Here is a 56,960-nt window from a genome sequence, read left to right as displayed (position 1 = left end):
GCCTGACGGTGTCTGGCTCCAACGTGTACGTTGGCAGTGAGAAAGCGGTTGTGTATGCGCTGAATACCGAAGACGGCACAGTCGCGTGGCAAACCAAGGTTGCGGGTGAAGCGATTTCCCGTCCGGTGGTCGCCGAGGGGCTGGTGCTGATCCATACCACCAACGGTCAGCTGCAAGCGTTGAACGAGTCTGATGGTGCCATCAAGTGGACGGTCAACCTGGATATCCCTTCACTGTCACTGCGTGGTGAGTCTGCTCCGGCAACGGCCTTTGGTGCCGCGGTAGTTGGCGGTGACAACGGTCGCGTCAGCGCAGTGTTGATGCAGCAGGGCCAGTTGATCTGGCAGCAGCGTATTTCCCAGCCAAGTGGTGCGACCGAGATCGACCGCCTGAATGACGTAGATACCACGCCGGTGATTATTGACAACGTGGTCTATGCCTTGGGTTACAATGGCAACATGGCGGCGCTGGATCTGCGCTCCGGCCAAATCATGTGGAAACGTGATATGGGCTCGGTGAACGACTTTATCGTCGATGCAGGCCGTATCTATGTGGTCGATCAGAATGACCGTGTAGTGGCAATGAATACCGAAGGTGGCGTTAACCTGTGGCGCCAGAGCGATCTGCTGCACCGTAACCTGACAGCACCAGTGCTGTATAACGGCTACCTGGTCGTTGGCGATGCCGAAGGTTATCTGCACTGGATCAATACCACCGATGGCCGTTTTGTGGCTCAGCAAAAAGTGGATAGCTCCGGCTTCCTGTCCGCGCCAATTGTGGCCGGTGACAAACTGCTGATCCAGGCGCGTGGCGGCAAGGTTTACGCCTTCACTCGCTAACAGTTGTAACCCCAATCAATCGCAGGCTGTGCAACCTGTAAGATTCATGGGATAACGGCTCCTGACGTCAGGGGCCGTTTCGTATTTTTAAGCTATGCCGCTGCTGTCTATTGCGCTGCATAGTAACGCATTGATTATTAAGTAATGAGGCTTCAACATGATACCTGTCGTTGCGCTGGTCGGGCGCCCGAATGTCGGTAAATCCACCTTGTTTAACCGTTTAACACAGACGCGCGATGCGCTGGTGGCGGATTTCCCCGGGCTAACGCGAGACCGCAAGTATGGTCGTGCTGAAGTTGAGGGCAACGAATTTATTATCGTCGATACCGGGGGTATTGACGGGACGGAAGATGGCGTTGAAACGCGTATGGCCGGTCAGTCGCTGCTGGCGATCGAAGAGGCCGATATCGTCCTGTTTATGGTCGATGCCCGTGCCGGGCTGATGCCTGCCGATCAGGGGATTGCCCAGCACCTGCGTAATCGCCAGAAGGCGACGTTCCTGGTTGCCAACAAAACCGATGGCATGGATCCGGACACCGCGACGGCAGATTTCTATTCCTTGGGCCTGGGCGACGTCTATGCGATTGCCGCTTCCCATGGCCGTGGCGTCACACAGCTGATCGAGCACGTGTTGGTGCCGTTCATACCGGCAAAACCGGAAGAAGTCGAGCTGACCGAAGAAGAAGCCAATGCCGCCTATTGGGCCGAGCAGAGCGGTGAGCTGGAAGAGGGTGAATATGAAGATCCGGAAGAGGACTTCAACCCGCAGGATCTGCCGATCAAGCTGGCGATCGTTGGCCGCCCTAACGTAGGTAAGTCGACGCTCACTAACCGTATTCTCGGCGAAGAGCGTGTGGTCGTGTTTGACATGCCTGGCACGACTCGCGACAGCATTTACATTCCGATGGTGCGTGACGAGCGTGAATACGTGCTTATCGACACCGCCGGGGTGCGCAAGCGTGGCAAGGTTACCGAAACCGTTGAGAAATTCTCGGTGATCAAAACGCTGCAGGCGATCGAAGATGCCAACGTCGTGTTGTTGGTGATCGACGCCCGCGAAGGCATTTCCGATCAGGATCTGTCGCTGCTGGGCTTTATCCTCAATAGTGGGCGCTCACTGGTGATTGCGGTCAACAAGTGGGACGGCATGAGTGAGGAAGATCGCGATCACGTGAAAGAGATGCTCGATCTGCGTTTGGGCTTTGTCGATTTTGCGCGTGTGCACTTTATCTCTGCGCTGCACGGCAGCGGTGTGGGTAACCTGTTCGAATCTGTGAACGAAGCCTATGAGTGTGCGACTCGCCGCGTAAATACCTCGATGCTTACCAAGATCATGCAGATGGCTGCCGAAGACCACCAGCCGCCGTTGGTGCGTGGCCGCCGCGTGAAGCTCAAATACGCGCATGCAGGGGGTTATAACCCGCCAATCGTGGTGATCCACGGTAACCAGGTATCCGATCTGGCCGACTCCTACAAACGTTACCTGATGAACTACTTCCGTCGTTCACTCAAGGTGATGGGGACGCCGATCCGCATCCAGTTTAAAGAGGGTGAGAACCCGTTTGCGGGCAAGCGCAACACCTTGACGCCAAACCAGATGCGCAAGCGCAAGCGCTTGATGAGCCACCTGAAGAAGTCAAAATAACAACCGTAGGGCGTGGAATTGATACCGCGCCCTATTTTTATCCTGCTTAAACCGTTCTATTATCTGCCAATCTCACTTCTACACCGGCCTTGCAAAGGAAGCTCATGTCCTGGGAAACCTGGAGTTTTGCCTTTAGCGTCACCGTACCCAACTTATTGATGATGCTGCTGGGGATCCTGCTGCGCCACTGGCGGCTGATGGACGATCGCTTTATCGATGGGGCCACCAAGCTGGTGTTTAATCTGGCGCTGCCCTGCCTGTTGTTCTTCAGCATCGCCACCAACCACCCGCAACTGCGCGATAATTTTGCTCTGGTGATCTACGGTGCGGTAGGGACGATTGTGACCTTCCTGCTGCTGGAGATCGCAGCCAAGTGGCTGGTGAAAGATCCACGCGAGCGTGGCGTGTTCGTGCAGGGGGGATTCCGGGCGAATACCGCGATTGTCGGCCTCGCTTATGCTATGACCGCTTACGGCGATGAGGGCGTCGCGATCGCCTCGCTGTATCTGACCGTGACGGTGATCCTGTTTAACGTGCTGTCGGTTATCACCCTGACGCGCAGCCTGCAAGGCGGCAACGGGCAGAAGATCAAACATCTGTCATTGCTGCGCAGTATCGTGACCAATCCGCTGATCCTCGGGCTGTTAAGCGGTCTGGCCTATGCTCAGACCGGGCTGGGGATTGCGCCCGTGCTCAAGCAGACCGGCAGCTATATCTCAGGCCTGTCATTACCGCTGGCTTTGTTGTGTACCGGGGCCAGCCTCGATCTGCGGGCAATGTTCCGTTCTTCCAACGTCGCTGCGTTGTCGTCGTCGGCTAAACTGTTTTTGGTACCGGTGTTGATGACGTTTGGGGGTTGGCTTTGCGGTTTCGAGGGCGCTACGCTCGGCATTATTTTTATGTTCTCGGCGACGCCGACCGCCTCCGGCAGCTATGTGATGACGCGCGCCATGGGGGGCAACGCGACGTTGGCCGCCAATATTATTGCCATCACCACCGTGGGATCCTTCTTTACCACCGCGTTGGGGATCTCTTTCTTGCGCTCGTGGGGCGTGATTTAAACCAGGAGGAAAGATGGACGCCTTATGTCCGGTTTGTGCTCAGCCGATGAGCTGGGTGAATGACCACTATCATTGTGACGACTGCAACAGCGATTACCGGCAGCTTGCCGAATGCCCCGACTGCGGGCAACTGTTGCAAGAACTGAAAGCCTGCGGCGCCGTGGATTATCTCTGCCAACATGGCCACGGGCTGATCTCCAAAAAAAGGGTGAAGTTCAGCTATCAACCGGTGGAATGACCTCATACATCATAGAGCCGGTGGTCGTGCGTGCTGACCGCTGGCGACACCTTGTTTTGGCTGAGGCGTTTTACCGAGGCCCGCACCGCCAAGCGCCCGTGCAACAGCATATTGCTGGGTGGCGCATCCGGGCGCAGCATACGGCGTTGCAATAGAGCGATGGCCTCTGCACCCAGCTCATCACGAGGAACGTGAACCGAGGTGAGCGGCACGTCGTGGATTTCTGCCAGATTAAAACCATCCGTACTCATCACCGAAATATGCCCCGGCACGTTGATATGCATCTTCTTTAACGCATTAACGGCACCTACCGCCATATAGTCACCCCCTGCCAGGATCGCCGTGGGCAATTGCGTCCGATCGGTAACACCGTTGATAAAGGCCGTGATAGCCTGCTCGGCTTCTTCGCTGCCGAACCCGGACGTGGTGACCAGATGTTGGCGATCATCGAAGGGAATATTGTGCCGCATATAGGCCTGTTTGATCCCCGCCAGCCGCAGCTCCATGGTATTGCGCCGTAGACATTGCAGATTGAGGATACGGCTGTGGCCCTGTTGCAACAGATAGTTGGCGGAATACTCCCCAATCAGTTGATGGTCTGGGGAGACGCTGTCTAGCCGCATCTGGCGATCGGTGCAGTTAATCAGAATGCAGGGCTTGTTCAGATCGGCGGCCAGCGTATGGATATGCTCGTCATCAATGCCGATGATCAGCACGGCTTCGGTTAACGGATCGCTCATCTTTTCCAAAAACAGTACGCTGTCGCTGTGTTGTTCCTCCAACCCGCAGTAGCGGATCCTCACATCATGTTGCGCCAGTGCACTGGTGATCCCCTGGATCACCTTGTAGTAGAAAATATCGGTGCGGACATCAAAGGCGCGCTGTGGGGCAAATACCATCACGTTGTTCAACATCAGCCTGCCGTTGGAAAGCCCCTGCAAAATGCCGTTTTGCTGTGCGCAGGCCAGCACTCGTTGCCGCGCCTCGGCGCTGGTGTTGGATTTCCCGGCCAACACGCGTGAAACGGTGCTGATCGAAAGCCCGGTTTGGCGCGCAATTTCCTGTACTTTCAGCTTTCCGTTCATTTTGTGATCTCCTTCAAATTCGGTCGTGGAAATTTTTTCACGGCCTATGTCTGCCTTTTATACGGCTTTCTATGGCTATAACGGCGAAATTTTAACTAACGCATGAGAATTTTTGCAAAAATCGCCATTTCACTCGCACTCTCCGCTGGTTAGTCTCCATTGGTACACCAATTTTATAGATTTATCAGTCCAATTTACCGGCTGGAATACAAGTAAAACAACATTAAATCATAGGGTTGTCGCAGCATTGACGTTGTATTTGTGGCCGACGTCACAAATAACGCTGTTAACACCTCCGTTAGCAAGAGTTGCCCTACCAAAAAGGCGTATGGTCGCCACGGAGATCAAGATGAGTGTAGAAATCAATCAAACGGTAGTTGCCAGCAGCCGCCGCAAATTCAAATCGTTGCGCTGGTGGATCTTGGCCCTGTTCCTGCTGGGCGTCACGGTTAACTATATAACCCGTAACTCGCTGGGTATTTTGGCCCCTGAGCTGAAAACCAGCCTCAACATGACCACCGAGCAATATTCTTGGGTGGTGGCCTCCTTCCAACTGGCCTATACCCTGTTCCAACCTATCTGCGGGTGGCTGATAGACGTCATCGGTCTGAAGATGGGGTTCCTGGTTTGTGCCAGCATCTGGGCGGTAGTGTGCATGATGCATGCTGGTGCGGGCAGCTGGTTGCAACTCGCGATCCTGCGTTTCTTCATGGGGGCAGCTGAAGCGGCGGCCACGCCAGCTAACGCCAAAGCGATTTCTGACTGGTTCCCGAAAAAAGAACGGCCGATTGCCGCTGGCTGGGCAGGGGTTGGCTTCTCGATCGGCGCGATGTTGGCTCCGCCGATCATTGTGATTGCCCATGTGTCCTTCGGCTGGCAGGGAGCCTTCCTGTTCTCTGGTGCCCTGGCGCTGATCTGGGTGGTGCTGTGGTGGGTGTTTTACCACTCGCCGCAACAGCACCCGAACCTGAGCCAAAAGGAGTTTGATCTGATCAACGAGGATAATGAACCGGTACTGCCGAAGCTGCCGTTCTTTAAATCGTTGGCGATCCTGTGCAAAAACAAAAAATTCTACGGCATCGCCATCCCAGCGTTTCTGGCTGAACCGGCTTGGGCGGTGTTCAGCTTCTGGGTGCCTCTGTACCTGGCCACCGAGCGCGGTATGGATCTCAAACAGATCGCCATGTTTGCCTGGCTGCCTTTCCTGGCGGCGGATATCGGCAGCGTCGCCAGTGGTTATCTCACTACGCTGTATCGCAAATGGTTCGGCTGTTCACGGGTGAACTCGGTAGTGGCCAGCTCGGTGACCGGAGCCTTCATGATGGTATCGCTGGCGTTTGTCGCGATCACCAAAGATCCCTACATCGCAATCGCGCTGATCTCCATTGGTGGCTTTGGCCACCAGGTGATCTCCTGCATGTTGAGCGCGCTGGTGGTGGAATCCTTCGATAAAAACCAGATGGCGACGGTGAACGGTATGCGCGGCTCCAGCGCCTGGATCGCCAGTTTCCTGTTTACGCTGTTGATTGGTGCCGTTTCCGACACCGTCGGCTTCAACCCGCTCTTCGTCGCCATGGGCTTCTTCGATCTGATCGGTGCGATGTTTCTGATCGGTTTGATCGCCGAGCGCGGCAAAAAACCTTCACCTACTGTTTAAGTTGGATAATTATGAAAACGTTAAAAAACTGGACGCTGGCGGGGCAATACGCCGACCGTGTTGAACTGCTGGTGGATGAGCAACACCTGTTCTGCCTCTATGTGCTGGAAAACAATCTGTTCCGCGTGCTGATCAAACGCCGCGGCGAACTGGCGCTGGATCGTACCTGGAGTATCGCCCCGCAGGAGGATGTGCCTTGGGAAGGGCGGGATCGCCTCAGCGTCGCCGGTTTTGGCCTGCCGGGCTATCAACTTAGCCAGCAGGCAGACAGTTTGACGGTAGCGACTCCGCAGCTGCGCGTGACGATACATCAGCCGCTATGGCTGGAATGGGAATATTGCAACGCGGCGGGGGAATGGCTACCACTGGCAGCGGATCGCCCAACCAGTGCCTATCTGCTCAATGCGCACGGTGACGGCGTGGCGCACTATCAGCGCCGCCATAAAGGCGAACGTTACTATGGGCTAGGTGAAAAGGCTGGCGATCTGGAGCGAACTGGCCGCCGCTTTGAAATGCGTAACCTGGACGCGATGGGCTACAACGCCGCCAGTACCGATCCGCTCTACAAGCATATCCCTTTTACCATCACGCGCCGGGAAGAGGTCAGCTTTGGCCTGTTTTATGACAACCTGAGCAGTTGCTGGTTGGATCTGGGTAATGAGATCGACAACTATCACCTGGCCTATCGCCGCTATCAGGCCGAGGCGGGCGATCTGGATTACTATCTGTTCCTGGGGCCAAAGGTGCTCGACGTCACCAAAGCCTTCGTGCGCCTGACCGGTAAAACCCATTTTGGGCCGAAGTGGAGCCTGGGTTACAGCGGCTCGACGATGCACTACACCGACGCGCCGGATGCCCAGCAGCAGTTGCAGCAGTTTATCCAACTGTGCCGCCAGCACGCCATCCCGTGCGATTCGTTCCAGCTCTCTTCCGGCTATACCTCGATCAATAACAAACGCTACGTCTTCAACTGGAACTACGACAAGGTGCCGCAGCCTAAACAGCTTAGCCAAGCCTTTCACGATGCTGGGTTGAAGCTGGCGGCGAATATCAAACCCTGCCTGTTGCAGGACCATCCCAAATATCAACAGGTGGCAGAACTTGGCTTGTTTATCCGCGATTCGCAAAGCGACGCTCCAGAACGTTCCAGCTTCTGGGATGACGAAGGTTCGCACCTCGACTTCACCAACCCAGCGGCGGTTCGCTGGTGGCAGCAAGGGGTGACAGAGCAACTGCTGGAAATGGGGATTGATTCCACCTGGAATGACAACAACGAGTATGAAGTGTGGGATGGAGAAGCGCGCTGCCATGGCTTCGGCAAGCCAATTGCTATCAAGCATATTCGCCCGGTGATGCCGTTGCTGATGATGCGAGCCTCGCTTGAAGCACAGCAGCGCTTTGCACCGAACCAGAGGCCTTATTTGATTTCGCGTTCCGGCTGCGCCGGTATGCAGCGCTATGTGCAAACCTGGAGTGGGGACAACCGCACCAGTTGGCAAACCTTGCGCTACAACACCCGTATGGGGGTGGGGATGAGCCTGTCCGGATTGTTTAACGTAGGGCACGATGTGGGGGGGTTCTCCGGCGATAAACCGGACGCGGAACTGTTGGTACGTTGGGTACAAAACGGAGTGATGCACCCGCGCTTTACCATCCATTCCTGGAATGATGATGCTACCGTCAATGAACCCTGGATGTACCCGGCGGCAACGCCGATGATCCGTGATGCCATCAACCTGCGTTATCGGCTGATGCCCTACTTCTACACGCTGCTGTGGCAGGCAAGCCATGACGATGAGCCGATGTTGCGGCCAACCTTCCTCGATCATGAGCACGATGAACGCACCTTCGGTGAGACCGATGATTTCCTGATTGGCCGCGACCTGCTGGTGGCCAGCGTGGTGGAGCAGGGGCAGCGCCAGCGTGAAGTCTACCTGCCGGATAACGTCGATGGTTGGTACTGCTTCTATAGCGGCCAATGGTACAGCGGTGGCCAGAGCATAGTGCTGGAGGCACCGCTGGAGCGCTTGCCGTTGCTGGTGCGCGCTGGGGCCGGGCTCCCGATGTCACAACGGTTGGGGCATGTAGACAATGCGGCAGACGATCGCCGTGAACTGCGGTTGTTCCCCACCAAGGGCTGCGGATGGTCCTCAGGCCTGCTGTTTGAAGACGACGGGGAAAGCCATGGCTGGCAGCAGAATAATGCGCTGTGGCTCCGCTGGGAGGCAGTGAGTGACAATCAGCGCATCGAGCTGACCTTCACCTGTGAAGGGCATTTCAAACCGACGTGGCAGGCGCTGAACATTGTGTTGCCAGCAGGTGAGACTCGCGAACTATGGGTGAATGGGGTTCGTTGTGATAGCTATGTGCTATGACTGATGCCACATCCCAACCCTCTACTGAGGGTTGGGATGCTATCAAACGGGATGAAGTTTGGCCTAAAAAAGAAGAAGTCGATCGGCTCTGCCACTAACGGCTATTCCACCACGCGTTTCTTACGCGGCTTTTTCGCCACGGTGACGGTTTTGACTTCGCTCTCCACCCAGCCATCCTGCAGGCGGGTTTTTAGCATTTCCCCAACCTGTGCCTGCTTGGTGGTTTTCAGTAACTCACCCTGTGGTGTCTGCGTTACGCTATAGCCGCGAGCCAGGGTTGCCAGCGGGCTAACCGCCTCCAACTGACTACAGGCGACGCCAAAGCGTTGGCGATAGCCATTGAGCTGCCGCTCCATCCCTTGTTGCAAACGGTATTCCTGCTGCTGAACGCGCTGCTGCAAGCGGTGGATTCGGCCCATCGGCTGGACCTGCGCCAGGCGCTGCTGTACGCGTTCACTGCGGCGAGAAGATAGCCGTAATTGCTGCTGCATCCCATCTTCCAAACGGCGCTGTAGCTTGAATAACAGCGTTTGCTGCCGCGCCAGCCTCAGGTGCGGATGCTGTTGTTGCAAACGGTGGTTGATGCGGGTGAACTGCTGCTGGCGCTGCGCCAGATAATAGTCCATCGCCATTTCCAGCCGCTGTTGCTGTGACTGCAATTGGCGCAACAGCTCAAGCTGATTACGGCTGACCAACTCCGCCGCAGCGGAAGGGGTAGGTGCCCGCAGGTCGGCAACAAAGTCGGCAATGGTGACGTCGGTTTCATGGCCAACGGCGCTGACGATCGGGATACGGCTGGCAAAAATGGCCTTCGCGACGCGTTCGTCGTTAAAACTCCATAAATCTTCTAACGAGCCACCGCCGCGCCCGACGATCAGCACATCGCACTCATCACGGCGGTTGGCGGTTTCGATCGCGCGAACGATCTGCAACGGAGCTTCTGCCCCTTGCACGGACGTGGGGTAAATCACGATCGGCAGTGAAGGATCGCGCCGCTGTAACACCTGTAAAATATCGTGCAGTGCCGCGCCGCTGGCGGAGGTGATCACTCCAACGCATTTGGCCGGGCTCGGCAGCGGTTGCTTGAACTGCTGATCAAACAAACCTTCGGCTGCCAGGCGCTGTTTCAACTGCTCGAATTGCTGTTGCAGCAGGCCGTCACCGGCAGGCTGCATGCTTTCGGCGATCAGTTGGTAATCACCGCGTGGTTCATACAGGGTGATGCTGGCCCGCACCAGAACCTGCTGGCCATTTTGCGGGCGAAAGGTAGTGCGCCGGTTGCTGTTGCGGAACATCGCACAACGCACCTGGGCACGGTCATCTTTCAGCGTAAAATACCAGTGGCCGGAGGAGGGCTGGGAGAAGTTGGAGATCTCGGCGGAGAGCCAAATCTGCCCCATTTCCATTTCCAGCAGCTGTCGAACCGTCTGATTGAGGCGGCTTACGGTAAAAATGGACGGTGAAGTAGGTAGTGACATGTGACCCAGATCAAATTTCAAAACAAGCACTTAATTGGTCGATATTACAGCTCGGCGAAAGGTAATCAAGAGTTTTTGTAAGAAAGTGCTGGAGGCAACCGATTACGCTCTGTATAATGCCACGGCAATATTTTATCTTTTCCGCATCCACCTTGGTGAGATATTGCCCATGCTACGTATTGTAAAAGAAGCTCTAACGTTTGATGACGTTCTCCTGGTTCCAGCCCACTCCACAGTTCTGCCTAATACCGCAGATCTTGGCACCCAACTGACCAAATCCATCCGCCTGAATATCCCTATGCTGTCCGCAGCCATGGATACCGTAACCGAAGCCAACCTGGCCATTGCGCTAGCGCAGGAAGGCGGTCTGGGCTTCATTCACAAAAACATGTCCATTGAGCGCCAGGCGGAAGAAGTTCGCCGGGTGAAAAAACATGAAAGCGGCGTGGTCACGGACCCACAGACCGTTACTCCTTCCACCACGCTGGCTGAAGTGAAAGAGTTAACCGCGCGTAACGGCTTTGCCGGTTACCCGGTTGTGACCGAAGAAAACGAACTGGTGGGGATCATTACCGGCCGTGACGTGCGCTTCGTCACCGATCTGACTCAGCCTGTCACCGCAGTGATGACGCCAAAAGAGCGTCTGGTCACCGTCAAGGAAGGCGAAGCGCGTGAAGTCGTGCTGCAAAAAATGCACGAAAAACGCGTTGAAAAAGCGCTGGTGGTGGACGACAGCTTCCACCTGCTGGGCATGATCACCGTTAAAGACTTCCAGAAAGCAGAGCGTAAACCTAACGCCTGTAAAGATGAGCATGGCCGTCTGCGCGTAGGCGCTGCGGTGGGTGCTGGTGCCGGTAACGAAGAGCGCGTTGATGCGCTGGTCGCTGCCGGTGTTGACGTACTGCTCATCGACTCTTCACACGGCCATTCCGAAGGTGTGTTACAGCGCATCCGTGAAACCCGTGCCAAATACCCAGACCTGCAAATCCTTGGCGGCAACGTCGCAACTGGGGCTGGTGCCAAAGCCCTGATGGAAGCCGGCGTGAGCGCGGTGAAAGTCGGTATCGGTCCTGGCTCTATCTGTACGACGCGTATCGTAACCGGCGTGGGTGTTCCGCAGATCACCGCTATCGCCGATGCGGTCGAAGCGCTGGAAGGGACGGGTATCCCAGTTATCGCTGACGGTGGTATCCGCTTCTCTGGCGATATCGCCAAAGCGATTGCTGCCGGTGCGTCTTGCGTTATGGTTGGCTCAATGCTGGCGGGTACGGAAGAATCTCCGGGCGAAATCGAGCTGTATCAGGGCCGTTCGTTCAAATCTTACCGTGGGATGGGTTCTCTGGGCGCCATGTCCAAAGGTTCCTCCGACCGTTACTTCCAGACCGATAACGCCGCTGATAAACTGGTGCCGGAAGGTATCGAAGGCCGTGTGGCCTACAAAGGCATGCTGAAGGCGATTGTACATCAGCAGATGGGCGGTCTGCGTTCCTGCATGGGCCTGACCGGCTGTGCGACCATCGACGAACTGCGTACCAAAGCCGAGTTTGTGCGCATCAGCGGTGCCGGTATTCAAGAAAGCCATGTGCATGACGTGACCATCACCAAAGAATCACCAAACTACCGCATGGGCTAATGCTTTAACCTCTCTCCTGCGGGAGAGGGGCAGGGATGAGGGGGCAACCTCTCATCCCAAATACCCTTTTTGCTCTTTTTCTCTGTTGCTGGAATTTGCCTCACATGACAAAAAATATTCATAAGCATCGCATCCTGATCCTGGATTTCGGTTCACAATACACCCAGCTGGTTGCTCGCCGCGTGCGTGAGATTGGCGTTTACTGTGAGCTGTGGGCCTGGGACGTCAGCGAAGAGCAGATCCGCGAGTTCAATCCAAGCGGCATCATTCTCTCCGGTGGCCCGGAAAGCACCACCGAACTGAACAGCCCGCGTGCGCCAGAATATGTCTTCACCGCCGGCGTACCGGTATTGGGCGTGTGCTATGGCATGCAGACCATGGCGATGCAACTGGGCGGCCATGTACAGGGGTCAACCGAGCGTGAGTTCGGTTATGCGCAGGTGGAAATCACCCAATCAAGCGCCCTGATCCGCGATATCGAAGATGCGATCAGCCCGGCAGGCAAACCGGTATTAGACGTATGGATGAGCCACGGCGATAAAGTTACCGCTATCCCGTCAGATTTCGTCACCGTTGCCAGCACCGATACCTGCCCGTTTGCCATTATGGCCAACGAGGAAAAACGCTTCTACGGCGTACAGTTCCACCCGGAAGTCACCCATACCCGTCAGGGCCAGCGCATCCTGGAGCGTTTCGTACTGGATATCTGTGGTTGTGAAGCGCTGTGGACGCCTGCCACCATTATCGAAGATGCCGTTGCGCGTATTCGTGAGCAGGTCGGCGAAGATCACGTGATCCTCGGCCTGTCTGGCGGCGTGGATTCATCCGTTACCGCCATGCTGCTGCACCGTGCCATTGGCAAGCGCCTGACCTGCGTATTCGTAGATAACGGCCTGCTGCGCCTGAACGAAGCTGACCAAGTGTTGGAAATGTTCGGTGACCACTTCGGTCTGAACATCGTGCACGTGGCGGCAGAGAACCGTTTCTTGAGCGCGCTGGCGGGTGTTGATGAGCCTGAAGCCAAGCGTAAGATCATTGGCCGCGTCTTTGTCGAAGTATTCGACGAAGAAGCCTGCAAGCAGAGCGCCGTGAAGTGGCTGGCTCAGGGCACCATCTACCCGGATGTGATCGAGTCTGCCGCTTCCGCTACCGGCAAAGCGCACGTGATCAAATCGCACCACAACGTCGGTGGCCTGCCGAAAGAGATGAAGCTGGGCCTGGTGGAACCGCTGAAAGAGCTGTTCAAAGATGAAGTGCGCAAGATTGGTCTGGAGCTGGGCCTGCCGTACGACATGCTGTACCGCCACCCGTTCCCAGGGCCAGGTCTGGGCGTGCGCGTATTGGGCGAAGTGAAGAAAGAATACTGCGATCTGCTGCGCCGTGCCGATGCGATCTTCATCGAAGAGCTGCACAAAGCCGATCTGTACAACAAGGTCAGCCAGGCATTCACCGTATTCCTGCCGGTGCGTTCCGTTGGCGTGATGGGCGATGGCCGTAAATACGATTGGGTTGTCTCTCTGCGTGCGGTAGAAACCATCGACTTTATGACCGCGCATTGGGCACACCTGCCGTACGATTTCCTGGGCCGTGTTTCCAACCGTATCATCAACGAAGTCAACGGCATTTCCCGTGTGGTTTATGATATCAGCGGGAAGCCACCGGCGACGATTGAATGGGAATAAGTTTTTAGCGTCTTCTGAAGGCCGTTGATGTCTTGAAAAGCCAGTTAAATCAAATGATTGACTGGCTTTTGTGTTTTCTGAAAGCCACCGAGTTCCATGCTGTTCCTGCTATTTTTACCGTAAAATTTGACGGTAAAAAATTTTCCCTGATGTGATAGAGTCGGATTTTTACCGTTCAATGCGACGGTAAAAATTCAATCGGCTATCAGGAGGCGCAACAGTATGCTGACGGAAACGAAACTGAGATCTTTGAAACCAGGCGATAAGGTCTACAAAGTGGCTGATCGTGACGGGCTGTATGTCACCGTCGCCAAGTCAGGCCTCATCACTTTCAGGTACGACTACAAAATCAATGAACGTCGTGAAACGCTGACAATGGGTAAGTACCCCATCCTTTCTCTTGCCCAGGCGCGTGAAAAACTGATTGAAGCCAAAAAATTGTTAGCACAGGGTTCATCCCCTGCTGTAGAAAAGCAACGGCAGAAAGAGCAGACAAAATCGACCTATTTTGGCGATTGGCTTGAACGCTGGTTTCAGGATGCTGATTACAAAGACAGTACGCGCAATATCGTAGAAGGCATCATCAAGCGTGATGTCAGACCAAAATTCAGCAAAAAGCTGCTGAGTGAAATCACCCCGGATATGCTGCGCAACCACTGTGAAAAAATTAAGGACAGGGGAGCTTCAGCGTCTGCCGTCAAGGCACGCGATATTGTGGGCAACGTATTTACCTACGCGAAAGCTAGGGGCGTTAAATGCGAAAACCCAGCGGACCACGTGGCCCCTTCGACCATTGCAACATTCAAACCCAGGGACAGGGCCTTATCCAAAAGAGAAATTGGCCTGTTCTTTAATACGCTGAAAAATGCTCAAACGTCCCATGCGCTGAAGGTGGCGCTCAAGATCGTCATGCTGACCATGATCAGAAAGAACTCCATCGTCAACGCTACCTGGGATGAAATAGATTTTGTTACGGCAGAATGGGTGATTCCAGCCGAAAGAATGAAGGCCAGCCGCCAGGGAGCAGGGCGTCCGCATGTTGTCTATCTGTCCCATCAGGCGCTGGATCTGCTCATGCAACTGCATATTCTGGCGGACGGTTCTCCGTTTGTTATGCCGAGTTTCGGGCAATCCCAGCACGGAACAATAGCGTTGAGTTCTCTAAACCGTGCGGCGAATCATGCGATTGCACTAGCCCAAAAACAGGGCTTGCCGCTGGCTGATTTCACTATCCATGATATGCGGCGCACAGCATCCACTCACTTGCATGAAGCCGGTTATAACTCGGATTGGATTGAGAAAGCCTTGGCTCACGAGCAGCGAGGAGTGAGGGCGGTGTATAACAAGGCTGAGTATGCGGAGCAAAGAAAGCAGCTTTTGCAGGATTGGGCCGATATGGTGGATCGGTGGATTGAGGAGTATAAAACTTAACTGCTTATAAAAATGGTGTTTTTTGCATCTTTCAATAATTCTATGTAACTACTCAAGTAAGCATGACATAGGAGGTTCATCTAGAGTAAGTACTCGGTTTAGGAAACCCGCCTCGCACTACAATTACAACTATCGCGATTTGAGTTTGACCAGTAGGATGTATGAACACTTCGATATCGTCTTCTATGACTCCAACGGGTGCCGATTTAGAAGAAGATTCAAGCACAGACAACACACCAATGCGCTTTCCTAATCCAATTGCATAAGCTGCTGTTTGATCAAAATATTTAGAGAAATCTTTCGGAAATAGAACTTTATTATTCTCGACTTTCAATTCGATCGGAATATCTCTGAATGTGAGATCCGTGATTCCACCAGCGGCCTCTGGATGACCTTGCAAATGCTCCCCTATGTCACTCCGATTTCGAAGCATTTCTGAGGTCTTGTTTTGGAATTGTTGCTCGGATGTGCCAGCTATGAACAAGCCAGCTTTAAGCGCTTGCGCAGCAATATTTCCTAACCCTGTAAGTACGATCATGGTGTTAGCAATATCATCTGAATGTAAACCAGGGAAAGTTCTTAGCTTGTCACGAATTTTAATAAGATGTCTGTCGACATTTGAAAACCCTGTCAAAGGGTGTGAAGTAACATCAATTCCTTCAAGTAGCAGACGTCGATGTCCTACAATTGCAACGTTCCGACAATTACTCGTGTCATCAAACTCAGCTGCATAAAGAAACTCATATGGTCTTGAGCCGAACGAATGCCCTACCTCCAGAACCACCCGACCGGTACCTGTAAATATGAAAGGGCCATCTCCGTCAGGTTTATTAAACCTGAAACTAGGCAACCAGTCTCGCTCACGAATATCGATCGTTATTGGTGTCAGCAAAAGAATATTTGCATTTTTGGGCCAATTTGAAACCCTGACTTCTATAGTAAGATCGTACGATGTTCCAGGCTTAAGGTAATTCCATTCTTTAGCCGGTTCCCCATCGATGTCAAACTTCAGGAATGCTACGGTAGATTCCAGTTTCTCTGGTTCATCTGAACCTCCGTTAGAGACCGGCACACAAAGTCCTCCAGCCCCTCTATGGCGAAGATTGGCAAATAAGAGAAGCGGCAAGGACCATCGTTTCAACTGGTCCTGTACCGCGTTCATTGCGTCTAAGTTGTTAAGATTTTTGATTTGTTCAAGGAACGCTTCAAGTTGCTTATCATCTGAGAAACTCAAAGTCTTGTCAATCTCTGACGCTTTTAATTTCGCTGCACTCAAAAATCTTTGAGCATCAGGTTCAGCATTACGGATAGCATGTTTCCACTCAGCTAATGATATATATATAGTAACAGCCGTATAATACGCTTGATACTGATCCTCCACGTCACCTTGGCTAAGTTCATTAATCGCTTCTTCAAGTCTCCTACATGCTTCTTTGAGTCTTATTAAGTCATGTAGTGAGGATTTCAGTGCCCCATCAAGTGTTGCTGCAATCTCAATCCTCGGAGAAAAAGCTTGGCGGAAAATTTCGAATTTTGGTTCGTTCTTCATTATATTTCTCCAAATCAGCCAGAAAGCAATTCCATTTTTCAATCAGCCCAGTGAATGAAGTACCAGAATCTATGGCGTTTTCAATATCGGCAGCTTCTACAATTAAAGCGGCATTAAGTCGCCACCCTTTATACCGATCTTCTATAGGAATATTTTCCAATAGTTCCTTGAAACAGATACTTGTAGCAGCATAGTTTCCAGACTTGGTCAACGCAGCAGCGTATACTAAAGCCTCAACAAATCCTTCAGGTCTGAATGGCTTAAGTGCTTCGAAGGACTTTTTAATGTCTCCTATACAATTCTGGAGCTCGTGACGTGGAGCTCTCAAAATTACAGATGCACAGTCGTCGATAGAAATTGAGCGAGTGTAATCATCTTGAATAGCTTTCAATGCTACTTTGACAAATCCAGGCACATCCTCAAAGCGATATTGCAATCGATTAATAGCATGATATAGAGCACTTCCTTCCAGGCTAAATAAGATGTTCGAGAGTATCTTTCCAGTTTTCCCTTCTCTTTCTTGATCTGAAAGGCAGAGAGATGCAAATACATCAATGCAGTCAACGACGAAGTCATCATGCTTATCTTTTTGCGCGTAGTAACAAATCAGATTCCAAAGTCCAAGCTTGATAAGGTCTCGTTTCTCCTCAGGAAATGATCTACGCCTTAAAGAATAAACAGCAAACTTATGGACCATAACATATTGATCCATCAGCAAGACAGATAATGCTTCAAAGAATAAGTCAGGGAAATTTTTTACCAAGTCATAGGGTACATCCTCCCATGCTTGCACCGCCCGAGCACGGACTAGCGTACTTTCATCCATAAGTGCACGGTACCAGTCGGAGAGTACTAGCGTTAGGCTTTCAACCCCGGTCAACAATTTTGAAATATGAACGATCATATTCCCACGCATTTGGGTTTGAGCCTCGGGCAAACTCCGATAAAGTCTCAGAAAATCTTCAATTCCTTCACGTCCTTTAGATTTTGCACCAATTGCAGCCCATTCAATCAGTGCTTTCTGCAAACCATCAATAGCAGTGCGGCTGTTATTTTTTTCTATCTGATCGAACATATTCTCTGCTATTTCTAGCGTTCTTTTTCTATCCAATCGTTCATGCTTCTCACTGAGCGTTGCCGCTGCACCTATTAGGTCATTAAAATTCTCAACAGCAAGTTGGGAAAACTCATCCCAATAATTTCTGAAGAACTGCCCCGCATCATCCATAACACTTTCAGAGCTTTCTACGGCAGCCCAAAGCAATCTTCTGAATGCTATTCTTTGTGCTTTTCCTATTTGAGTTTTCTTCTGATATTCGTGTCTTAGTATCGACCTATAGGTTCTATTAGCTTCATCTCTTCCGGTATCGTCCTTGTCGGCGAGGTAAGATTGAATGACCTTATCCGTTTGCTCAGGAAAACGTTCCAGACACTTCGTAGCTGCTTTCCGAAGATAGTAGAGTATGCTGCTGTCTCGCTGCTCTCCCGGAAGCAGAGTTCGTCTGCGCATCAACTTGGCAAAAATGCTTCTGGTATGTCTTGAAAGCAGTTCATCACTATCTACTGCGAGAATAATCTGAATGGAAGCCCGAATTTTTTGTGGGTTGGAATCTTTGATGAGTGAGTCAACTTCTGCGCAAATATCAGACTGTCTTTTTTGAAATAGTGACTGGATAGGGGCAGAGTCAAATCTTCTTGGTTCGTTTCTTCTAAAATCTATTTCTGGTGGAGACTCTAAAGCCATAGAGACAAAGCAGCGTAGCACCTTTGAAAAATCACTTTGAGAAACCTTATCCGCCCCCGAGAGAATTATGTCTATAGCTGATTGTGATTCCGCGTAATTAATCACTAAATATAGGGCGACTGACAGTTTTTCCTCTGGCTCTAATGAGGCTCTTAATAGGGCTTTCGCCGCAGGTATCGAGTATGGCAACCGCTCATTTAAAACCACATGCAAGAGATGTTTAATCACCTTTCGGGTAAATGTCTCAGGAGCGAGATTTGCAAGTTGCTCTAAACGGGGGTCATCTTTTGCTATTTCTTCTTGATCGAGTTCGTCCAACAAATCGAGAACAAAAGACTCTTCAAGAGAAAGTTCAAGTCGTAGGGCTGCTCGTTCTTGTTGCCTGTCGAACTGCTTCTGTTTTCTCAGTCTTTCCTCTTCATCACGAACCAGTTTTCTCTCTTCAGCAGCTTTTTCCCTAGGACCAACGAACTCTATAATGTTAGGAAATCCTACGGGAATTCTTTCCAAACAGTTTTTACAATTGTTTTGATAAAAGTCGTAAGCTGAATCTTCCAGCAGCCAACTAAGCATCGAATTTGTTTTAGAGAATTTACACTCAACACCCATATGACCAATTGGTAAGCCAGTTTCGGCCTCAATCAATCCTCTACCAGGAGAGCGTATGAACTCGGCATGGAAACACCAATTACTTAGAAGTTTTTTTGCCCAAAGATTGCGTTGTCCTGCTTCTATCGCTTTTTTGTAGTGCCCCTCAAAATCGTCCATCTTGATTACACCTCAGACAATCGTCTGATTGGTGGTTGTGTACGCTGTTTTGCCTGCCACAGATCATACGCAACCTGTTCCGCCAGATACTGACGTGCCTGACCCAATCCTGCCAGTTCCAAGCGATGGGCCAGATTTGCACTGATAGCAGCCCGACCATTCAGCACTGCTGACAAATGGCTGCGGGAATAGTCCAGATGCTCTGCCAGTGCGGTAATGCTCAATCCAATTTCAGGCAATACATCCAAGCGTACTGCTTCGCCTGGATGAGGGGGATCGTACATTGACATACAGACCTCCAGCGATGAACAAGACAGATAAATAAGGTTTAAACCGTAAGGTATCACCTCACGATATGCTGTTCAATCCGCGATCAACCCTTAAGGCTGGCGGGTAGTTCACTACCGCGCTGCGCTTGGTGCCTCCCCGGGAAGACAACGGCAACCGTTATCTTCCCGGGGAGGTCTGGTGATGTCGCGGCACGATGCAGCATCAATGGCGCTTTGATGTGGCGCTGTAGAATGTGGGGCGTAGAAGTCGGGTCAAGGGCAGGGGTGAAGCCGCAGCTCGAAGAGACCGGGTGAGCACCCTGGCGAAGCGGACCCTTGACGCGACTGGAACGCCTGACGCTGGCGGCAATGCCGGGGGATGGGGTGTTTAACCATCCTCCGGCGACTGCCTCGCGGCGAGCGGGGTTTTGGGGTGTTAACACAGAGCCATTTGCCGCAAAGGGGCTGTCACTGCCCCGCAGTGACAGCCCCCACCACCCGCGCAAGAATATGGGTTAGAGCCATATCCTATTGTTTATTGTTTGCGTGATGATGCCCTGACAGACTGGCCGTGCAATAGCCTTTCCGGTGGGCTTCATTCACCGGCACTGACGCAGGGCAGTCAGCGTCAGGTCGGCAAAAAATTGTCGATGCTGCCTTCTTATGCGCCCGGCTCGTCATGCGCATGACCCCTTACCCATAGGGGGAGCCTGATTATTTTAGCCTGTTCTTCTCTCCGTACCCTAGGTACTTCATTCCTCACCGGTAATGGTTCAGTGCGCAATGCCTGACACCGCTCATCTTCCTTTTCCATCACTTGCTTACACACAGGAGGTTCTCCACAGCGCCGTGCGCTCAATTTTTCATGCAGCAACCCCGTCCGATCTCCCCGCAGGGAGTACGGCGGATGCCTCAATGCAGGCAACAGGTGACTAAGCACCTGGCCCTAGCCCTTCGGGGATCTCGCTTTGGCGAGTTGGCAACAACACTTACCGATGAAAACTTAGTTTCGACCCTACACACACGAGAGCCGCAGGGGGCTTTGATGGATGATTTGACTTATACATTGCGCCAGCTTTGCCAGCGCAACCGGGACGGCAGCCATGCAACACAGGGCGACCGACTGCGATCACTGACTTTGATGAGCCGCCAGTTACGCGACGCCGGTTTCCGCCAGATGCGGGCAACCTCTCTAAAGGGCAAGCATATCGAGGTCTTGCTGCAACGCTGGCAGGCCGAGGGCTTATCCGCTGGCACGCTTAAAAACCGTCTGGCACATGTGCGCTGGTGGGCTGAGAAAGTGGGCAAGGCCGGTATTATTCCGGCAGACAATACCCGGCTTGGTATTCCTGAACGGCGCTTTGTCGCCCAGGAGAGCAAAGCACAGGTATTGGGTGATGCCCTGGACAGGGTGAATGATCCCTGTGTGCGCATGAGTCTGGCCCTGCAACAGGCTTCCGGGCTGCGTCGTGAGGAAGCCATCAAGTTTCGTCCAGGTTATGCTGACCAGGGTGATTTCATTTTGCTGAAAGGCTCCTGGACGAAGGGCGGACGGGAGCGGGTTGTACCGCTTACAACGCCGCAGCAACGAGCCGTGCTCGATGAAGCGCACCAGTTGGTCGGGGCAGGCTCACTAATCCCTGCGCAAAAAACCTACATCCAGCAGCGCCACACTTATGATGGACAGTGCAAAGGGGCGGGATTAAGCCATATGCACGGGTTACGACACCACTATGCACAACAGCGGTATGAAGCCTTGACCGGCTGGCAGGCTCCTGCTGCCGGAGGACCAAGCGCCAAGGCATTGACCCGAGAACAGCGCGTTCAGGATCGGGCCGCACGTCAAATCATTAGTCGTGAATTAGGGCATGAGCGTTTAGCTATTACAGCGGTTTATCTGGGACGATAACTTAACGCTCCACGACCCGGCGTTGAGTCATCACTTTAAACTCCCCAAATACAATTTTTTTGATATTTTGTAATCGTTCGATTACAATGAATAACATGTATACGATCAAGACCACTCACAAATTCACCGAATGGTTGTCCAGTATCAAGGACGGTATGACCAAGCGTCGCCTTGCGCGACGCATCGAAAAGGCCCAGTTCGGGAACCTTGGCGACTGTAAGCCTGTCGGTGAAGGAGTATGGGAAATGCGTGAACACTTTGGTGCTGGATGGCGCATGTACTACATCCAGCGTGGAACCGTATTGATTGTAATGCTGGGCGGCGGAGATAAATCCTCGCAGTCGAAAGACATCGCTGAAGCCATTGCCCTTGCTGCAACCCTTAAGGACTGAACCATGAAAATTTCTAACCTGCCTGAATTCGATGTTACGGAATACCTGGACAGCCCCGAGGCACTTGCCGAATACCTGACCGTGGTAATGGAAGAAAATGACCCTGCTGCACTGGCCCAGGCCCTCGGTACGATTGCCCGTGCCCGTGGCATGAGCGACATTGCCAGCGCATCCGGGATTTCCCGTGAAGCGCTCTACAAAGCATTGCGCCCTGATGCTCATCCGCGATTTGACACCATTAACCGTGTCTGTGCTGCTCTTGGGGTTAAGCTGGTTGCCCAGGCAACTCGCTGAACTTCATTGAGTAGAGGTAAAATCGGGAAAGAATCGTTATCGCGAAGTAGTCTTTTTCCGTCACGGTAGATTTGACGGTATTAATATTTTCTAATGGTATAAATCTATTATAAATCAACGCATTAAATACCATTTCAACGATTGAATGGGAATGATAAGTTAATATCAGCCTCACTCGATAGCGTGAATAGAATGAAAATCCTCTGTTTTACAGGGGATTTTTCTTTTTCAGTGAGCATTCATTGTGTTAGCCGCGAAAGTTTTGCCATCGGCATGATGTGGTGGCAGAATACGGCAAACTAACTTTTAAGAATTTTTTCGCATTGAATATTTTTTTACGTTATGCATCTGTAGGTGTGCTGAACACCTTTGTTCATTGGGCTGTGTTTGCGCTCATGTTTTTTAGTGGTTTTTCCCAATCAATATCCAACGTTGTTGCCTTTTGCATCGCGGTGACCTTCTCGTTCTTTGCAAACGCCAGATGGACCTTTAAAAAAGAAGCGACTACTGTCCGCTACATGGCGTATGTGCTGTTTATGGGGGGCATGGCATTTTGCGTAGGTTGGATCGCAGACGAAGTAAAGGCTAACCCAATAGTCACACTGATTACCTTTTCTGCAGTAAGTCTCATTTGTGGCTTCATTTATTCTAAACTAGTTGTATTCAAGGATGATAAATGAAAATATCGTTGGTAGTTCCTGTATTTAATGAAGAAGAAGCAATTCCTCTCTTCTATAAGTCCGTTCGTGAATATAAAGAGTTCGCAGACAAAGATATAGAAATCGTGTTTGTAAACGATGGGAGTTCTGATAAAACAGAGAACATAATATCAGCCTTGTCGCTAGCTGATGAGAAAATAAAAGTTATAAATTTCACGCGTAATTTTGGCAAAGAGCCTGCCTTATTTGCTGGTTTGGAGGCATCTTCGGGTGATGTCATCATTCCTATCGACGTAGATCTTCAAGATCCAATAGATGTTATCCCGTTATTGTTAAATAAATGGGAAAATGGTGCGGAAGTTGTTTTAGCTAAACGTATAGATAGACAGAGTGATGGAAGAATGAAGCGTAAAACTGCAGAGTGGTTTTATCGCATTCACAACAAAATAAGCAAACCGGCCATAGAAGAAAATGTCGGCGATTTTAGGCTTATGTCTCGAGAAGTCGTGGATAACATCAAATTACTTCCCGAAAGAAACCTGTTTATGAAAGGGATATTAAGCTGGGTGGGCGGAAAGGTTGACATCGTCGAGTATTCAAGAGCCCAACGAGTTGCTGGTTCAAGTAAATTCAATGGCTGGAAACTGTGGAATCTGGCGATAGAAGGTATCACCAGTTTTTCGACCTTTCCGCTACGGGTATGGGCATATATCGGTTTTTTCGTTGCCACTTTATCCTTCATTTATGGTGCATGGATGATTCTGGATAAATTAATTTGGGGCAATCCGGTGCCGGGCTATTCCTCTATTATCGTTTCTATCCTCTTCCTTGGAGGTGTGCAGCTAATAGGAATAGGTGTCCTAGGTGAATATGTAGGACGGATTTACGTAGAAACAAAACGCAGGCCGCGTTACATAGTTAAAAAGTGAGATGGGAAATCAGATGATCTGCAAAGACGATAAAAAAACATTGGCCTTGTATTCAGGCTTGGCTCTGCTGTTTATATATCCTCTTATTCAAGCTGGGGTGTTTTACAGGGATGACTTAGACCGAGCGATTACAGGTCAATATGGATGGCGTGGCTTAGGGCGGCCAATTGCGGATATTCTGATGAAAATCCTATCGGCGAGTGGGCGCTATAATCTTGACCTGTTTCCCTATACAATGATTGCATCTTGTCTGTTTATAGGTGCCGCTTCCTTCTTGCTTTTCAAACATTTGGTTAAAATGGATGTTCCGCATGCCAAACTTGTAGCGGCACTTTTGATATTCAATCCTTATCTATTACAAAATATTGCCTATAGATACGACTCTTTGGGTATGGTAATTGCCTTGTTTCTTGCCGTGTTAGCCTATACCTATAGGAACGACAGCATAATTCGTGAAGGCTCAATAAAAATAATAGCGGGTGTGTTATCGCTAACCCTCTATCAGCCATGCATGAATATTTTCATCGGCCTGCTTGCCATTGATATGATGATTATTGCAGTTAAAAGTGAATCTACAATAGCTCATTCCATAAAATTAATAATAAACAAGGCAGTGACATTTGTTTGTTTTTATCTTGTGTACATGCTGTTTTTTGCTGTAAGAAACAACTCTCGTTCGGACATTATTTTGCCGAATGCTGAGGGGGCTGAAAAACTGTTAAGCACGATAAAGGGATTAAAAGAGCTGGTTTTGTCGTATTTTTACGGCCCTGTTTATATCTATTTCCTGGTGCCTGTAGTGGTTGCTTTGGTATTCATGATGGTCAGCAACTATGCACATGCCAAGAAAATAATTTCATTCATGATATACGCTTTGCTGTCATGCTTTATTTTCTTGGTGTCTCTAATGGGGCCAACAGTCCTTCTGCAAGATGCTCCTGTATTCCCTAGGACTTTGGTTTCATTTTCGGTTCTACTGGTTATTATTGCCATTCCGATTATGTATTTTTCGCCTAAATTAAAATATCTATCGCTCGTCCCGCTAATCACCGTGTTTGCATTCAGTGCTCAGCTAAGTAGCGCCATAAAGTCACAGCGTGAATATGAAGACTTTGTTTTTGACATGATTGCCAGAGAAATGCTGAGCTACCCAAACATAGAGACTATCGGCACTACTGGGCAAGTGAACATTAACGAAAGAACCAAGTTAATCATGGAAAACAAGCCGCTGATTGGCCATTTTCTTAGCCCGGCCTCTGAGTTTATAGCGTCTTTCCAGTTGATTAATAAGGGATTAACGCAAACGCTGCATGGTTACGTTGATGAGCAAGCCAATATGGATAGACTTGCAGGGATGATAGAAAAAGGCATTAAGCCGGTATCCTCTAATAAGGACTATTCGTTATACGTTTCTGGTAATGAGGCCATAGTCACATTGGGAACCACTAAACATTAACTACTTATATTGGCTCAATAATTTTTAACTGAGCCTATGAATTTGGTTTATCTGCATCAAGCGGTTAATCTGGCCTGAGTTCGGAATTCAAATGGACTCAGGCCGTTCAGGTTATTGCTTTGCTACTTATCTATGCTTTCTCAGGAAAATTATCCATCAATATATAGCTGGCATCCTTACGTTTATGTTGATCGATCAGCGGCACCAGGCGTTTAAAGTGTTCGCTCGCGCAGTGAGCATCCAACGCCGCGCGATCGGGCCACTCTTCGATAAAGATAAAGTGTCCGGCATCCTTTTGATCGACATACAGATCATAGGCTATGCAGCGAGGCTCCTGCTTGGTGGCTTCAACCAACTCTTGGTAAAGCGGTAACACCGTTTCTATCGCTTCAACCTTGATAAAATCTTCGGCAATGACTTTCAGCATTTTTATTCTTCATCCACTTTTACGACTCGGGTATTGCCTAAGTTGAGTGCTTGCCCGGCATGACCGATGGGTGTCATGCGAGGTATTGGCTGACCGCTGTCCTTTTCCACCAGGCGTGAATAGTCCTCTCCTGCTGCAAAAAGATGGTCTTCTCCCCATTGGCGCAGTGCGACGATAATCGGGAAGATTTCTCGGCCTTTATCGGTCAGCAAATACTCCTGATAGGCGCTGCCATCGGCGGCAGGGCTAACTTGCACAATCCCCTGGGCGACCAGCGTGCGTAGCCGAGTGGAAAGAATATTCTTTGCCATCCCCAGGTTCTTTTGAAACTCACTAAACCGGCTGATGCCGTCAAAGGCGTCGCGGATGATCAGTAATGACCACCAATCACCCAGCACATCCAATGTTCGTGCTACCGGGCATTGAGCATCCTCAAGGCTTTTACGTTTCATGCTGCGGCTCCAGAATTATTCTGGTTGCATTATAAAACCTCTTTCACTAAAGTGCATTGAGTTTAATAATGAAACCACTTTAACGAGGCGCTTGATGAGTGATAAACCGCTGGAAACCTTCCGCTCACAGTCTGTCGAGCTTTTGCCTACGTCACTGGTGCTGCTGTTGGCTACAGCCTGCGCCTTCAGCGTGGCCAATGTTTATTACGCGCAACCGCTGCTTGATGCCATTGCGGAGGATTTTAATATCAGCCTGGCGAGAGTAGGGATGGTGATTGCAGCGACCCAGATCGGCTGCGCCTGTGCGCTGTTATTGGTGGTTCCTTTGGGGGATTTGCTGGATCGCCATCGTCTGCTGGCGGTGCAGCAAATACTGTTGATTGCCGCGTTGCTGATGGTTGTGGTGTCTAGTAGCAGTTTGGCGTTACTGGCGGCTATGCTGCTGGTGGGGCTGCTGGGAACCGCGATAACGCAGGGATTGATCGCCTTTGCCGCGACGTTGGCCTCCCCGCAGGAACGTGGACGCGTGGTGGGGGCTGCTCAGGGCGGAGTGGTGATGGGTTTACTGCTGGCGCGCACCCTTTCTGGGTTACTGGCGGATATCGGCGGTTGGCGAACCGTCTACATTTTCTCAGCGGCTCTTACCCTGATATTACTTCCTGTTCTGGCTCGTTTATTACCAAAGCCGCCTGCTTACGAGTTGAAGTTAAGCTATTGGCAACTGCTGAGCTCAATGCTGAGCCTGTTGCGCCATGACCGGATTTTGCAGATACGCGGTATGTTGGCGTTGTTGATGTTCGCGGCATTCAGCATCTTCTGGAGCACGCTGGTTCTCCCTTTGAGCCAACCCCCATTTCTTTTTTCTCATTCGACCATTGGTGCATTTGGGCTGGTAGGGGCAGTCGGAGCGCTGGCGGCGATGAGAGCTGGGCATCTAGCTGACCAAGGCTGGGGGCAGACAGCTAGCGGAGTGTGCCTGTTGTTGCTGATGATCGCTTGGCTGCCGCTTGGGTTGATGGAGCGAGGAATGGCGTACCTGATTGGCGGTATCATCCTGCTGGATCTTGCCGGGCAGGCGATCCATGTCCTCAATCAGAGCATGATTTTCACTGCACACCCGCAGTCCCACAGTCGCCTGGTCGGGTGCTACATGCTGTTTTATGCCGTTGGCAGTGGGCTGGGGGCGTTTGCCGGTAGCCATATTTATGCGTGGGCAGGCTGGCACGGCGTATGCTGGTTGGGTGGTTCGGTAAGCCTGGTGGCATTGCTGTTTTGGTGGCGTACGCTGAAATATTGCCGTTGACCCTTTCATACCTTTATGACGCCCCATGCAGCTATGATCCCCCCGATGAACGCACTGAGCGTACCAAGGATAGTGCCCGTTGCTGAAACCGCAAGCTTAAGAACAACGCTATCTTTGCGGTGAATACATCAGGTAATACTCTTCTCCGCCGTCACCACCGGTGGAGACGATCTGCCAGCCGTGCTTGTGATAGAACGCTATCGCCTTGTCATTTTTCACCAGGCACTTGAGCGAGCCGGTTGAGGTAAACGTCTGCTCTGCGGCATGCAACAGCGCGCTGCCCACGCCTTGTGGCGGCAACAGGGGGTCGACATACAGATTATGAATAAAATTATCGGCGCGATAAATTGAGACAAAGCCGAGCAGCTTGCCGTCCTGCTCGGCAACCCAGATCTCTTCGCCAATCGTTGAGCGATCAAAATCTTCCAGCCGGTAATTACGTGTGTTACGCCAGGTAAAGGCGGCTTGGCGAGCGGCCAGATACAGGCTGCGCAGAAAAGGACGATCGGCCTCTTGGTAAGGTCTTATGTGCATGGCGGCTCCTGATGATTTGCTAGCACTATAGCTGACAATCAACTCATTTCAACGCTGGTACCCAGCCGTTGCGCCAACCCTTTGGCCCCGGCCCGCATCACCGCATCGTGGTTCCAGCGAAATAACGGTGCTGCTAACGGTGCCAGGCAGTTCATCCAGAGCGTAGTGGTTCGCACCTGCCAGGTATAATGCGCAAGGGTATAAACCCCGTCTGAACTTAACCGCCATTGGCCGACCCCTTCTACTTCGCCGCTGGCTTGTCCCTCCAATAGCTTTAGCGGCACAATATTCACGATGCGCATATCGAAGGTGATGCGGTAAGGCAGTACGCCTTGCCAGGTATAACGATGCAACGCCCCGATACCGAGTGCATCGCCTTTTCCTATTTCGACCACCTGTAACAGGTTTTTCCACCAGCTTGGCCAGATATCGGGATGATAAAGTACCTCCCATACCGTTGGTAACGGGGCTTTGATGCGCCAGAGGGTGGTGAACTGGTATTCGGCCATATCGAGTTCTGCCTTAAGGGGTAAAGAAGTCAGCGGGAAAATGCAGGTTGAACACCAGCGCATCCATCATCACGGTTTCCATTTCTCGATCGTTGCTATCGTAGCTGACCACCTTGGTTGGGAAGCCGTGGCTCTCCTCTAGCCAAACTTCATAACGGTGAACGCCATCGACGCTAACCCCCGCCACTCCAAGGATGGTGACATGCAAAGCGCCTTGGCCAGCCAGGGTCTCCTTGCCGACCACGGTCGTTTTTCCCCCTTGCTGGAGGCGGTGAATATTACGCAGCAAGGTGCCGACGTCCGATTGGTCTACACGGTGGCCGTTAGGGTCTTGTACCAACGAGTTGCTGGGTGACAGGCTCAACACCGGCAGAGTGCCGATACCGAATGGCCATACTCGCACCTTACCGCTATCGGGATCATAGATCAGCACGGCACCGCGATGAGGTTCGCTGAAATCCATCCGCACATAACCCGGCTTACGGTAGCTGTAACGCATCAGGGTACGATCGCCTTGTGCCGTTCGAGAGTCGATCCTGCATTGGTACGCAGCAATCTGCGCAAATTGCTCCTGCGCCAGAACCATCGGATCCGGTGAAAGTGTGGGGGCAGCATTGGCACTGGTTATCAACGCCATTGCCAGTAGCCATTGGTTGCCGAATAAGTGGTTGATACTTTTCTCCCTGCGGAACCATGGCCGAAAAGGCTGGCCTCATTAATTAAATATAGGATCTGGATCACAGGCGATGGCGGTTTATTCTTCAAACATCATACTATTCGAGTTTTTCGGGCTTAATATGCCACATACCTTGAATGAGCTTTTCGCCAATAAAAAAGGCTTCATTCCTCTCGGTTTGAAGCCCTGAGTCATCGTTCAAGCGTCGGTGCTTATTTCACATCGACCTGATAGAAAATGTGTTTGCCGAACGGGTCGATTTCGTATCCGGTGACTTCTTTGCGCACCGGCTCAAAAATCGTCGAGTGGGCAATCATCACCGCAGGCATCTGATCGTGCATCATCTGCTGGGCTTCTTTGTACAGCGCTACACGTTTTTCGTGGTTACTTTCGGCGCGAGCTTCCAGGATCAGCTTATCAAACGGCTGATAGCACCACTTCGACGAGTTGGAACCGCCGTTGGCTGACGTGCAGCTATACAGTGGACCAAAGAAGTTATCCGGATCGCCGGTTGCCGTGGTCCAGCCCATCAGTGCGGCCTGATGCTCGCCGTTTTTCACCCGCGTCAGGTACTCGCCCCATTCGAAAGTGACTACTTTGGCCGTTACGCCCACTTTTGCCCAGTCGGCCTGGATCATCTCGGCCATGCGCTTGGCGTTCGGGTTATACGGACGCTGAACCGGCATTGCCCACAGATCGATGGTCATGCCGTTGGCGAAGCCGGCTTCTTTCAGTAGGGCTTTGGCCTTCTCCGGATCGTAATCGTAGTCTTTCAAATCCGCATCGGCACTCCACACGCCCGGTGGCAGTATATTTTTCGCCGCTGTGCCGGTACCGTGGAAAACCGCCTCGATGATCGCTGGTTTATTGATGGCCAGCGCCAACGCCTGACGGACCTTCACGTTATCCAGCGGTGCCTTCTGGGTGTTAAACGCCAGGAAGCCGGTGTTCAAGCCCGCTTTTTGCATCAGGTTGATGTCTTTATTTTCCCGCATGCGTGGCAGATCTGCCGGGTTAGGGAATGGCATCACCTGGCATTCATTTTTTTCCAGCTTGGCGTAACGGATCGACGCGTCCGGCGTGATGGAGAACACCAGACGGTCGATTTTCGCTTTGCCCTGCCAGTAATCAGGGAAGGCGCTAAACAGGATGCGGGAGTCTTTCTGATACTGCTTCAGTTCAAACGGCCCGGTGCCAATCGGCTCCATATCCACACGCTCTGGTGTGCCCGTTTTCAACATGCTATTGGCGTATTCTGCCGAGAGAATTGAAGCAAAATACCAGCCTAAATCGGCAACAAACGGCGCTTCCGGATGGGCCAGAGTGAAACGCACGGTATGGTCATCAACCTTGTCGATGGCGGTAATTAACTTGCCAAACTCCAGGCTCTCGAAGTTGGAGTAGTTGCCGTTGGAAACGTTGTGATAGGGATGGTTTGGATCTTTCTGGCGCATAAACGAGAAGATCACATCATCGGCGTTAAAATCGCGCGTCGGCTTGAAATATTTGTTGCTCTGGAACTTCACCCCTTGGCGCAGATGGAAGGTGTACACCTTACCGTCTTCACTGACGTCCCAGCTTTCTGCCAGGCTAGGCTGCAGTTCGGTGGTACCGACTTTGAAATCCACCAGTCGGTTATAGATCGGCACCGCACTGGCATCTACGCTGGTCCCGGAGGTGTAGAGCTGCGGGTTAAAGTTTTCTGGTGAACCTTCTGAACAATAGACTAACGTTTTTGCTGCTACCCCAGAGCTTATTGAGAGCGCTGCTACGGTCAGCGCAAGCTTTGTAATTTTAATTATCATCACTATCTTCCTGTTGGTGAGCCTACCACTGAAAAATAAAGCTTGTACTAAAGCGCTTAATAAATAACATTAAATTTACATTGTCAGCAAACAACATCGAACGATAACAATGAGGTCAACGCTAGCCTCGGTAAAGGCAGTAGTTGGCAAAAATAAACTCTAACAAAAGGGTGAATTCTGAAAGATTGCTCTGGTGATCCTAGCCATGGGAGCCTTGCAAACGGGATGCGTTCATATACAACACAATGTCTTCACCGCTCGCCACGCAGTTAACCCAACGTTTCTTCCGCTACCTGGCCGTCACCAGCCAGAGTAACCCAGCGGTAAGTACTTTACCCAGCACTCCTGGCCAGTTCGCCATGGCAGAAATGTTGGCAGAGGAACTACGCCAACTCGGCCTGGATAATGTGGTTATTGACGAACATGCCACCGTCACCGCAGTGAAAAAAGGCAATGTACCCGGCGCGCCACGTATCGGGTTTATCACCCATATTGATACCGTAGACGTTGGTTTATCGCCGGACATCCACCCACAAATCTTGCATTTTACCGGTGAAGATTTGTGCCTGAACGCGCAGCAAGATATCTGGCTACGTACCGCTGAACACCCGGAAATCAAAGCCTATCCGGGGGAAGAGATTATTTTCAGCGACGGCACCAGCGTGTTGGGGGCGGATAACAAAGCGGCCGTCACGGTAGTGATGACGGTGTTGGAAAACCTTACCGCAGAGGACCAACACGGCGATATCGTGGTGGCATTTGTACCGGATGAAGAGATTGGTCTGTGCGGTGCCAAAGCGCTGGATATGGCGCGTTTCGACGTCGACTTTGCCTGGACTATCGACTGTTGTGAATTGGGCGAAGTGGTGTATGAGAACTTCAACGCCGCCAGCGCCGAACTGCGCTTTACCGGTGTGACCAGCCACCCGATGTCCTCCAAAGGCGTGCTGGTGAACCCGCTGCTGATGGCGATGGATTATATCAGCCACTTCGATCGCCAGCAGACTCCTGAGCATACCGAAGGGCGTGAAGGTTATATCTGGTTTAACGGCATGCAGGCATCACAAAGCGAAGCGCTGCTGAAAGCCAATATCCGTGATTTCGACTTGGCGAACTTTGAGCGCCGCAAGCAGCAGATTGGTGAAGTAGCGGAGAAGATTGCCGCGCAGTATCCCACCGCCCGGGTGGAGTATCACATCAGCGATACCTACAGCAATATCAGCAATGCCATCACCGATGACCGCCGGGCCATTGATCTGATTTTTGCCGCACTGGCCGAGTTGAACATTGAGCCTAAAGTCATCCCGATGCGCGGGGGCACCGATGGTGCTGCGTTGTCGGCAAAAGGGTTATTAACGCCCAATTTCTTTACCGGCGCGCATAACTTCCATTCACGGTTCGAGTTTTTACCCCTTAAGTCGTTCGAGGCTTCCTACAATGTGGCGTTAACGCTGTGCAAGCTGGCGGCTAAATAAGGGCCGATATCGCTTCAACATTATCACAGCCAGGCTTGTTCAAGCCTGGTTAGCGAAAGTTTTCTTTGTTTGGCTAGCGCTAATAAACAAGAAAGCCATTACGGATTAGCAGATAAAAACTCAGACACCCGCTATTTTTTCACTATGTTCGGATGATCATCACCGTTCATGCCGGTATAGCTGATCATACCGCTCTTGAAACTATCCTATCGCCATTATCACCCAGAGCTTGTTGGCCGGCTATTACACTATGTTTAAGTGGGCGGGCCTAGAATGGCTGGGGCCGATTATGGCTTTGTATAGCCATTGGCGTGATGAGAGCTATTGAACCTTCTGTACCAACCGCTCCGCTGCCAAAACCTTAATATTTATTTCAAGGGTTGTGAGTATTACCTCCCAACCTCGCAAATTCAGTCTGGGAGTCAACAACATGACTATCGATTTACAACGGCTTCAACAGGTTGCATCGAATGCCTATGCGCAGTATTCCACATTGAGTGGTGGCGAGAATGCCAGCTATATCCCTTTTTTAGCGAGCGTGCCAAGCCATTTAGCCGCCTTGGCGATTGTGACCGTAGACGGGGATATCATTTCTCAGGGCGATGCGGAGTTCCGCTTTGCGCTGGAGTCAATTTCAAAAGTGTGCTCGCTAGCCTTGGCGTTGGAAGATGTTGGCCCACAAGACGTACAGGACAAGATTGGTGCCGATCCCACCGGCTTGCCCTTTAACTCGGTGATTGCTCTGGAGCTACATAAAGGTAAACCCCTCTCGCCGCTGGTGAATGCCGGGGCAATGTCAACGGTGAGCTTAGTCAAAGCGAGTGACCGTGAAAACCGCTGGTTGCGCATTCTTGATATGCAACAGCAGTTAGCGGGTGCACAAATCGCACTCTCTGACGAGGTGAATGATTCAGAGCAATCGACCAACTTCCATAACCGTGCGATCGCCTGGTTACTCTATAGCGCCGATGCGATGTACTGCGATCCCATGGAAGCCTGCGATGTTTATACCCGCCAATGTTCAACGCTGCTTAATACCATTGAATTGGCTACGATGGGGGCGACAATTGCCGCTGGTGGTATCAACCCCGTCAGCAAAAAGCGAGTGCTGACAGAATCTAACACCCCCTTTATTTTGGCAGAAATGACGATGGAAGGGATGTATGGCAGTTCAGGCGATTGGGCCTATACCGTGGGTTTACCGGGTAAAAGTGGTGTTGGAGGCGGTATCTTGACCGTGGTGCCCGGCGTAATGGGGATTGCTGCGTTCTCACCTCCTCTTGATCCCGTTGGTAACAGCGTGCGTGGGCAAAAAATGGTTGCGGCTGTTGCCCAGCAAATGGGATATAACCTTTATCGGAGTCGTTAATCATGAACAGGCCGCTAGTTCCTAAGGGCCTGCATAAAACAGGTAACCGCTGCAATCCATGGCAGGCTTTATGCAGGTCTGTTGTGAAAGTCACACCGCCGCAGGGAAGGCTATTTTTTTACTATTCCGGAAATATCATTGGTATTGATCAGATGATAGTCGCCGTTCATGCCGGTATAGCTGGTCATACCGCTACTGCGGTCAGTGTCCGGTTCGCCGTGGGCCTGTAGGATATCGCCATATTTAGTCGTGATAATGTAGTCACTGGTGCAACCCGCCAGTGCCAGTGTCAGGACAATGAGAGGCAGAAAAGTCGGTTTTTTCATTGGTCAACAGGCTCTTTTCATTTTAACTGCCTCATATTACAGACGAAGTGGCCCGAGATGCAAAGGCAACCTTGTTACACTTTAGCGCGTTTGGGTTTCAAAGATATCCGTCGGCAAATGGGTGTAGTCCACCTTCTTGAGCTTAAAGTTGGTGATATAGACGGGGCCGGCTTTTTGCTCGGAAAGAAACGAGTATTTCGGCGTTAGCTCTTTGGTTTTAATCCCGGTCCACGAGGCGAAAAAGGTCAGGAAGTCATTGGCTGAACGAGGGGCTTTAATCAGGCGGTGTGCGGTGTCATCGCTGGAAAGCACCATAAAGGGGACCTGAAAATTTTGCTGAAACTGATCATCGTGCGCCAGATATTGCACCTGGGTACCGCGCTCTTTAAACGCCAGACCGTGATCGGAGAAGTAGACCATTGAGAAACTTTCCCCGGTGTCGCGTAACTGCTGATAGAGCTGTTTCAGCAGGTTGTCCGTTTGCGTCATGGTGTAAAGATAGCAGGAGGTCTCTTTGGATTGCACAAAGTCCGCGTATTTCCCCTGAGTCCGGTCGCAGGCTTGCGGATGTGAACCCATCAGGTGCAAGACGATCAACTGCGGGTTAGTGCTGCGTGGGGCGGCAAAAACCTGGGCGGTCATCTTAAGCAGCGTTTCATCATGGGTGTTCTTATCCGCTTCAAAATCACCGTTTTTCAGGAACTGCACTTCATCGGCACGTTTGGCAATGCTGGCGATAGCGGTGTCATATTCACCAATTTGTCCTTGGTTGGAGAACCACCAGGTCTGAAAACCTGCCCGATTGGCCAACGTGACGAAGTTATCCTGATACTGCGGTTTGCCGTTAATGACACGGGTTAACGTTAAGCCGAGCGATTTCTGTGTTGAGCCGCTGGCCGCAATATAGTTAAGCAACAGCGTACCGTTTACGTGGCTGGCGAAGGGGGTATTGTCCCAGTGCCCACCAAACGCACCTAAGGCATCTCGCCGCGCGCTTTCGCCGATCACTACCATGTAGATATGATATTTCGGTTTCACCGCCAGCACGTTCCAAGAATCTTTCAGCTGTGAAAACGCCTGCATACGGGCTTTTTCATCAATCACTTCCTGGTTATTGGCGATCACATCTCTGACGAAACGAAACACGGGATAACCAGAGTCGGTCAATTTAAACACGCCACCGTACGCCAGATTCTGTACTGGCGTGACAAAAAAGCAGACCACGCTGATGGTGAGACATAAGCTCTGGAGGGTGTTCCAAGCGCCTTTCGGGGTTGGCTTACGGCGCAACGCGATAATGCCCAGTGCCAGAATAAACAGGGACACCAAATAGCTGTACCACGGAAAGATGGTCAATATCTCGCTGGACTCCTCCACCGTGGTCGAGTGTAACGCCAGCAGGGTATTAAAATTGGGCGAGCCATAGGCCTGAGAAAATGGGAAATACAGGGCGGCGATGAGGCTACACAGCCCGATCACGCTCTTTTGCAGGCGCGGGCTGAGGCGCCACAGCAGCAGTAACACACAGCTAAACGCCACGGCATACAGCAGACTAAATGGATAGCCGAGGGCGAAGTTGATCAGCAGCGACTGCAGGAAGTAAAAGCCTGTCCACGGGGTTAGGGTGACGTCACGTGCTGCCAGGGTATCTTTAACCGTTGAGTTCATGTTTACCGAAAGTTATCAAATGCCGTGTGGTAACTCTGACAAGAAAAGAGTCATAAATCCGTTTGGTTGACGGAAAGGGGAGGAGGGATAGACCGCATCCAGCGAGCCGCAACATGTACCCGGATGCGAGAAGATAGAGCCGAATGAAAACAAGATCAACTGATAATTAGCGGCTGTTTTGAGAGGTTGATTGCATATCGCGACAGTCGCCTATATCTGGCTATATTGACGCGGGGCGGAAATATCCTCGGACGAGGAGTGTTCAATCAGCTCGAATAACTCGATCCGCTCATCATCGGTCAAATCCCGCCATTCGCCCAGCGGTAACCCTTGCAGAGTGATATTCATAATACGCTGGCGCTCAAGTTTGGTGACATGATAACCAAAATATTTGCACATACGGCGGATTTGGCGGTTAAGCCCCTGCACCAGCGTGATGCGAAACATCTGCGGGGCTTCTTGCTCCACCAGGCATTGTTGAGTCACCGTATCCAGTATGGGTACGCCTGCGCCCATGCCCTGAATAAACTCATCCGTCACCGGTTTGTTGACGGTGACCAGGTACTCTTTTTGATGATTATTGCCAGCACGGAGGATCTTATTGAACAGTTCGCCATCATTGGTCAGGAAAATCAGCCCCTGAGAGTCCTTATCCAGCCGCCCGATGGGAAAGATGCGCCTATTGTGATTAACGTAATCACCGATGTTATCCCGCACGTGCTTTCCCATGCTGGTGATGATACCAACCGGCTTGTTCAGCGCGATTAGCACCAGATCGGCCGCATCGCGCGGTTCGATCGGCTGGCCGTTAATTTTGACCACATCCCCGACCAATACTTGAGCGCCCAAGGAGGCTAACTTGTCGTTGATGAAAACGTTGCCTTGCTTGATGTGGCGGTCGGCAGAGCGACGAGAACAAATGCCGCTGTCGCTAATGTATTTGTTAAGGCGGATAGATGAGTGAGTGAGCATGGTTTCCCCGTTAAACGCGAACTATACATTATCTGGGGGAGACGGCGTCTCCTTTTTATTTTTTGACGCTATCGCGTGATTGACCTCACTGGCCACAGCCTCAATAATGGCAAACGTCGACTCGGGGTGCCCTTAGGGGCTGAGAAATTACCCGTATTACCTGATCTGGATTATACCAGCGTAGGGATGTCGCGGTATCTCAACCGGTACCCGCCTTCTTGAACGCCGGTTGGGAGCGCTATGTTTACTCGACCTGATGTGTTACCCGGCACCCGTGCCGCGGCCTGTTTTAACCAATTTAAACGCCAACCTCCATTGATCCACTGCCTGACCAACGAAGTGGTGCAAGAGCTGACGGCCAACGTGCTGCTGGCGCTTGGTGCTTCACCGGCGATGGTAGTGGAACCGGAAGAGGCCGCGCAGTTCAGCCGCGTTGCTGATGCGCTGTTGATCAATATCGGCACCCTGCACGCTTCGCGGGCAGAGTCGATGTTAGCCGCCATCGAGGCTGCCAATCGTGCTGAAAAGCCCTGGTTACTGGATCCGGTTGCCGTTGGGGGATTGGAATACCGAGCAATCTTCGCCCGCCGCTTGCTCACCCTGCGGCCTGCGGCGATCCGTGGCAACGCGTCGGAAATCATTGCATTGAGCGGCCTGCAGACCAGCGCCCGTGGCGTAGATAGCCAGGATGACTCGCTGATGGCATTACCCGCAGCACGCGTATTAGCACGTAATTGTGGGGCCATTGTGGCCGTCACCGGTGAGACAGACTACATCACTGATGGTGAAAGAGACTGGGCCGTCACGGGTGGCGATGTATTGATGACGCGCGTGGTGGGGACGGGCTGCGCGCTTTCGGCCGTCGCGGCAGCATTTTGCAGTTTGCCGGGCGATCGGCTGGATAATGTTGCCACCGCTTGCCGCGTGATGGCGCTATGTGGTGAAAGGGCCACCGCGACTTGTTCTGGCCCTGGCAGCTTTACTACCGCCTTCCTGGATGCCCTCTACCAACTGCGAATGGAGGATCTGCTATGAAACGGATTAACGCTCTCACCATCGCTGGTACCGATCCTAGCGGTGGGGCCGGTATTCAGGCCGATCTGAAAGCCTTCTCCGCGTTGGGGGCCTATGGCACCAGCGTAATCACCGCGCTGGTGGCGCAGAACACCCGTGGCGTGCAGTCGGTATATCATATCGAACCGGCATTTGTGGCCGCCCAATTGGATTCGGTACTCAGCGATGTGCGTATCGACAGCGCTAAAATCGGTATGCTGGCTAACGCCGACATTGTGCAGGCGGTGGCCGAGCGCCTACGCCATTACAAGCTGCCTTATGTGGTGCTGGATACGGTGATGCTGGCTAAAAGTGGTGACCCGCTGCTGGCACCGGAAGCGGTGGAGTCCATCCGCCGTGAGCTAATGCCGTTGGTTTCCATTATCACGCCGAACTTGCCAGAGGCGGCGGCTTTGCTGGCCTGCGCTCCGGCGCAAAACGAATCGCAAATGCGCGAGCAGGGACAGGCGTTGTTAGCGATGGGCTGTCAGGCGGTGTTGATGAAGGGGGGCCACCTAAGTGAAGAGGAAAGCCCAGATTGGCTATTTATCCCCGGCTTTGAGCAGCGCTTTAGTGCGCCGCGCATAGCGACCAGGCACACGCACGGCACCGGTTGCACCTTATCTGCGGCACTGGCAGCCCTGCGCCCACGCTACCCAAATTGGGCCGATACCGTGGCAGCGGCAAAAAACTACCTGCAACTGGCTTTACAGCAGGCCGATAGCCTGGAGGTAGGGCAGGGTATTGGGCCAGTGCATCATTTCCATGCCTGGTGGTGAGCCAGAGATTGAGTTTATGCTGGCGAAACGGGGGGCGACATTAACCAAAGGTATTGGGCGACAAGCTGAGAAACGTTGCCATAATGTCGGAAGAAATGTCGGAAGAAATGTCGGAAGAAATTTTACCGCCGCTTCCAAGAAGGAAAGCGGCTAATCAGGGTTGGGGCAACCAAAAAAGGATATTGGCAGGTAGTCTGACGAAAACGCTGAGCCAACTTTCCCGTTTAATTGTGGTCTGAGCTACTTGGAGCTACGCTTTTGATTTACCGAGGGAGGAGACCATGATAGGAAAAAAGAGGTTGTTGGGAGCCCTGGTTGCGACCCTGCTTGGATTTAGCACCGGCAGTTTTGCCGAACAGATTATCACTGCCTCAGATCTGATCCAGCAGCCGGGCTACCAAACCAGTTGGAAAAATATGGTGAAGGGGCAGGCACAGTTACCGGGTTGGGCGCGTAAAGGGATCGGCACTTCCACGCCAGCTGAAACCGTCACCTGGCAAGGGCAAAGCTACCAGATCGGTAACATCTGCAAGCCGCATGACTGCGCCAATAACTTTATGATTGTGGCTTTTAAAGCCGACAAGTCCCAGGCTTGGGGCGTGCGGGTTGAAGTGCCCAATAAGCCGCAGGCCATCGACCATCCGAAGAAATACGCCAAATATCAATGGCTGGGTAAACCGGATGATCAGATGAAAGCGTTGCTGAAGAAACAGTTTGAGGGCAATCCAGACTGGAAGTAACGCTGCTGAGGGGGAAAGCTACGCGCCAAGGTAGTAGTTAAGCGGGCGTAGCATGCTACGCCCCCTACGTGATATCAGCCGATCCCGGCTTGATGCAGGTCGTGCAGGTTGATTGCCCCTACCAGTACGCCATCGATATCCACCACCGGAGCGGCGCTGATGTGTTGTTCGTGTAACGCTTCCAGAGCCTCCCCGGCGCGCCACTGTTCTGGCAAGCGGTAGCCGGGGCGAGTGATCGCCGGGCTGAGGCCGTCATTGAGGCTATTACCCTTCACCAACCAGCGGCGCAGGTCACCGTCGGTAAATACGCCCACCACTTTTTGCTGTGCATCGCATACGGCTACCAGGCCTAGCCCGGTACGGCTCAACTCCAGCATGGCTTCCATTACGTTGGCGCTTTCTTGCACCATCGGCAGGCGATCGCCGGTACGCATCAAGTGATGGACGCGATTGAGCAGGCGAGCACCCAGGCTGCCACCTGGATGGGAACGGGCAAAATCTTCGGCATTAAAACCGCGCTGGCGCATCAGGGCCATCGCTAATGCATCCCCCATCATCAGCGTAGTCACTCCGCTGGAAGTGGGTGCCAGGCCCATCGGGCAGGCTTCACGTTCAACGCTGATGTCCAACGTACAGGCAGCCCCGAGCGCCAGTGGCGACTCTTTGCCACCGGTCATGGCAATGACTGGGATCTTACTCTCTGCCAGCAGCGGCAGGATCAGATCCAGCTCTTTGGCGCGGCCTGAATAGGAGATAAAGATCACCACATCATCGGCGCCGATCATCCCCAAATCGCCATGCAAGGCTTCCGCCGGATGGACGAAAAACGACGGGGTGCCAGTGCTGGCCAATGAAGCGGCAATCTTCTTGCCGATATGGCCGGATTTACCAATACCGGAAATAACCGCCTTGCCACGGCAGTTGAGCAGCAGTTCACAGGCTTGGACAAAGTTGTCATCCAGGCGTGTCAGCAGGCGCTGCGCTTCGGTCAGCTCAATTTCCAGCGTTTCACGGGCAAAGTTGAGCAGGGCAGTGGCGTTACTCATCAAGGGGGTCTCCTACCAGAATGATATTGATACCTTTAGCCTGTAGCGCAGCCAGGTAATCCGGGTTGATGCCGTTATCGGTGATCAGGGTATCCACAACGCTCAGATCGCACACCACGTTGGGGCTTTTGCGGCCAAACTTCGAGGAATCGACCAGCAACACAATACGGCTGGCGGCTTCACACATCGCCTTGCTGACATTATGCACTTCATTAAAGGTGGTGACACCCGCATTGAGGTCGACACCGTCGGCCCCAATAAACAGCTTATCGAAGCTGAACTGCTGAAATGCCGACTCCGCCAGGCTGCCGTGAAAGGAGGCAGATTTTTTACGGTAGGTGCCACCGGGCATCAGGATGGTTTGATCGTTATCCAGTTCCACCAGCGCGTTAACGATAGTCAGGCTGTTGGTCATCACGGTGATGTTATTGAACTGCGCCAGATGTGGCACCATCTGCAATACCGTACTGCCTGCGTCAAAGATCAGCGAATCACCATCATCGATCAGCTTGATGGCGGCATAGGCGATCTGCCGTTTCTTTTCGGTGTTGATATGGGTTTTACGATCGATGGGCTGATCGCCATCGTCACGGCTAAGCACCACGCCGCCATAGGTGCGGATCACCTCGCCTTCTTCTTCCAGCAAGGTGAGATCTTTACGGATGGTAGTGCCGGTCGTGGAAAAATGCTCTGCCAGGGCATCCACTGCCGTTTTGCCATGCCGCTGCAAGTATTCGAGGATAGCGGCTTGCCGCTGCTTTGGTTTCATAGAGATCCCTGTTCACAAGAGTTGACCATTCCTCTCGGTGAGATAGTTCACTATGAAAGGTAATGTCTTTTAATGTGAAAATATCATGATTTCGGTGCGATCGCTAACGATAGTGCAGTTTGGCATGCCCGATCCTCAGGGAAGATCACATCTGGGCAGAGTTGTTGTTGGTGCATGCCATGTAACTGCGTGAGCTGTTTCGGCTGGGCGAAGATGGTCAGGCCGCGCATCAGCATGCTGCCACATACCCGCTGTTGTGCGTCAAACGCTAGCGCCAATACCACGCGGGGTTTGAACCGGCCCCCAGAGCGGCCAACGCCCACGGTGCCCAATTGGCATAGGCTCTCGAACGCGCGGTTAAAGCGTTGGAGCTGCCACCAACCCAGGGCGATTTGCAGCAGCCAGGCGATAACGGCGAAGGTAATGAGTGCGCTGGTCATACGGTTGTTCTCCTGTGTGAAAATAAAGGGAGAGAGTCCGGCGATCGACCCCTCACCCTAACCCTCTCCCACAGGGAGAGGGGACCGAATGTGCTACAACGTTATTCCTGTATTTAACCACGGCACGGTATCAAAATATGGGGTTAGCGTTCTTCAGATAGAGTCCTATACCTGACTATGACACCGTACTGGCCCCCTCTCCCTGTGGGAGAGGGTGGGGGTGAGGGGCTGTTAGGTACATATTTAGTTAGCCCTTATTCCCAGCCCGTAAATCAGAACATCACCTGCCCGCCGGTAATGTTGATCGACTGGCCGGTGCAGTAAGAGGCTTTGTCGCTGGCATAAAACAGCAGCGTGTTCAGCACGTCCTGGTAGTCACAGCCGCGTTTCAGCGGCACCTTATCGGTGTAATATTTCTCAACTTCTTCCGGCTTGATGCCCAGCTTCTGTGCATATTGCGGCAATAGCGACTGGAACATCGGCGACTTCAACAGGTTACCGAGCATCAGGGAGTGCACGGTGATACCGTAATCGGCCAGATCGAGCGCCAGCGACTGCGTCAATCCAACGCCACCGAACTTGGCGGCGCTGTAGCCGGAATTATGCTTGCTGCCGACCTTGCCGGATTTAGAGTTGATTTGAATGATGCGCCCGGCGATACCGTCGCGGATCATCAGGCGAGAGAACTCGCGGGCACACAGGAAATAACCCACCAGGTTCACCTGCAAGGAGCGGTCAAAATCCCCCAGTGGGAAATCGGTGATCGGCGCGGCTTTGGCAATCCCGGCGCTGTACACCAACAGGTTGGTCTGACCGAAAGCCCGGTCAACCGCACTAGCCAGCGCGATAACGCTGGCCTCATCGGTGGCATCGGCCTGGAAACCGATGGCGCGATCGGCCCCGAACTCCTGATTGATTTGCTGTGCCACCAGATTGGCGTTGTCGGCATTCAAATCGGCGACCGCAACGCGATAACCCGCTTCAGCCAGGCCATGACACAGGAAAGCCCCCAACGTTTGGCCACCGCCAATCACTACAGCTACTTCAGACATGATCTACTCCTTATGCGATAAATTTCAGTGTGCTGCCTAACGGGATATCAGCGGGCGTGCTGCCTGTTACGTGGATCGTGCCAGGGAATTCGGCCTGAGTTTCTCCATCAAAACGTACGGTGATATGGCCCAGTTCGCGTAGGTTATGGGTGGCAACCTCTCCGACAGCGGTGATGGGGTAGCGCCGATCGCCAAGCTCCATCACGCCCCCGGTTTGTAATTCACCGGCGGTCTCGCCGTGCTGGTGGATGAAGCAGTACTCTTCAATATCTGCCGGTGCGCCTTCGCGGAAGGTGATCAGCATATTGTCCAGCAGTGCGTCACGGGCGCAGCCGCCAATCTGGGTGATAGTGGTCTGGAAAATGGTGCTCATGGTTTTCCTCCGGGCAATTTATTGATAGATAAAGGCCGATGCGGCCCAAGCGATCAGGACCGTCGGTGCGCCAGTGAGGAAGCGCCCAACCAGTACCGAAGGGACGCCGACACGCACCGTATCCTGCTTGGCCTCTGCCAGGGACAGACCCACCGGGATAAAGTCACAGGCGGCCTGGGCGTTAATGGCGAACAGCGCCGGGAGTGCCAACTGAGGGGGAATATGGCCAAGACCAATCTGTACGCCCACCAGCACGCCGATGACCTGAGCGATGACGGCGCCAGGGCCGAGGAACGGTGAAAGCAGGGGGAAGGAACAGATCAGCGCCAACGTCACCAAACCGATTGGGCTGTTGGCCAGCGGCGTCAGGCCGTGGGCGATAAAGTCACCCAGACCCGAGGCCATGATGATGCCGATCAGCGCCGAGACGAAGGCCATAAACGGCAGAATGGTTTTCAACACGGTATCGATGGTGTCACGTCCGGCCTGGAAAAACACCGCGACAACTGACCCCATACCCATCCCGACTTTTGCCAACAGGCCATCGCTCTGTTCGGTGATTTTTTTGCTGGTATCGTAATCACGAACCTTTGGTTGTGGCTGTTTTTCGCTGGGCGGAGGAGTTTCAGACCCTTGTGCAACTTCAATCAGGCTGATGTTGTTTTCCCGTACGCCGGAAACGTAAATATCCTCCAGAATAAACTGCGCCAGCGGGCCAGAACGGCCAGTTGAATGAATATTGATGGTCGGGATGCGGCGTTTAGGGTAGATGCCACAACGCAACGTCCCCCCACAGTCAATAATCGCCAGACCAATCTCTTCCGCCGGTGGTTCGCCTTCTTTGAAACCGTCTACCGCAGGCCAGCCGGTTAAATCGCTGAGTTTGTCGACGATCGCCGGGCGGGTACCGGCGGTGATATAGACGATTTTCTTACCTGGCTCGATAGGTAACTGTAGTGGGCCACCCCAGCCGCCAGCACCTTTCTCAATACGGATATAAGCACTCATGCTGCGCTCCACAAATTAAAGTTGAACCTGGCGATCCAGTTGGATGCCCATCTTGCGTTCAAATATGCTGGTGGTGAGATCGGTGATCCAACCGCGGAAGAAGTTGGTGAACAGCCCAACCAGGAAGTAACTCACTGCCAGAGGAGCCAACGGCAGGCCAAGCGTGGTCAAACCGCTGGCAATTCCGAGGTAAACGAACAGTTCGCCAGGGTTGATATGGGGGAACAGGCCGTTCATTGAGTGGCAACTGTAGGAGGCTGCGGCGTAATAACTGGGTTTATATTTCTCTGGCATAAAACGTCCGAGACTCAACGTCATCGGATTACAAAACACAAAGGTGCCGATCAGGGGGAGTAGCAGGTAGCGTGAAACCGGGTTACCGGCACAGCGCTGTGCCAAACGTTCGATACGTTCCTGGCCAACAAAGTTGATCAACGCGTTCATGATAACTAACAGGCTGATCAACAACGGTAAAATGCCGGTCACCATACCGACAAACACTTCCCCGCCTTTTTGGAACAGGCCGATAAACCATTCGGCTCCGTGGGTTATTAGCTCAATCATTTTTTTCTCCTGTGATGGATGCTATGGCCTGGAGCGAAGTGCGGCTCTGTCGCCATGGGTCATACAGTAACCACTTTGGTTCGGCTTTTGTTTTAAATGGATCACACTTTGAAAGATAAATATTTTATTGTGAAAGATAAAAATGAAAGAAAAGAAATTAATAATGAAGGAAGAGAGGGGTTAGGACATGAAAAAGGCCCAGCAGAGCTGAGCCTCGAAGACTAATAATTTGATAAATAACGATTAAGCGATGGTGACGCTGTTGTCGAGATAGGTGTCCTGCACGGCATTGATCAGGGCGATGCCATCCTTCATCGATTTCTTGAACGCTTTACGCCCCAGGATCAGGCCCATCCCGCCAGCCCGTTTGTTGATCACGGCGGTACGCACTGACTCTTGCAGGTCGTTTTCCCCTGCGGCGCCGCCAGAGTTAATCAAACCGGCACGGCCCATGTAGCAGTTTGCCAACTGGTAGCGCACCAGATCGATCGGGTGATCGGTGGTCAGCTTGTCATAGACGCGATCGTCGGTATAACCGAATTTCACTGCACGGTAGCCGCCGTTGTTCTCGGCCATTTTCTGTTTAACGATATCGGCACCGATGGTGGCCGCAATGTGGTTGGCTTGGCCGGTCAGATCGGCGCTGGAATGATAATCGACGCCATCCTTGTTGAACGCAGGGTTACGTAGATAGGCCCACAATACGGTCACCATGCCCAGTTCGTGAGCGCGCTCAAAGGCGATCGAGATCTCTTCAATCTGGCGGCGTGACTGCTCGGAACCGAAGTAAATGGTTGCACCAACCGCCACCGCCCCCATGTTGAACGCCTGCTCAACGCTGGCATACAGGGTCTGGTCGTATTGCGTTGGATAGCTCAGGGTTTCGTTGTGGTTCAGTTTGACCAGGAACGGGATCTTGTGGGCGTAGCGGCGGGAGACCGAAGCCAGCACGCCGTAAGTGGATGCCACGCAGTTACATCCGGCTTCGATCGCCAGCTCAACGATATTTTTTGGATCAAAATAGAGTGGGTTGGCGGCAAACGAGGCACCGGCAGAGTGCTCCACGCCCTGATCGACCGGCAGGATCGATAGATAACCGGTGCCCGCCAGGCGGCCATGGTTGAGCAAGGTTTGCATTGAGCGTAGCACGCTGTTTGGGCGGTTGTTGTCGATCATCACCCGATCAACAAAGTCGCCACCGGGCAGGTACAGATTTTCCGCAGGGATGGTGGTGCAGCGGTGTTGCAAAAGGTCTTCCGCTTCCTTACCTAACAATTGTGCAATATCCGTCATGATTCACTCCCGTTAAAGCTTCCTATACACCGGTAACTCTGGGTATTTGGCCACCGGCGTAGTCAAAAGCGGTGATTGAAGCTATGCAAAGATACTAATCAAAACCTGATGGTGCGAAGAGACAATAGATGCGATTGAGAAGAAATGCTATTTAGAAGGCAAAATTTGCGAGTGAGCGCTTGTTGATGGCGTCCCCTTTCCTGATCGGAGAGGGGAACAGTTTTTACTCGGCTTCAAACCAGTCGGTATTTTGCAGGGCAATCGGGGTGATCGAATAGATCATCTCCTGCAAATGCTCATGAATAGCCAGCTCCGCCGCATCAGGATCCTGGGCTTTCAGCGCCGCAAAAATACGGTAATGCTGGTGGATCAGATTCTCCGGCGGTGACACTTCGCTCAGGCTGAGGAAGCGCACCCGATCCATCGTCGCTTTGATGGTCTCGATGGTTTCCCACGCCAGGGCACAGTTGGCCATTTGCGTCAGCAGATGGTGGAATTCATCGTCCAGCGCCAAAAACTCGCGGATCTGATTATTCTGTGCCGCCAGCTCCTGGCGATGCAGGTTATGCTCCAGCGTCATCAACTGCTCGGGGGTGATGGTGGTGGCAACTCGCCGCACGATGGCGCATTCCACCGCCTGACGGATAAAGCGCCCGTCGGCCACTCGTTTGGCGGAAATTTTCATCACGAAGGTCCCGCGCTGCGGCAAGATCTGCACCAGCCCCGCTTCAGCCAGTTTGATAAAGGCTTCGCGCACCGGTTGGCGTGAAACGCTGAAACGGGTGGAGATCTCTTTCTCGGAAAGCAACGTGCCCGGAGGGATGGTGCAATCGACGATATCTTTGCGCAGGAAACGATAGATCTGCTGATTGACCGGGACATTATTCGTGAGGACGTACGATTCTGACATGGCAACAATCAATATATGAGAGTAGTAGTGAATGTCACCATACTAGCAGATTAACCTGTGAAAGAGGGCGGATAAATCCACCCGCATTCTCTGCTTTTCTATTAGCGTGCCAGCACCCTTGCCACCGTCGCTTTAGCTCCCCGCGCCAACAGCGCCAGATAAGCACTGGTCACGGCATTGACGAAGCGTTGGTTATCCGGCAGGTCGCGTCCGAATACCGAGGTCATTTGCAGTAACGCCATCACGCGAGGCTCACCTTCAGCACTGTTGGCGACGCGCCGGGCAATTTCCTCACGCAATGGATCGCTGATGTCGATCGGTTGACCCTGTTCGTCCTTACCGCCGACGTAACGCATCCAGCCCGCTACGCCCAGCGCCAGACAGTCAAAATCACTGCCGTTGGCCAGGTGCCAGCGCACCGAATCCAGCATGCGCTGCGGCAGCTTTTGCGTGCCGTCCATGGCGATCTGCCAGGTGCGGTGCTTCAACGCCGTATTGCGATAGCGTGCCAGCAGGGAATCGGCGTATTTCTCCAGATCGGTTCCCGGCGTGTTCAGCGTCGGGGCCTGCTCAGCCAGCATCAGATGGCGGGCGGCCTTGACGTAATGCTCATCCTGCATACAGTCACTGATGTGTGGGTAACCGGCTAAATAACCCAGATAGGCCAGGAACGAGTGGCTGCCGTTCAGCATACGCAGCTTCATCTCTTCGAACGGCAACACATCGCTGACCAGTTCGGCACCGGCTTGTTCCCATGCCGGGCGGCCCGCGACAAAATTGTCCTCAATCACCCATTGGCGGAACGGCTCGCAGGCCACGGCTGCCGGATCCTGCACGCCGGTTTGCTGTGCGACCTGGGCCAGGGTGTCTGGCGTCACGGCTGGCACGATGCGATCGACCATGGTGGAAGGGAAGGTGACGTGGGTTTCGATCCACGTTGCCAACGCCGGATCGAGCGCTTTGGCATAGGTGGTGATCACGTTGCGGGTCACATGGCCGTTTTCCGGCATATTGTCGCAAGACATCACGCTGAATGCAGATTGCTCGGCAGCTTTACGTTGTGCCAAGGCTGCGACGATGACCCCCACTGCGCTTTGTGGGTGATGTGGATTAGCCAGATCCCGCACAATCAATGGATGATCTAGCTGCAACTGGCCGGTGGCGGGAGAATGACAGTAGCCTTTTTCGGTGATGGTCATGGACACAATAGCTACTTCTGGTTGGGCCAGGGCCTGGAACACGGCGTCCAGCCCGTCGATTTGCGCATGCAGCGCCTGTTTTACTACGCCCACCACTCGGCATTGCCAGGCATCGGCTGACATCTCTGCCACGCTGTAGAGCATATCTTGCTGTTTGAGATCGGCGATTTGCTGTTCGCCGCCGATCAGGTTGATTTCGCAGTACCCCCAGTCGCTGCCGTGTTCCTGTGCCAGGATATCGGCGTATACCGCCTGGTGGGCCCGATGAAAGGCACCAAAGCCCAGATGAACCAGGCGCGAAACCAGTTTGCTACGATCGTACTGCGGAACAATGGCGTTGGCTGCTAACAGCTTGGTATCCATGTTAAAACTCACTGTGTAATGGTTTGATTGCCGCAGAACGCTCTCTGCGGCAGAGGATTGAAGGGGGATTAATGACTGCTGACGCGTTGGGCTATCGGTAGCGCTGGGCTTTCTGCGGCATCTTCCGCCAGGCTCAGGTCGCGATCTCTGACTTCTGGCATCAATATCGCTGCCAGCAAGCCGATAACGGAGTACAGGATCATCATGGCGGCGATTGGCCACCAGGAGTCGGTCATATTGCAGAAGATACCGGCCAATACCGGGCCGAAGCCGACCGCCACCAAACCACCGGCCTCTTTGGAGATCGCCATGCGGGTAAAGCGGTTACGTGAACCAAACATTTCCGCCATGGTGATGTTTTCCAGCGCAAACAGGCCCAGCACTGCGACGTTATGGATAATAATGATCGAGGCCATAATCACGTTCACCTCATTGGTCTTGTCCACAATCATCGAAATCATGGGGTAAGCCAGAATGATGGCGGAGATATTGACCAGGATATAAGGTATCCGCCGGCCTATCTTGTCGGAGAGCCAGCCAAGGAACGGGATGGTAATAAAACCGATGGCGGAGCTGATCATCAAGGCGTCGGTTGGGATAGCCTTCTCAAACAGCAGGGTTTGCACCAGATAACCAGCCAGGAAGGTCTGTATCAGACCGGAGTTGCCTGCCTGGCCAAAACGCAGCCCGGTAGCCAGCCAGAAGGATTTGCTGCTGAACATCGCCGACAGCGAATGGGTCTTGTCATCCACGGCGTGAGCCGGTGTTGCGCTGGTGCTGTCGTCGTTAACTTTTTCAAACACCGGGCTTTCTTTCAGGTTCATACGCAGCCAGATGGCAAACAGCATGACGACCACGCTGGCCAGGAAAGGCACGCGCCAGCCCCAGGCCAGCAGCTCTTCTTTCGACAGGAAGAAGAACATGACGGCCCAGATGGCGGTTGCCGACAGCGTGCCACAGTTGGTGCCCATGGCTACTAGTGAGGAGATAATCCCGCGTTTACCCTTAGGCGCATATTCTGCCAGCATGGTTCCGGCTCCGGAAATTTCCGCACCTGCTCCCAACCCTTGAATAATACGCAGTAACACCAGTAACAAAGGGGCGAAAATACCGATTTGCGCATAGGTTGGCAGCACGCCGATTAAGGTGGTGCAGATCCCCATCATGGTAATGGTAATAAACAGCACCCTTTTACGGCCGAGGGTATCCCCCATGCGTCCAAAGAAGAAGGCACCCGCAATACGGGCGATATAACCCGCGCCGTAGGTTCCCATCGCCAAGATTAACGCCATGGCGGCGGACTGTTCCGGGAAAAATATTTCATGGAAAACTAATGCTGCACCTAGCGAATAAAGCTGAAAATCCATAAATTCCAATGCGGTACCAAGCCAGCCGGAAACGGCCGCCTTGATCAGGTCCGAGGTACTTCTTTCCGGCTGAATGTTGTCAATTTTTGCGTTCATCATTGTTCTGTTCTCTGCAAATTGTTGTTGTAAGGACGGCAAAGATGAGGTTCAGAAGCCCCTGTTTCCTTCCAGCTACAGCAGGCCGTAGCTGGAAAGTGGTCAGGTCAGAATTTCAGTAAAACTTTACAGCACTGCTTTTGGTCTTTTTCGAAGATCTCCATCGCGTCAAGCACTTGCGTAAACGTAAACTGATGGGTGATCAGTTTCACTGGTTGGATCTGGCGTTGCGCCATCCAGGCAATCACCTGCGGGAAGCGGTTGCTGTTAAGGCGTGAGCTGTAAATCGAGATCTCTTTACTGGTAATGGCTTGCTGGCTGATCACGCAGGGTTCGGCAGAGAAGCCCATAATGCCAATGCGTGCGGCGGGAGAAGCCAAGCCGATTGCCTCCGGCAGAATGGCCGGGTGGCAGGCAGCATCGATGATCAGCGTTGGCCGGATGCCGAGTTTTTGTAACTCGCTGGCCAAATCCAGCTGGCTGTTGTTGATCACCACATCCGCGCCGTTGGCAGTGGCCATCGCCAGGCGCTCATCGATACGGTCAGCTACCACAATCTGTTTAACGCCGTAAACGCCGCTCAGCGCCTGAATGGAGGTTAGGCCCATAGGTCCGGCACCATACACCAAGGCCACATCTAACGGGCCAGGTTGCAGTTGGCTACAGATGTTGGCAGCAATGGTGAAGGGTTCGACCATCGTGGCTTCGTTGTCTGGAATGCTGTCCGGTACTAGATGGGCATTTTTGGCCGGTAGCGTCACAAATTCGCTGAACCCGCCGTCACGGTGCACCCCGATGACCTGCAGTTCGGTGCAGACGTTTGGTCTGCCCACCGAGCAGGGATAGCAATGGCCGCAACTGACAACCGGATCGCCCACTACGCGTTCTCCGATGCGTGACGGGTCGACACCTTCGCCGATAGCATCGATATGGCCAAAGAACTCATGGCCGATCACGCGCGGGTATTTGGCAAACGGATTATGGCCCTGATAGATATGCACGTCGGAACCGCAGATCCCGGCACTAGCCACACGGATCCGGACTTCACCTTGCTGCGGCGATGGCAATGGGCGTTCTTCGATCACCAATTGCCCTGGCTGTTGAACAGTAATGCTTTTCATAGAAATTCCTCGGTTTACCAGTTCCACAGGGTGCCGTCTTCCAGACGCGCTACCGGCAGGTAGGCTGGATCGTAGGGATATTTGGCAGCTAGTTTTTCGTCAAACTCGATGCCCAACCCTGGTTTTTCGCCCGGATGCATGTAGCCGTTGTCGAACGTCCAGTTATGTGGGAACACCTCCAGCATCTGTTCGGAGTAGCCCATATATTCCTGCACGCCGAAGTTCGGCACCCACAGGTCAAAGTGCAACGCTGCCGCCATGCAGATTGGCGAGAGATCGGAAGGGCCGTGTGAGCCGGTACGCACCTGATACAGCGAAGCGAAATCGGCGATACGGCGCATGCCGGTGATGCCCCCGGCGTGGGTGATGGTGGTACGGATGTAATCGATCAGTTGCTCTTCTATCAGCTGTTTGCAATCCCAGATGCTGTTGAACACCTCACCGACCGCAATCGGGGTCACGGTATGTTGGCGGATCAGGCGGAAGCACTCCTGGTTTTCGGCCGGGGTAGGATCTTCCATCCAGAACAGGCGATATTGCTCAACGCTTTTGCCAAAGCGGGCCGCTTCGATCGGCGTCAGGCGGTGATGCATATCGTGCAGCAGGTGTTCGTCAAAACCGAATTTGTCACGTACGGCTGCAAAAAGTTTCGGGGTGAAGTCGAGGTATTTCTCGGTTGACCACAGCTGCTCTTCCGGCCAGTTACCTTTGGTCGCAGGCTCATACGCCAGGCCTTTGCCCTTGGCCATGCCGTAGGTGGTTTTCATGCCTGGGACGCCGCATTGTGCGCGGATTGCCTTGAAGCCCAGCTCCTTGTGCTTGGCATAATCGTCCAGCACTTCGTCAATCGAGTGGCCGGTGGTATGGCAATACACCATGACGCCGGTACGTGAAGCGCCACCCAGCAACTGGTACAGCGGCATATTGGCCGCTTTGGCTTTGATATCCCACAATGCCGTATCCACCGCAGAGATGGCCGACATGGTCACCGGGCCACGGCGCCAGTAAGCACCTTTGTAGAAGTACTGCCAGATATCTTCAATTTGATGAGCATCGCGGCCAATCAGCTGCGGGCAGACGTGATCTTCCAGATAAGACGCGACCGGCAGTTCGCGGCCGTTCAGGGTTGCATCGCCGATCCCGGTTAGCCCGCAGTCGGTAGTGATCTTCAAGGTGACGAAATTTCTTCCCGGGCAGGTGACAAACACCTCGGCTTTAACAATTTTCATGACTTCCACATCCTGTTGTTGCTGATAACGTATGGGCGGAAATTAACCTTGAACTGACTACCATACAAGTATGATTTGTGAGAATTGCCGCTGGAGATCACAGTTATGGGTGGATCGCAGACGTGGGGTGGTGGTTTTATCTTGAGGTAAAAAGAGGGATGTGGGTTCGCAGGCGTGTTCAGGAACGGGAGTTAATTTGTAGCACCAGCCCCTCACCCCAACCCTCTCCCACAGGGAGAGGGAGCTGATTCGGTGATGCGGTCAGGTGCGGATGATAATTTGTAACTTGGTAACCCCATCAATTAGTTGGGGTTTTTTACGATGCTGCTGTTGAGCGTAGGAGCTAATTTGTAGCACATACTGTCCCCTCTCCCTGTGGGAGAGGGTTAGGGTGAGGGGCGTTACGCCGGGCTAAAGCTTGCTCGATCTGAGCACGTGGCTTATTTGCTTATCCCAGCAGATCGCAATTTGGCGGTAAGCGGCACTCGATAGCATCAGGCAGTACCTCAATGCGGAAATCACGGCCCGTCAGCGGTTCGCCATCAAGGTTAAAGGTGATTTCATGCGGCGCGGTGATTTCCAGCCATGGCAATGAGGCATCAACTACGTTGCTGTTTTCCTCACCGCTGAACAAGATATTGACCAGCGTAGGCAGCAACTCTTCGGCGGTGAGCAGGCGCACCTGCAATAAACCATCGTTGATCAACGCGCCAGGGCAAAGTTTCTGCCCACCCCCGGCCTGCCTACCGTTGCCGATACCGATCACCAGCGCTTCTCCGGCCCAATGGAAATCTGGCCCACGGATCTCGCAGCTGTCGGCTTTCAGCGCATCCAGGCGCAGCAGGCCGTGAATGAAATAGGAAACGCCCCCCAGCGCAGCCTTCAGTTTTTCTGGGGTTTCGGTGGTAATGCGGGTGCCAAAGCCGCCGGTCGCCATATTGATGAAATAGCGCTCGTCATTGACCTTGGCCAGATCGATCGGCACCGCTCGGCCCTTGATGGCTAACTGCAAGGCCAAATCTGGTTGTAAGGGAATAGAGCAGGCGGTAGCAAAGTCGTTGGCGGTGCCCAGCGGCAGTATGCCGAGTATTGGGCGAAACTCTGCGGGCAGTTGTGCCAATGCGGCAGCGACCTCGTTGATGGTACCGTCGCCACCCCCGGCGATCACGGTTTCAACCCTCAGTTGGCTAGCCTCTTTGACGTAACGAGCGGCATCCCCCAGTTCCCAGGTGACGCGGACATGCAGGGTCTGGCCCTCATGGCGCAGCAGGTTCACCGCTGCGCGAACTTCCTCGTTGCCGGAGCTTTTACCATTGATGATAAGCAGTGCTGGTGCATATTGGTGCATTCCTGATCCTTATGGCGAAAAACGAATCGGCTGTCAAACGGTGGCCAGGTGGGGCTTCCCAGTAGTTTGAACCCTAAACCAAGCCATTAACGATAAACCACAATCCGGTAGCGGGCCATAAGAATATTCAGGTAATGCCGCGTTTGGCTGCTACAGGGTATTTATATAATCAATGCCCAATGGGGGGAAATACCTTTCTTTCACGCAAGTTAAGCGTTGGTATTAACGACCTTATTAATCGCTATAGAATAATTTATATATTGCAGGGAAAATGATAAGCCGCTTGGCGCAATGCAAGAAATATCCTAAAAAAACCAATGAAATTCTCAGCTGATTGAAATTTAAGGGGATAAAAAAGAAAAGGCCAACCCAAGGGAGATTGGGCTGGCTAAGGAGGTGGTTCCTAGTATTGCTATGCAAATATTTTCGTTATTAGTTTTAAGCAGCCTGATAATAACCAAGCTGCGCGCTAATTGATGTGATCTGATTCTAATATTTGCCAAAAATTGCCACCCAGGTGGGTGGCGATAAACATCTTAACCGTTCTGGCTATCGTCCTGCGGCAAATTGCGGATCAACAACGCATAATTGAGGTCGATATCCTCGGGGATCGGCAAATAAACGATATGGCCGTTGCCCGGAGCGACATCGATCGTCTCGCCCTTCTTGTTCTGCAGGCTTTCCAGGGTAAACAACACGTTACCCCCTGGCGTCATCATCTCTACGCTGTCACCGACCAGGAATTTATTTTTTACATCCACTTCTGCCCAGCCGTTACGGCGCACCCCGGTAAATTCTCCGACAAACTGCTGCAGTTCGGAAATGGAGGAACCGTAATCATAGTTCTGGTGGGCATCATGCGTATGACGGCGCAGGAAACCTTCGGTATAGCCACGATGAGCCAGGCCTTCCAGCGTGGTTAGCAGGCTTGGGTCGAAGGGCTTACCGGCAACGGCGTCGTCAATGGCACGGCGATAAACCTGTGCGGTACGGGCGCAGTAATAAAACGACTTGGTACGGCCTTCAATCTTCAGCGAATGTACGCCCAACTGGGTGAGTCGCTCTACGTGCTGGATGGCACGCAGATCTTTTGAGTTCATGATGTAGGTGCCGTGCTCGTCCTCAAACGCGCTCATGTACTCGCCGGGTTTCTGCGCTTCGGAAAGCATAAAGACTTTATCGGTTGGTGCGCCAATGCCCAGCGTCGGCTCAACGTTTTGCACCGCGATAGGCTCATGCAGATGCACGATGCTGCCGGTATCGTCTTCCTTGCCTTCTTCTGCCTTGTACTGCCAGCGGCAGGCATTGGTGCAGGTGCCTTGGTTGGGATCGCGTTTGTTGATGTAACCGGAAAGCAGGCAGCGGCCGGAATAGGCCATGCACAGTGCGCCATGCACGAAGATCTCCAGCTCCATTTCTGGTACCTGGCTACGGATTTCTGCCACTTCATCCAGCGACAGCTCGCGGGAAAGGATCACTCGCGTCAAGCCCATCTGCTGCCAGAACTTCACCGTTGCCCAGTTGACCGCGTTAGCCTGCACCGAGAGGTGAATGTCCATCTGCGGGAAGGCTTCGCGCACCATCATGATCAAACCGGGGTCGGACATGATTAGCGCGTCCGGGCCCATGTCGATCACCGGTTTCAGGTCACGCAGGAAGGTTTTCAGTTTGGCGTTGTGTGGCGCGATGTTAACCACCACGTAGAACCTTTTGCCTAGCGCATGGGCTTCGTTAATCCCGAGCTGCAGGTTCTCGTGGTTAAATTCGTTATTACGTACCCGCAGGCTGTAACGCGGCTGGCCAGCGTAAACCGCATCGGCCCCATAGGCAAAGGCGTAACGCATGTTTTTCAGCGTTCCCGCCGGGGAGAGGAGTTCTGGTGTAAACATAGTGATTCTCGGTCTGATTTCAGGTCAGCACCGCGCCACCCAATGGCGCAGTGAAAGCGGGGGATTGTAGCGGCAGCCCGCCAAGAAATCAGCAATTAACCGGAAATTTTCAAGGGAGATTGATCTTCATCATCAGAAAAACCGCGCGGTAGTGGATACCGCGCGCAGGCCGGATGAGATTTATACGCTTAAATCACGCACGTCTGTGGTTGGGCCATTCTTGATCACTGACTGAATCCCGCCTTTCGCTGCGCTATCCGAGCTGTACATCTGGCTGGTGCCAATCACCTGATGGTTTTTGGCTTTCAGCACGAAATAGGGTTTGTTGTTGCTGCTGATTTTCACTTCAAACTGCGCCTCATGAGGCGAATTGGTTTGCACGGACGCAATCCCGTTTTCCGCCGAGGCTTTGCTGGCATACATCTCGCTGGAGAGAATGATCTCGCCATTGCTGGCCTTCAGGTTGAAGTGATATTGCCCGTTGCTCGATTTTGTCAGCTCATAATGTCCGCTTGCCATGGTCCTGCTCCTGATTAGTGCCAATAAGAGAGATAAGTGTAGCTAATGTCTCAGCAAGCGTTTTTTTAACGGTGAAGTAATGCGTACCAGTGCACAGAAATGGGTGGCTTGTTGTATTCGTTGCCAGGTTGGGCTGGAGGGAGGTTGCCCCTGGTTACATTGGCGATTGCGTAGCGGTTCGCATCGTTGGCATAAAACGTTAGGAGGCAGATGATTTTGCTACGTTGAGAGGATAGGGTGGCTGATATCCGCATTCCTTATGCGAACAAAAAACAGGCAGCTTGGCCTTGGCATCCACTCAAAATAGGCATATGCTTTGGCCTATGCCAGCGTGAGGAGGTGCAATATGGAAAGAGTCGCCAAGCTTTTTAAAAACGGTAGAAATCAGGCGGTGAGATTGCCAGTGGAATTCGAATTCGATGTCGATCAGGTTTATATTCGCCGGGATGAACAGGGTAACGTTATCTTGTCGAAGCATCCAATGAAATTGGACTCCTGGCAACCGCTACTGACCATGCTGCAAAACGTGGCGGTTCCTGCTGACTTCCTGACTGCTGACGATCGCCAGCAAGGGGTAGCAGAACGGGATCCGTTCAAGGAGGAACAGTAAGTCATGTATATGTTCGACACTAACACGGTGAGCCAGCTTTTTCGTCAACATCCCCGGCTGCTTGCGGCTATGGGCCGGGTACCGCCATCGTCGGTGTGTATTTCCAGCATAACCCAGGCGGAACTGCTTTATGGTGTCGCCAAGCGGCAGAACAAGGCGCTAAAACAGACGGTGATGATGTTCCTGGACGCCGTCACCGTTTACTCCTGGGACTCTGCGGCGGCGCATTGCTATGGTGTCATGCGCGCAAGTATGGAAAAACAAGGCAGACCGATGGGGGCGTTGGATCAGCTTATTGCCGCACATGCGGTAAGCCGTGGCGCAACCATAGTGACCAGCGATCGGGCTTTCACTATGGTCGCGGAGCTTGAGGTGGAAGACTGGACGCTGTAAGCGTCACAGCCCATTGACCAGCCGACACTGTTCGGCTTCCCAGCGGTAGCCCACCCCGTAGACCGAACGGATAAACGCCTTGTCGCCGTCGATCAGCTCCAGCTTGCGGCGCAGGTTCTTGATATGGCTATCGATGGTACGGTCTGTCACCACCCGGTAATCGTCGTACAGATTGTTCAACAGCTGTTCG

The 56,960-nt window shown here is 52.6% G+C and carries 55 protein-coding genes and 1 riboswitch (2 of these 56 running past the window's edge); of the genes, 24 read left to right on the top strand and 31 right to left on the bottom strand.

The genetic code is table 11. From position 1 onward, the window contains the following. The 4 genes from bamB to KGP17_RS19985 all read left to right on the top strand — a co-directional run. Positions 1-839: the 3' portion of an outer membrane protein assembly factor BamB gene (gene bamB, locus KGP17_RS20000; protein ID WP_094982789.1), read on the top strand. It extends 343 nt beyond the left edge of the window; the window shows 839 of its 1,182 coding nt (coding positions 344-1,182); its start codon lies off the left edge, out of view; it ends in the stop codon at positions 837-839. A 157-nt stretch (positions 840-996) separates the two neighbouring features. Continuing rightward, positions 997-2,484 (top strand): ribosome biogenesis GTPase Der, encoded by a 1,488-nt coding sequence (gene der / locus KGP17_RS19995; RefSeq protein ID WP_021178845.1) that lies wholly within the window; start codon positions 997-999, stop codon positions 2,482-2,484. 104 nt (positions 2,485-2,588) lie between these two features. Beyond that, positions 2,589-3,545, top strand: a complete 957-nt coding sequence (locus KGP17_RS19990) for an AEC family transporter (protein ID WP_223498208.1) — start codon at positions 2,589-2,591, stop codon at positions 3,543-3,545. Positions 3,546-3,558: 13 nt separating this feature from the next. Further along, a complete protein-coding gene (locus tag KGP17_RS19985) occupies positions 3,559-3,783 on the top strand; it encodes a zinc ribbon domain-containing protein (RefSeq protein WP_223498207.1) in 225 nt (74 codons plus the stop codon). 2 nt (positions 3,784-3,785) lie between these two features. Here the strand turns inward: KGP17_RS19985 and KGP17_RS19980 are convergent, their stop codons facing one another. Next, a complete protein-coding gene (locus KGP17_RS19980) occupies positions 3,786-4,868 on the bottom strand; it encodes a LacI family DNA-binding transcriptional regulator (protein ID WP_071683909.1) in 1,083 nt (360 codons plus the stop codon). A gap of 349 nt (positions 4,869-5,217) precedes the next feature. Between KGP17_RS19980 and KGP17_RS19975 the strand changes: the two genes are divergently transcribed. Both KGP17_RS19975 and KGP17_RS19970 read left to right on the top strand, forming a co-directional pair. After that, positions 5,218-6,525, top strand: coding sequence for an MFS transporter (locus KGP17_RS19975; protein WP_223498206.1), 1,308 nt, complete (start codon positions 5,218-5,220; stop codon positions 6,523-6,525). A gap of 11 nt (positions 6,526-6,536) precedes the next feature. Continuing rightward, complete coding sequence (locus KGP17_RS19970; RefSeq protein ID WP_223498205.1) at positions 6,537-8,900, top strand: TIM-barrel domain-containing protein; 2,364 nt, start codon at positions 6,537-6,539, stop codon at positions 8,898-8,900. A 101-nt stretch (positions 8,901-9,001) separates the two neighbouring features. Here the strand turns inward: KGP17_RS19970 and xseA are convergent, their stop codons facing one another. Next, positions 9,002-10,378 (bottom strand): exodeoxyribonuclease VII large subunit, encoded by a 1,377-nt coding sequence (gene xseA, locus KGP17_RS19965; RefSeq protein WP_021178839.1) that lies wholly within the window; start codon positions 10,376-10,378, stop codon positions 9,002-9,004. Between the two features lie 169 nt (positions 10,379-10,547). Between xseA and guaB the strand changes: the two genes are divergently transcribed. From guaB to KGP17_RS19950, 3 genes are all read left to right on the top strand, one after another. Then, a complete protein-coding gene (gene guaB / locus KGP17_RS19960; protein WP_141234372.1) occupies positions 10,548-12,011 on the top strand; it encodes an IMP dehydrogenase in 1,464 nt (487 codons plus the stop codon). A gap of 104 nt (positions 12,012-12,115) precedes the next feature. Next, complete coding sequence (guaA, locus tag KGP17_RS19955) at positions 12,116-13,693, top strand: glutamine-hydrolyzing GMP synthase (protein WP_021178837.1); 1,578 nt, start codon at positions 12,116-12,118, stop codon at positions 13,691-13,693. Between the two features lie 222 nt (positions 13,694-13,915). Next, positions 13,916-15,124, top strand: coding sequence for an integrase arm-type DNA-binding domain-containing protein (locus KGP17_RS19950; protein ID WP_223498204.1), 1,209 nt, complete (start codon positions 13,916-13,918; stop codon positions 15,122-15,124). Between the two features lie 76 nt (positions 15,125-15,200). Here KGP17_RS19950 and KGP17_RS19945 read toward each other — a convergent pair whose 3' ends face one another. The 3 genes from KGP17_RS19945 to KGP17_RS19935 are packed head-to-tail and all read right to left on the bottom strand — an operon-like array spanning position 15,201 to position 19,475. After that, entirely contained in the window at positions 15,201-16,673 is a 1,473-nt protein-coding gene (locus tag KGP17_RS19945; RefSeq protein ID WP_223498203.1) for a hypothetical protein, read from the bottom strand. Continuing rightward, positions 16,618-19,185, bottom strand: coding sequence for a hypothetical protein (locus KGP17_RS19940; RefSeq protein WP_223498202.1), 2,568 nt, complete (start codon positions 19,183-19,185; stop codon positions 16,618-16,620). The genes KGP17_RS19945 and KGP17_RS19940 overlap by 56 nt, the downstream gene beginning before the upstream one ends. A gap of 5 nt (positions 19,186-19,190) precedes the next feature. Further along, positions 19,191-19,475 (bottom strand): HigA family addiction module antitoxin, encoded by a 285-nt coding sequence (locus tag KGP17_RS19935; protein WP_223498201.1) that lies wholly within the window; start codon positions 19,473-19,475, stop codon positions 19,191-19,193. A 1,024-nt stretch (positions 19,476-20,499) separates the two neighbouring features. On the opposite strand from KGP17_RS19935, the gene KGP17_RS19930 reads away from it, so the two are divergent. The 6 genes from KGP17_RS19930 (at position 20,500) to KGP17_RS19905 (ending at position 25,093) form a co-directional block, all read left to right on the top strand. Continuing rightward, positions 20,500-21,363: a phage integrase N-terminal domain-containing protein gene (locus KGP17_RS19930; RefSeq protein ID WP_223498200.1), complete on the top strand. Its 864-nt coding sequence runs from the start codon at positions 20,500-20,502 to the stop codon at positions 21,361-21,363. Positions 21,364-21,458: 95 nt separating this feature from the next. After that, positions 21,459-21,755 carry a type II toxin-antitoxin system RelE/ParE family toxin gene (locus KGP17_RS19925; RefSeq protein ID WP_140920016.1) on the top strand — a complete coding sequence of 99 codons (297 nt, stop codon included), beginning with the start codon at positions 21,459-21,461 and terminating at the stop codon, positions 21,753-21,755. 3 nt (positions 21,756-21,758) lie between these two features. Continuing rightward, positions 21,759-22,049: an addiction module antidote protein gene (locus tag KGP17_RS19920; RefSeq protein ID WP_223498199.1), complete on the top strand. Its 291-nt coding sequence runs from the start codon at positions 21,759-21,761 to the stop codon at positions 22,047-22,049. A gap of 281 nt (positions 22,050-22,330) precedes the next feature. Next, complete coding sequence (locus tag KGP17_RS19915; RefSeq protein WP_301178828.1) at positions 22,331-22,729, top strand: GtrA family protein; 399 nt, start codon at positions 22,331-22,333, stop codon at positions 22,727-22,729. Beyond that, positions 22,726-23,637 carry a glycosyltransferase family 2 protein gene (locus KGP17_RS19910; protein WP_059201516.1) on the top strand — a complete coding sequence of 304 codons (912 nt, stop codon included), beginning with the start codon at positions 22,726-22,728 and terminating at the stop codon, positions 23,635-23,637. The genes KGP17_RS19915 and KGP17_RS19910 overlap by 4 nt, the downstream gene beginning before the upstream one ends. Before the next feature lie 13 nt (positions 23,638-23,650). Further along, a complete protein-coding gene (locus KGP17_RS19905; RefSeq protein ID WP_223498198.1) occupies positions 23,651-25,093 on the top strand; it encodes a glucosyltransferase domain-containing protein in 1,443 nt (480 codons plus the stop codon). 130 nt (positions 25,094-25,223) lie between these two features. Here KGP17_RS19905 and KGP17_RS19900 read toward each other — a convergent pair whose 3' ends face one another. Then, positions 25,224-25,520 carry a putative quinol monooxygenase gene (locus KGP17_RS19900; RefSeq protein ID WP_021807174.1) on the bottom strand — a complete coding sequence of 99 codons (297 nt, stop codon included), beginning with the start codon at positions 25,518-25,520 and terminating at the stop codon, positions 25,224-25,226. A 2-nt stretch (positions 25,521-25,522) separates the two neighbouring features. Then, positions 25,523-25,972 (bottom strand): helix-turn-helix domain-containing protein, encoded by a 450-nt coding sequence (locus tag KGP17_RS19895; RefSeq protein WP_094982783.1) that lies wholly within the window; start codon positions 25,970-25,972, stop codon positions 25,523-25,525. A 94-nt stretch (positions 25,973-26,066) separates the two neighbouring features. Here KGP17_RS19895 and KGP17_RS19890 point away from each other — a divergent pair, with 94 nt between their 5' ends. Continuing rightward, positions 26,067-27,275: an MFS transporter gene (locus KGP17_RS19890; RefSeq protein WP_223498197.1), complete on the top strand. Its 1,209-nt coding sequence runs from the start codon at positions 26,067-26,069 to the stop codon at positions 27,273-27,275. A 108-nt stretch (positions 27,276-27,383) separates the two neighbouring features. Here KGP17_RS19890 and KGP17_RS19885 read toward each other — a convergent pair whose 3' ends face one another. The 4 genes from KGP17_RS19885 to KGP17_RS19870 all read right to left on the bottom strand — a co-directional run bounded on the left by KGP17_RS19885 (position 27,384) and on the right by KGP17_RS19870 (position 30,799). Further along, positions 27,384-27,809 (bottom strand): GNAT family N-acetyltransferase, encoded by a 426-nt coding sequence (locus tag KGP17_RS19885; protein ID WP_021807171.1) that lies wholly within the window; start codon positions 27,807-27,809, stop codon positions 27,384-27,386. 38 nt (positions 27,810-27,847) lie between these two features. After that, positions 27,848-28,318: an SRPBCC family protein gene (locus KGP17_RS19880; protein ID WP_223498196.1), complete on the bottom strand. Its 471-nt coding sequence runs from the start codon at positions 28,316-28,318 to the stop codon at positions 27,848-27,850. Between the two features lie 13 nt (positions 28,319-28,331). Then, a complete protein-coding gene (locus tag KGP17_RS19875; RefSeq protein ID WP_209523750.1) occupies positions 28,332-28,955 on the bottom strand; it encodes a DUF1571 domain-containing protein in 624 nt (207 codons plus the stop codon). A 251-nt stretch (positions 28,956-29,206) separates the two neighbouring features. Further along, the gene (locus KGP17_RS19870) at positions 29,207-30,799 is read right to left on the bottom strand and encodes an ABC transporter substrate-binding protein (protein WP_223498195.1); all 1,593 of its coding nucleotides are present in this window, start codon (positions 30,797-30,799) and stop codon (positions 29,207-29,209) included. A gap of 245 nt (positions 30,800-31,044) precedes the next feature. Between KGP17_RS19870 and pepT the strand changes: the two genes are divergently transcribed. After that, positions 31,045-32,274 carry a peptidase T gene (pepT, locus tag KGP17_RS19865; RefSeq protein WP_223498194.1) on the top strand — a complete coding sequence of 410 codons (1,230 nt, stop codon included), beginning with the start codon at positions 31,045-31,047 and terminating at the stop codon, positions 32,272-32,274. Positions 32,275-32,704: 430 nt separating this feature from the next. Beyond that, on the top strand, positions 32,705-33,643 hold the full coding sequence (gene glsA / locus KGP17_RS19860; protein WP_059201509.1) for a glutaminase A: 939 nt from the start codon (positions 32,705-32,707) through the stop codon (positions 33,641-33,643). Positions 33,644-33,753: 110 nt separating this feature from the next. On the opposite strand, the gene KGP17_RS19855 is transcribed toward glsA, so the two are convergent. The 3 genes from KGP17_RS19855 to rluF form a co-directional block, all read right to left on the bottom strand. Then, positions 33,754-33,969 (bottom strand): YgdI/YgdR family lipoprotein, encoded by a 216-nt coding sequence (locus KGP17_RS19855; protein ID WP_021178824.1) that lies wholly within the window; start codon positions 33,967-33,969, stop codon positions 33,754-33,756. Between the two features lie 81 nt (positions 33,970-34,050). Beyond that, positions 34,051-35,637, bottom strand: a complete 1,587-nt coding sequence (locus KGP17_RS19850; RefSeq protein ID WP_059201508.1) for a phosphoethanolamine transferase — start codon at positions 35,635-35,637, stop codon at positions 34,051-34,053. A gap of 210 nt (positions 35,638-35,847) precedes the next feature. Next, on the bottom strand, positions 35,848-36,609 hold the full coding sequence (gene rluF / locus KGP17_RS19845; RefSeq protein ID WP_059201507.1) for a 23S rRNA pseudouridine(2604) synthase RluF: 762 nt from the start codon (positions 36,607-36,609) through the stop codon (positions 35,848-35,850). Positions 36,610-36,721: 112 nt separating this feature from the next. Beyond that, positions 36,722-36,813, top strand: a riboswitch (TPP riboswitch). Positions 36,814-36,849: 36 nt separating this feature from the next. Between rluF and thiM the strand changes: the two genes are divergently transcribed. From thiM to KGP17_RS19825, 4 genes are all read left to right on the top strand, one after another. Then, entirely contained in the window at positions 36,850-37,644 is a 795-nt protein-coding gene (gene thiM, locus KGP17_RS19840; protein WP_223498193.1) for a hydroxyethylthiazole kinase, read from the top strand. Beyond that, on the top strand, positions 37,641-38,441 hold the full coding sequence (gene thiD, locus KGP17_RS19835) for a bifunctional hydroxymethylpyrimidine kinase/phosphomethylpyrimidine kinase (protein ID WP_179247658.1): 801 nt from the start codon (positions 37,641-37,643) through the stop codon (positions 38,439-38,441). The genes thiM and thiD overlap by 4 nt, the downstream gene beginning before the upstream one ends. 83 nt (positions 38,442-38,524) lie before the next feature. Further along, entirely contained in the window at positions 38,525-38,680 is a 156-nt protein-coding gene (locus tag KGP17_RS19830) for a hypothetical protein (RefSeq protein WP_179247659.1), read from the top strand. 42 nt (positions 38,681-38,722) lie between these two features. Then, positions 38,723-39,181: an inhibitor of vertebrate lysozyme family protein gene (locus KGP17_RS19825; RefSeq protein WP_094982774.1), complete on the top strand. Its 459-nt coding sequence runs from the start codon at positions 38,723-38,725 to the stop codon at positions 39,179-39,181. Positions 39,182-39,255: 74 nt separating this feature from the next. Here KGP17_RS19825 and gutQ read toward each other — a convergent pair whose 3' ends face one another. The 16 genes from gutQ to KGP17_RS19745 form a co-directional block, all read right to left on the bottom strand. Next, complete coding sequence (gene gutQ / locus KGP17_RS19820) at positions 39,256-40,227, bottom strand: arabinose-5-phosphate isomerase GutQ (protein ID WP_021807154.1); 972 nt, start codon at positions 40,225-40,227, stop codon at positions 39,256-39,258. Next, entirely contained in the window at positions 40,220-40,996 is a 777-nt protein-coding gene (locus tag KGP17_RS19815; protein WP_021178807.1) for a DNA-binding transcriptional repressor, read from the bottom strand. Before KGP17_RS19815 ends, gutQ begins: the two co-directional genes overlap by 8 nt. A gap of 83 nt (positions 40,997-41,079) precedes the next feature. Continuing rightward, positions 41,080-41,436 (bottom strand): transcriptional regulator GutM, encoded by a 357-nt coding sequence (gutM, locus tag KGP17_RS19810; protein WP_021807153.1) that lies wholly within the window; start codon positions 41,434-41,436, stop codon positions 41,080-41,082. 272 nt (positions 41,437-41,708) lie between these two features. Continuing rightward, positions 41,709-42,488: a sorbitol-6-phosphate dehydrogenase gene (gene srlD / locus KGP17_RS19805; RefSeq protein ID WP_024527024.1), complete on the bottom strand. Its 780-nt coding sequence runs from the start codon at positions 42,486-42,488 to the stop codon at positions 41,709-41,711. Positions 42,489-42,498: 10 nt separating this feature from the next. After that, complete coding sequence (srlB, locus tag KGP17_RS19800; RefSeq protein WP_223498192.1) at positions 42,499-42,861, bottom strand: PTS glucitol/sorbitol transporter subunit IIA; 363 nt, start codon at positions 42,859-42,861, stop codon at positions 42,499-42,501. Between the two features lie 18 nt (positions 42,862-42,879). Continuing rightward, a complete protein-coding gene (locus KGP17_RS19795) occupies positions 42,880-43,869 on the bottom strand; it encodes a PTS glucitol/sorbitol transporter subunit IIB (RefSeq protein WP_021807151.1) in 990 nt (329 codons plus the stop codon). 15 nt (positions 43,870-43,884) lie between these two features. Continuing rightward, a complete protein-coding gene (locus KGP17_RS19790) occupies positions 43,885-44,433 on the bottom strand; it encodes a PTS glucitol/sorbitol transporter subunit IIC (RefSeq protein ID WP_021807150.1) in 549 nt (182 codons plus the stop codon). Positions 44,434-44,676: 243 nt separating this feature from the next. Further along, a complete protein-coding gene (gene fbaB, locus KGP17_RS19785; protein WP_021178801.1) occupies positions 44,677-45,726 on the bottom strand; it encodes a class I fructose-bisphosphate aldolase in 1,050 nt (349 codons plus the stop codon). 223 nt (positions 45,727-45,949) lie between these two features. Next, positions 45,950-46,636 carry a GntR family transcriptional regulator gene (locus KGP17_RS19780; RefSeq protein WP_021807148.1) on the bottom strand — a complete coding sequence of 229 codons (687 nt, stop codon included), beginning with the start codon at positions 46,634-46,636 and terminating at the stop codon, positions 45,950-45,952. 101 nt (positions 46,637-46,737) lie between these two features. Then, entirely contained in the window at positions 46,738-48,198 is a 1,461-nt protein-coding gene (locus KGP17_RS19775; protein ID WP_223498191.1) for a mannitol dehydrogenase family protein, read from the bottom strand. Between the two features lie 68 nt (positions 48,199-48,266). Continuing rightward, positions 48,267-49,661, bottom strand: coding sequence for an MFS transporter (locus KGP17_RS19770; RefSeq protein WP_223499697.1), 1,395 nt, complete (start codon positions 49,659-49,661; stop codon positions 48,267-48,269). Positions 49,662-49,768: 107 nt separating this feature from the next. Further along, a complete protein-coding gene (locus KGP17_RS19765; protein ID WP_223498190.1) occupies positions 49,769-50,782 on the bottom strand; it encodes a Zn-dependent oxidoreductase in 1,014 nt (337 codons plus the stop codon). Between the two features lie 14 nt (positions 50,783-50,796). Beyond that, positions 50,797-52,011, bottom strand: a complete 1,215-nt coding sequence (gene manD / locus KGP17_RS19760; protein WP_021178796.1) for a D-mannonate dehydratase ManD — start codon at positions 52,009-52,011, stop codon at positions 50,797-50,799. A gap of 448 nt (positions 52,012-52,459) precedes the next feature. Beyond that, complete coding sequence (gene yegS, locus KGP17_RS19755) at positions 52,460-53,359, bottom strand: lipid kinase YegS (protein WP_059201495.1); 900 nt, start codon at positions 53,357-53,359, stop codon at positions 52,460-52,462. Between the two features lie 536 nt (positions 53,360-53,895). Beyond that, a complete protein-coding gene (gene yegQ / locus KGP17_RS19750) occupies positions 53,896-55,248 on the bottom strand; it encodes a tRNA 5-hydroxyuridine modification protein YegQ (RefSeq protein WP_021178794.1) in 1,353 nt (450 codons plus the stop codon). A 180-nt stretch (positions 55,249-55,428) separates the two neighbouring features. Further along, positions 55,429-55,767 carry a YegP family protein gene (locus KGP17_RS19745; protein ID WP_021178793.1) on the bottom strand — a complete coding sequence of 113 codons (339 nt, stop codon included), beginning with the start codon at positions 55,765-55,767 and terminating at the stop codon, positions 55,429-55,431. A 346-nt stretch (positions 55,768-56,113) separates the two neighbouring features. Between KGP17_RS19745 and KGP17_RS19740 the strand changes: the two genes are divergently transcribed. Both KGP17_RS19740 and KGP17_RS19735 read left to right on the top strand, forming a co-directional pair. After that, complete coding sequence (locus KGP17_RS19740) at positions 56,114-56,377, top strand: antitoxin (protein WP_021178792.1); 264 nt, start codon at positions 56,114-56,116, stop codon at positions 56,375-56,377. A gap of 3 nt (positions 56,378-56,380) precedes the next feature. Then, complete coding sequence (locus tag KGP17_RS19735) at positions 56,381-56,770, top strand: type II toxin-antitoxin system VapC family toxin (RefSeq protein ID WP_021807143.1); 390 nt, start codon at positions 56,381-56,383, stop codon at positions 56,768-56,770. 3 nt (positions 56,771-56,773) lie between these two features. Here the strand turns inward: KGP17_RS19735 and baeR are convergent, their stop codons facing one another. Beyond that, positions 56,774-56,960, bottom strand: partial view of a two-component system response regulator BaeR gene (gene baeR, locus KGP17_RS19730; protein WP_021807142.1) — the end only. Its footprint extends 530 nt past the window's final position; only the last 187 of its 717 coding nucleotides appear in the window; its start codon lies beyond the right edge, outside the window; it ends in the stop codon at positions 56,774-56,776.

Source organism: Serratia sp. JSRIV001 (genome assembly GCF_019968745.1).
GTDB classification, from domain to species: Bacteria; Pseudomonadota; Gammaproteobacteria; order Enterobacterales; family Enterobacteriaceae; genus Chania; species Chania fonticola_B.
Note: the sequence above shows the minus strand (reverse complement) of the source record. Positions and strands in the feature narration are given on the sequence as shown.

Bases quoted from the DNA above. Each gene is read 5' to 3' on its own strand.
- der (WP_021178845.1), top strand. From the start codon at position 997: ATGATACCTGTCGTTGCGCTGGTCGGGCGCCCGAATGTCGGTAAATCC.
- KGP17_RS19990 (WP_223498208.1), top strand. From the start codon at position 2,589: ATGTCCTGGGAAACCTGGAGTTTTGCCTTTAGCGTCACCGTACCCAAC.
- KGP17_RS19985 (WP_223498207.1), top strand. From the start codon at position 3,559: ATGGACGCCTTATGTCCGGTTTGTGCTCAGCCGATGAGCTGGGTGAAT.
- KGP17_RS19980 (WP_071683909.1), bottom strand. From the start codon at position 4,868: ATGAACGGAAAGCTGAAAGTACAGGAAATTGCGCGCCAAACCGGGCTT.
- KGP17_RS19975 (WP_223498206.1), top strand. From the start codon at position 5,218: ATGAGTGTAGAAATCAATCAAACGGTAGTTGCCAGCAGCCGCCGCAAA.
- KGP17_RS19970 (WP_223498205.1), top strand. From the start codon at position 6,537: ATGAAAACGTTAAAAAACTGGACGCTGGCGGGGCAATACGCCGACCGT.
- xseA (WP_021178839.1), bottom strand. From the start codon at position 10,378: ATGTCACTACCTACTTCACCGTCCATTTTTACCGTAAGCCGCCTCAAT.
- guaB (WP_141234372.1), top strand. From the start codon at position 10,548: ATGCTACGTATTGTAAAAGAAGCTCTAACGTTTGATGACGTTCTCCTG.
- guaA (WP_021178837.1), top strand. From the start codon at position 12,116: ATGACAAAAAATATTCATAAGCATCGCATCCTGATCCTGGATTTCGGT.
- KGP17_RS19950 (WP_223498204.1), top strand. From the start codon at position 13,916: ATGCTGACGGAAACGAAACTGAGATCTTTGAAACCAGGCGATAAGGTC.
- KGP17_RS19945 (WP_223498203.1), bottom strand. From the start codon at position 16,673: ATGAAGAACGAACCAAAATTCGAAATTTTCCGCCAAGCTTTTTCTCCG.
- KGP17_RS19940 (WP_223498202.1), bottom strand. From the start codon at position 19,185: ATGGACGATTTTGAGGGGCACTACAAAAAAGCGATAGAAGCAGGACAA.
- KGP17_RS19935 (WP_223498201.1), bottom strand. From the start codon at position 19,475: ATGTCAATGTACGATCCCCCTCATCCAGGCGAAGCAGTACGCTTGGAT.
- KGP17_RS19930 (WP_223498200.1), top strand. From the start codon at position 20,500: ATGGATGATTTGACTTATACATTGCGCCAGCTTTGCCAGCGCAACCGG.
- KGP17_RS19925 (WP_140920016.1), top strand. From the start codon at position 21,459: ATGTATACGATCAAGACCACTCACAAATTCACCGAATGGTTGTCCAGT.
- KGP17_RS19920 (WP_223498199.1), top strand. From the start codon at position 21,759: ATGAAAATTTCTAACCTGCCTGAATTCGATGTTACGGAATACCTGGAC.
- KGP17_RS19910 (WP_059201516.1), top strand. From the start codon at position 22,726: ATGAAAATATCGTTGGTAGTTCCTGTATTTAATGAAGAAGAAGCAATT.
- KGP17_RS19905 (WP_223498198.1), top strand. From the start codon at position 23,651: ATGATCTGCAAAGACGATAAAAAAACATTGGCCTTGTATTCAGGCTTG.
- KGP17_RS19900 (WP_021807174.1), bottom strand. From the start codon at position 25,520: ATGCTGAAAGTCATTGCCGAAGATTTTATCAAGGTTGAAGCGATAGAA.
- KGP17_RS19895 (WP_094982783.1), bottom strand. From the start codon at position 25,972: ATGAAACGTAAAAGCCTTGAGGATGCTCAATGCCCGGTAGCACGAACA.
- KGP17_RS19890 (WP_223498197.1), top strand. From the start codon at position 26,067: ATGAGTGATAAACCGCTGGAAACCTTCCGCTCACAGTCTGTCGAGCTT.
- KGP17_RS19885 (WP_021807171.1), bottom strand. From the start codon at position 27,809: ATGCACATAAGACCTTACCAAGAGGCCGATCGTCCTTTTCTGCGCAGC.
- KGP17_RS19880 (WP_223498196.1), bottom strand. From the start codon at position 28,318: ATGGCCGAATACCAGTTCACCACCCTCTGGCGCATCAAAGCCCCGTTA.
- KGP17_RS19875 (WP_209523750.1), bottom strand. From the start codon at position 28,955: ATGGCGTTGATAACCAGTGCCAATGCTGCCCCCACACTTTCACCGGAT.
- KGP17_RS19870 (WP_223498195.1), bottom strand. From the start codon at position 30,799: ATGATAATTAAAATTACAAAGCTTGCGCTGACCGTAGCAGCGCTCTCA.
- pepT (WP_223498194.1), top strand. From the start codon at position 31,045: ATGTCTTCACCGCTCGCCACGCAGTTAACCCAACGTTTCTTCCGCTAC.
- glsA (WP_059201509.1), top strand. From the start codon at position 32,705: ATGACTATCGATTTACAACGGCTTCAACAGGTTGCATCGAATGCCTAT.
- KGP17_RS19855 (WP_021178824.1), bottom strand. From the start codon at position 33,969: ATGAAAAAACCGACTTTTCTGCCTCTCATTGTCCTGACACTGGCACTG.
- KGP17_RS19850 (WP_059201508.1), bottom strand. From the start codon at position 35,637: ATGAACTCAACGGTTAAAGATACCCTGGCAGCACGTGACGTCACCCTA.
- rluF (WP_059201507.1), bottom strand. From the start codon at position 36,609: ATGCTCACTCACTCATCTATCCGCCTTAACAAATACATTAGCGACAGC.
- thiM (WP_223498193.1), top strand. From the start codon at position 36,850: ATGTTTACTCGACCTGATGTGTTACCCGGCACCCGTGCCGCGGCCTGT.
- thiD (WP_179247658.1), top strand. From the start codon at position 37,641: ATGAAACGGATTAACGCTCTCACCATCGCTGGTACCGATCCTAGCGGT.
- KGP17_RS19830 (WP_179247659.1), top strand. From the start codon at position 38,525: ATGTCGGAAGAAATGTCGGAAGAAATGTCGGAAGAAATTTTACCGCCG.
- KGP17_RS19825 (WP_094982774.1), top strand. From the start codon at position 38,723: ATGATAGGAAAAAAGAGGTTGTTGGGAGCCCTGGTTGCGACCCTGCTT.
- gutQ (WP_021807154.1), bottom strand. From the start codon at position 40,227: ATGAGTAACGCCACTGCCCTGCTCAACTTTGCCCGTGAAACGCTGGAA.
- KGP17_RS19815 (WP_021178807.1), bottom strand. From the start codon at position 40,996: ATGAAACCAAAGCAGCGGCAAGCCGCTATCCTCGAATACTTGCAGCGG.
- gutM (WP_021807153.1), bottom strand. From the start codon at position 41,436: ATGACCAGCGCACTCATTACCTTCGCCGTTATCGCCTGGCTGCTGCAA.
- srlD (WP_024527024.1), bottom strand. From the start codon at position 42,488: ATGTCTGAAGTAGCTGTAGTGATTGGCGGTGGCCAAACGTTGGGGGCT.
- srlB (WP_223498192.1), bottom strand. From the start codon at position 42,861: ATGAGCACCATTTTCCAGACCACTATCACCCAGATTGGCGGCTGCGCC.
- KGP17_RS19795 (WP_021807151.1), bottom strand. From the start codon at position 43,869: ATGAGTGCTTATATCCGTATTGAGAAAGGTGCTGGCGGCTGGGGTGGC.
- KGP17_RS19790 (WP_021807150.1), bottom strand. From the start codon at position 44,433: ATGATTGAGCTAATAACCCACGGAGCCGAATGGTTTATCGGCCTGTTC.
- fbaB (WP_021178801.1), bottom strand. From the start codon at position 45,726: ATGACGGATATTGCACAATTGTTAGGTAAGGAAGCGGAAGACCTTTTG.
- KGP17_RS19780 (WP_021807148.1), bottom strand. From the start codon at position 46,636: ATGTCAGAATCGTACGTCCTCACGAATAATGTCCCGGTCAATCAGCAG.
- KGP17_RS19775 (WP_223498191.1), bottom strand. From the start codon at position 48,198: ATGGATACCAAGCTGTTAGCAGCCAACGCCATTGTTCCGCAGTACGAT.
- KGP17_RS19770 (WP_223499697.1), bottom strand. From the start codon at position 49,661: ATGAACGCAAAAATTGACAACATTCAGCCGGAAAGAAGTACCTCGGAC.
- KGP17_RS19765 (WP_223498190.1), bottom strand. From the start codon at position 50,782: ATGAAAAGCATTACTGTTCAACAGCCAGGGCAATTGGTGATCGAAGAA.
- manD (WP_021178796.1), bottom strand. From the start codon at position 52,011: ATGAAAATTGTTAAAGCCGAGGTGTTTGTCACCTGCCCGGGAAGAAAT.
- yegS (WP_059201495.1), bottom strand. From the start codon at position 53,359: ATGCACCAATATGCACCAGCACTGCTTATCATCAATGGTAAAAGCTCC.
- yegQ (WP_021178794.1), bottom strand. From the start codon at position 55,248: ATGTTTACACCAGAACTCCTCTCCCCGGCGGGAACGCTGAAAAACATG.
- KGP17_RS19745 (WP_021178793.1), bottom strand. From the start codon at position 55,767: ATGGCAAGCGGACATTATGAGCTGACAAAATCGAGCAACGGGCAATAT.
- KGP17_RS19740 (WP_021178792.1), top strand. From the start codon at position 56,114: ATGGAAAGAGTCGCCAAGCTTTTTAAAAACGGTAGAAATCAGGCGGTG.
- KGP17_RS19735 (WP_021807143.1), top strand. From the start codon at position 56,381: ATGTATATGTTCGACACTAACACGGTGAGCCAGCTTTTTCGTCAACAT.